This window comes from Ihubacter massiliensis (assembly GCF_024125305.1).
GTDB classification, from domain to species: domain Bacteria; phylum Bacillota; class Clostridia; order Peptostreptococcales; family Anaerovoracaceae; genus Hominibacterium; species Hominibacterium faecale.
Window position 1 is genome coordinate 4,201,379 of the sequence record NZ_JAMXVH010000001.1, and the last position, 57,671, is coordinate 4,259,049.

Genomic DNA, 57,671 nt, shown 5'->3' on the forward strand with positions numbered 1-57,671 from the left:
TTACTACGTTAAAAAGAAAGAACGAGGACTCAATGCGATCTTAAGCTATTTGATTGCGCCTCTGATTGGTGCCGGATTTACTTTTTTCGTATGGCTAGGGTTGGATTGGCACTCAAAGGTATTAGGATTTTGTTGGCTGGGCGCGGGATTGATCTACCTGACCATAAAGACCAGGTTTTTCAGAGAGCTTCCGCCAGAGATGTCATTGGATGAGTAAATATCGAACAATTGTATTATATTTTGTCACCGTCAAAATATAATACAGCATGAAAACGGCTTTATTTTAACGAGTCTCTAAGGCTATATGTATCATATTTTGACACAGGATCTTTGTATGTGTGTGAATATATTGGAAAATCAGTATCTTTGGATTGGCACGATACTTGCTCTATATATTAGCGTTTAAACAGTAGCCGTATTTCGATATCGAAAAGATCAGGTATTAGGATTTTGCTGGCTGGGCGCGGGATTGATCTGCCTGACTATAAAGACCAGGTTTTTCAAAGAGCTTCCGCCAGAGATGTCATTGGATGAGTAAAAAAGGGGGGTAGCCATGATAATTGTTACAAACAACATAATGGTATCAGCTGCATATGAAGAAGGATATAATTTAAAATTTTTTCAGGTGACGCATAGAGAACTTCTCTGCCTAGTCAGGGACTATGTACATAAAGGACATCGGTTGCTGACGCACCCTTTGTCTGGCAGCATAAAACCCACAGAAACACCCTTTAAATCAGTTGTGTTATCAGAGCAGCAGGATGGTCTGGATTATCGGTCATTAACATTGATTGAGGAGGCTATCAGTATGCATGATAAACTTTATCATAGCTGTAACGTTACAAATTATACACGAACTGTTTTAGAGGACTTTCGAAGAGTAGACCTGGCACTGCTTGACAGTGCAATAAAATGAGGAGGAATAATATGAAATTGGAATTAGGATATGTGCCTATCAATGATATCCGCTTTGATGACCAATCAAAGATTGTAGGAGATGTACTCTATGTCAATAAAGAAGAGTTGATCGACTATCTTAAAGAGGATGAGACCCTAGAATCTATTGATCTGGAAATTGCAAAGCCTGGAGACAGCATTCGAATCATGCCGGTAAAAGATGTGATCGAGGCACGAGTCAAGGTATCCGGAAGCGGGGACGTATTCCCAGGAGTGCTTTCCAAAGTCAATGTTGTGGGATCTGGACAGACCAATGTACTTACGGGAATGGCCGTTGTCACGACAGGAAAAATCGTGGGTTTTCAGGAAGGCATCATTGATATGTCTGGAACGGGAGCAGAATATACGCCATTTTCAAAGTTGAATAATCTGGTGGTAGTGTGTGAGCCTGTAAAAGGAACCAAGCAGCATGATCACGAAAAAGCCGTGCGGTTTGCCGGGCTGAAAGCAGCTAAATACCTGGGAGAATTGGCCAGAGATATAAAATGCCGAGAAGTGGAGACTTTTGAAACTTATGGTGTAAAAGAAGGATTGGAAAAATTTCCTCATCTGCCGAGGGTGGCATATGTGCTGATGCTTCAGAGTCAGGGTTTGATGCATGATACATATGTATACGGTGTGGACATGAAAAAATCATTGACAACGATCATCCACCCCACGGAACTGATGGATGGTGCAATCATAAGTGGAAACTGCGTTTCTGCATGTGACAAAAATACGACCTATCATCATTTGAACAATCCAGTTATCTTGGACCTGTTTAAAGAACACGGGAAAAAGCTGAATTTTGTCTGCGTAATTATTACAAATGAGAATGTGTATCTGGCAGACAAGGAACGGTCGTCAGACTGGACAGCAAAATTAGCAAGATTGTTGGATTTGGATGGGGTTATTATTTCCCAGGAAGGTTTCGGAAACCCAGATACCGATCTGATCATGAACTGTAAGAAAATAGAGGATCAAGGGATCAATACGGTTATCATCACAGATGAGTATGCGGGGCGTGACGGAGCTTCACAGTCTCTGGCGGATGCGGACGCCAAAGCAGATGCAGTTATTACAGGCGGAAATGCCAATGAAGTCATTGTGCTCGGACCAATGAAAAAAGTGATCGGTTATCAAGATACAGCAAATATCGTTGCAGGCGGATTTGATGGAAGTCTGAAGGAAGATGGAAGGATTACCGTAGAACTTCAAGCAATAACTGGAGCAACCAATGAACTTGGTTTTAACAAACTAAGCGCAAGATAGGAGCAGAGAATGGAAAAAATAAAAGTTGTTCATTATATCAATCAGTTCTTTGCCAATATAGGCGGCGAAGAAAAAGCAGACTACAGGCCGGAACTCCGGGACGGCGTCGTAGGTCCGGGAATGGCCTTTCATGCAGCCTTTGGCGGGGAAGCAGATATCATTGCCACTGTAATCTGTGGCGATACATATTTTAATGAAAATATGGAAGAAGCGAAAAAAATAGTATTACAAATGATTGCAAGTAAAAAACCGGATCTAGTGATCTGTGGCCCGGCATTTAATGCGGGAAGATACGGAGTAGCCTGCGGTACGGTTGCAGCCGCAGTGAAAAATGAACTTAATATTCCGGCTGTGACGGGTATGTACAAAGAGAACCCCGGGGCAGACATGTTCAAGAAAGATGTATATATCATTTCTACAAAGAACAGCGCCGCAGGGATGAGAGATGCTGTAAAAGTAATGGCACCTTTTGGGCTGAAGGTGGCGAAAGGTGAAAAAATTGGCTTTGCCGAACAAGAAGGCTATATACCAAACGGGATTCGGGTAAATTTTTTCGAAGAAAAGAGAGGCTCACAACGGGCTGTGGAAATGCTGCTCAAAAAAATGGCAGGAGAAGAATTTACGACTGAATTTCCGATGCCTGATTTTGATAGAGTTACTCCCAATCCGGCAATCAAGGATATGGGTAAAGCAAAAGTCGCTCTGGTTACTTCCGGCGGCATTGTACCAAAAGGCAATCCGGATCATATTGAATCTTCCAGCGCTTCCAAGTTTGGAGAATATGATATCAGCAGTTTCTTGGATTTAACGGAAAAGACCTTTGAAACTGCCCATGGCGGATATGATCCTGTGTATGCCAATGAAGATGCGGACAGAGTACTGCCGGTAGACGTTCTTCGGGAATTTGAGAGAAAAGGCAAGATTGGAAGCTTACATAATAAGTTCTATACGACAGTTGGCAATGGGACTTCCGTAGCCAATGCTAAGAAGTATGCAGCGGAAATCGGTAAGCGGCTGCTTAGCGCAGGAGTGGACGCTGTCATCCTCACTTCCACCTGAGGGACCTGTACACGTTGCGGCGCAACGATGGTAAAAGAAATTGAAAGAGCAGGGCTTCCGGTTGTGCATATTTGCACAGTAGTACCGATCTCATTGACTGTGGGGGCCAACCGAATCGTTCCGGCTGTTGCCATACCCCATCCACTGGGAAATCCGGGTCTTTCGCTGGAAGAAGAAAAAAATATCAGAAGGCGTATTTTAGAAAAATCATTAAAAGCTTTAACGACAGAGATTAAAGGACAGACTGTATTTGAATAACGCAGGAGTATTATTTGCGAACGGTGCAAAAATGCACCTGTTGCGATTGTGCATTAACAGACGCATTCATTTCTTGAAAAATAAATGCTGTTTTTGACAAAATTGAAAGTTCACATAAAATCTTTTCGTAGAATGCAAAAATGTATTCTACGAAAAGATTATTGCTGTTCAGCCAGGTATAGTTGGGAATATGGGAGAACATACGGACGGTAAAATGTAGTACATCATGCATTTTGAATAAGAATCATTGAAAATCAGCTGATTGATAATATGAATGGCGAGAATTAAAAAAGTGGCATGGGACTTGCTTTTAATAATAGTGTCAAACAGTTCCATGCAGGGAATCATGCAAAATGAAGCAGACTCTCAATTTTGAGCAGCTGCGATCATAATTGCGCAGCGATGGATTTGACATCCTTATAGATTGGCTTGTTTTGGCGGATTTGAAAAGTGGCACTATATTTGCATTAATATAAATTGTAATCAGCAAATACAAAGATACGGCAGCTGGTATCGAAAAAAACAGGTGGAGGCAAAAGCCATGAATTACGTTGTATTGACCAACAATCCGCTGACAAAGCAGTTGGTGGAAGAAAAAACAAGCCACGAATTACAGTTTATCGACGGCAGCGTTCAAGCGGTCTTGTCAAAGTGCGAGGAACGCTTTTCAAAGGGCAATCACTTTTTAGCCGCAGACCCCATGGGAGGCAGACGGGCCAGACCCTTTCCCTATTTGACCATTATCCTGGAAAAAGGAAAAGACGCGGCTTTGGAGGATTGGGAACGGATCGCCGACTATTCGGTGCTCAACGGAAAACGAATCGACAAGTACATAAATAACAGCGAGCGGTTAAATGAGGATTTCCGGATCTTGGACTACTCGCTGACAAAGACAGCTTTAAAACTTTAAAAAAGAAAGGACGAACCCAAATGAGCAAATTGTATGATGTAATCATAATCGGCAGCGGCCCTGCCGGTTTAGCGGCAGGTCTGTATGCAGGAAGAGCCAGATTATCCACATTGATCATTGAAAAGGATAAGGACGGCGGCCAGATCGTGCAGACAGCGGAGATCGAAAACTATCCCGGAGGACTGGAAGAAGAATCCGGACCTACCCTCATCGATCGGATGAGCCGGCAGGCGGACCACTTCGGAGCAGAAAAAGTCCTCGACACCATCGTGGATATGGAGCTGGAAGGCAAGGAAAAAATCCTTACAGGAAAGAAAGATACATACCGTGCAAAGACCGTAATCATCGCGGCTGGAGCATCCCCGGTACCCATCGGTTGTCCGGGCGAAAAGGAATTTACAGGAAAAGGCGTATCCTACTGCGCGACCTGCGATGCGGCTTTCTTCGAAGACTTTGAAGTATTCGTAGTGGGCGGAGGCGATTCGGCGGTGGAAGAAGCCCTTTACCTGACCAAGTTCGCAAGAAAGGTCACCATCATTCATAGAAGAGACGCCCTCAGAGCGGCAAAATCCATACAGGAAAAGGCCTTTGCCAACAAGAAGATCGAGTTCATGTGGGACAGCGTAGTGAAAGAACTCAAGGGCGACGGGCTGCTGGAATCCATGGTGGTGGAAAATGTAAAAACCAAAGAGCTTACGGAAGTGACCGCAGATGAAGAGGATGGAACCTTCGGCGTTTTCGTATTCATCGGCTTTAAGCCTGAAAGCGAAGTTTTCCAGGGCAAGGTAGAGATGGAAAAGGGATACATTGTTACCGACCCTGACATGAAGACAAGCGTAGACGGCGTATTCGCGGCCGGAGACATCCGGGTCAAGAGCCTGCGGCAGGTGGTAACAGCAGCGGCGGACGGAGCCATCGCAGCTGTACAGGCAGGCAAGTATATTGAAGAGAATGAATAATTCCAATTGATTGATCAACCAAAACCCCAAAGATAGAAAAGGAGAATGAAATGATTATTTGTGACAAAAAAACATTTGAACCGGAAGTTTTACAGGCAGAAGGCGTCGTATTAGTAGACTTTTTCGGAGACGGATGCGTGCCATGCCAGGCCCTCATGCCTCATATCGAAGGCTTTGCCGAAACCTACGGCGACAAGATCAAGTTCTGCAAGCTGAACACCACATCGGCGAGAAGACTGGCCATCAGCCAGAAGATCATGGGTCTTCCGGTCATCGCCATCTACAAAGACGGCGAAAAAGTAGAAGAGCTGGTGAAAGATGACGCCACACCGGAAGCAGTGGAAGAGATGATTAAGAAATACGTTTAATCAAGGGACAAACTTACATCGTTCAATTTTGATATATATAAATTTATGTATATATAGTGACTATGGCAGTGCCCTCAAAGCGCTGCTGCAAAAAAACAAAGAAAGGAGGACAACATAATGGCATTGTTAAAAGACAAGAAAGTAGTCATCATCGGAGACCGTGACGGTATTCCGGGCCCTGCAATCGAAGAATGCGCCAAGAGCGCTGGAGCAGAAGTCGTATTCTCATCAACAGAATGCTTCGTTTGAACGGCCGCAGGTGCTATGGACCTGGAGAATCAGAAGAGAGTAAAAGAATTCTACGACCAATATGGTAAGGAGGATTTAGTTGTTCTGTTAGGGGCCGCTGAAGGAGAAGCAGCTGGCCTTGCAGCAGAAACCGTAACTCTCGGAGATCCGACCTATGCAGGTCCTTTAGCAGGAGTCTCGTTGGGACTCTCCGTATATCACATCTGTGAACCTGAAGTTAAGGCAGAAGTCGATGAAGCTGTCTATGATGAACAGATCAGCATGATGGAAATGGTGCTGGATGTCGATGATATCGTAAGCGAAATGACTGCGATCAGAGATCAGCTGTAGTATTTTTACCATTGAATACGGCTTCGCCGCAGGGTAAAAAATACTGAATCTTGCTGCGACACAGCTTGCAAGTTATAGTATTTTTACCATCTATCCGGCGTTGCCGCGGGGTGGGAAATACGAAGACATGCGGGAGCCGCCTTCTGTCAGAGGCGAAAGGCGGCTTCTCTATTATACAGGAGATATCATCAGCGATATTTCCCAAGCATTGACAAAGGCGGCTTCTCAGGGAAGCGGGCTTTGTTCGAAATAAATGATGGAGGAAAAATTAAATGGGCGGATACGCAGTACTAAAGGGCAGCAGTTACACACTGGCAATCACACCTGACATGGTTTTATATAACGGTACGACACAGACAACCGAGAAAGCGGTAAATCCCGAATCGGAGTATTTGAAGGAACTTCCAAACCACCTGAGAAGCTATGAAGCTGCGGCAGGCTACCTGCCAAACCAGGTGTACATAGGAAACAAGACGCCGGAAGATTTGTCGGCGGAACCATTCCCATGGTACGACAAAAAAGTAGAAGGCAAAAGAGAAGGTAAATATGGAGAGATCATGCCCCAGGATGAATTCATCGGACTGATTCAGATCTGCGACGTATTTGACCTGGTAAAATTGGAAACATCTTTTGCAGCAGAGGTTGGAAAAAAACTAGCGGCCCATACGCTTATCGGAGCCGAGCGGGCAGCGATTTTAGATAAAAACAAAGAAACAGAAGAAGAAATAGCAAAGCTTGTTGAAGAAGAACACGCAGAACCGCTGTATCATGGCGGAAAGCTGGTTGGAGCAGTTAAGCGGGCCCACGACATCGATGTCAATCTATCGGCCCATGTCATGCTGGAAAACCTGGTGACAAAAGCATCCAGCGTACTGTCGCTGCTTCACCTTATAAAAGCATCCGGCGTCGATCCGTCGGAAATCGAATATGTGATCGACTGCTGTGAGGAAGCCTGCGGCGATATGAACCAGAGAGGCGGCGGAAACTTCGCAAAGGCTGCGGCGGAAGTAGCGGGCCTTGTCAACGCCACCGGATCCGATGCCAGAGGCTTTTGCGCCGGACCTGCCCACGCTCTGCTCAATGCGGCATCGCTGGTTAAGGCGGGAACCTTCAAGGCCGTTGCTGTCACAGCCGGCGGATGTACCGCCAAGCTGGGCATGAACGGCAAAGATCATGTTAAAAAAGACATGCCTATTCTGGAGGATGCCATCGCGGGATTTTCCGTACTCATCACAGCCGACGACGGAGTCAGCCCTCAGATCCGTACCGACATCGTGGGCAAACACACCGTAGGCACAGGCTCATCGCCTCAGGCTGTCATCGGTTCTCTGGTGACCGAGCCTCTGGATCGGGCGGGCCTGAAAATAACCGACGTCGACAAATTCTCCCCTGAAATGCAAAACCCGGATATCACCAAGCCGGCAGGAGCAGGAGACGTTCCAGAAGCAAACTATAAGATGATCGCGGCGCTGGGCGTAAAGCGGGGAGATATCGAGCGGGCCGGTATCGCCGATTTCGTTAAAGAACACGGACTTACAGGATGGGCGCCTACTCAGGGCCATATTCCTTCCGGCGTGCCTTACCTTGGATTTGCCAGAGAAGACATGATAGCGGGCAAGATTAAAAGGGCCATGATCATCGGTAAAGGAAGCCTCTTCCTGGGCAGAATGACCAATCTCTTCGACGGCATCAGTTTTGTTATCGAAGCCAACGACGGAAAAGGCGCAGAAGAGACAGCCGGTATCGATGAAGGAAGAATCAAGGAACTGATCGGAGAAGCAATGCGTGAATTTGCCGGAAATCTCCTCAGCAAATAAGCGGAAAGGAGAAGACGATGTCAGAACAGAACATAAAACAAATGATCGCAAAGTCCTTTATGGATATAGCAGACGGCCTCCAATCGGGAGACTTCAGCAAAAAATACACCATCGGAATCGCCGCCGACGGCAGCGAGCATGGAGACGACAATCTTCTGCAGGCGGTAAAGCTGGCGGAAGCAAAGGGCCTGAAGGCTGTGCTGATCCAGGGTGAAGATGCCCATGACAAAATGGAGGAACTGCTGGAAACGGGAGAGATCGACGGTGCGGTAACCATGCACTATCCGTTCCCCATCGGCGTATCAACGGTGGGCAAGGTGGTGACTCCGGCAATGGGAAAAACCATGTACCTTGCCACGACCACAGGTACGGCGGACACGGATCGGGTATGCGCCATGATTAAAAATGCCGTGTACGGGATTATTGCGGCCAAGGCCGACGGCGTTGAGAATCCGGCGGTGGGAATCGCTAACATCGATGGCGCACGCCAGTGCGAAAAGGCGCTGCTCAAGCTTTCAGAAGGCGGATACCCCATAACCTTTGCCCAGTCAAGCAGAGCGGACGGCGGCATCGTGATGCGGGGAAACGACCTTCTTCAGGGAACGGCGGATGTCATGGTCATGGACTCCCTCACCGGAAACCTGATGGTAAAAATCTTTTCTTCTTATACCACCGGCGGCGGATACGAATCCCTGGGATGGGGCTACGGACCGGGAGTCGGCGAAGGATTCGACAAGACCATTATGATTATTTCCAGGGCATCGGGAGCGCCGCTGATCGCAGGAGCAGTGGAATACGCGGCAAACCTTCTGAAAAACGGCATGAACAAGATCGCCGAGGAAGAATTCAAGAAAGCCAAGAAGGCCGGACTGGACCACATTTTAAAGGAATTTTCACAGCCCAAGGCCGCGGCTGCAGAGGAAGATCTAGTGGAAGCGCCGCCTAAGGAGATCGTCACCGCTCAGATACCAGGAATCGAAGTCATGGATCTGGAGGATGCGGTCATGGCCCTTTGGCGGGAGAACATCTACGCGGAAAGCGGAATGGGCTGCACAGGACCGATCATCCGCATCAGCGAAGCCAATAAAGACAGAGCAGAAGAAATACTGACAGAAAAACAATACATTTAATAGATAGAAAAGAGTCGGGCAGGTACGGCATGCGCCTCCTTATAATGCGAACTTTCTTGGTACCTGCCCTTATTCTTCAAAACATTACCACAAACATCCATATTCAGACAAGATATGGGGGTAGATGGGTGCTGGTGTGCCTTCCGGTCTTCAAAACCGGTTTGAGGGGTTAGGAGCCTCTCAGGTGGGTTCGATTCCCACATACTCCCGCCATAAACTTGCAGACAGGAGGATAAAGATGGAACATAAGCAAAAGCTTTTATCAAAGCTTCCCAAAGTAGATCAGACGCTGCAAGATCAGCGCCTATTTGCGTTTTTTGAGGATACATCGAGAGACTTGATCGTGGAGTCGGTAAGAGAGGTGATCGCAGAAGAACGAGCAAAGATTTTAAATGGCAGCGGATCAGCTCCGGCCTTTGATGAAGAAGCATTTTTCCAGGCCATCACTGAACGGATCAGCCAGAAGAAGCGCCCCAGCCTGATAAACGTAGTCAACGCAACAGGCGTGGTTCTTCATACCAATTTGGGAAGGGCGGGATTATCCCCTTCTGCGTGCGCCAACGTGATGAAGATCGCAAAGGGTTATTCGACCTTAGAATATAATGTGAAAAAGGGAGCAAGGGGCTCCCGCCATTCCCATGTGGAAAGCCTCATCTGCAAAATAACAGGAGCTGAGGCTGCGATGGTGGTCAACAATAATGCAGCAGCGACGATGCTGTGCCTTTCAGCCATGGCTGAAGACAAAGAAGTCATCGTGTCCAGAGGCGAGCTTGTGGAAATCGGCGGCTCGTTTCGCATTCCCGATATCATGGCAAGAAGCGGAGCAAAGCTGGTAGAAGTGGGAACGACAAACAAGACTAAGATTGCCGATTACAAACATGCCATAACGGAAGAGACCGCAGCCATCATGAAGGTTCATACCAGCAATTACCGCATCGTCGGCTTTACAGCGGAAGCCGATCTTGCGGAGCTGACGGCTCTGGGAAAGGAAAGCGGCCTTCCGGTCATCTACGATATGGGCAGCGGCCTTTTGGTAGACCTGAGCAGCTACGGCATTAAAGAACCCACAGTGGGAGAAAGCCTCAAGACCGGTATCGACGTGATCCTCTTCAGCGGCGACAAGCTGATGGGAGGCCCCCAGGCCGGGATCATCGCAGGAAAGAAAAGCCTCATCAACCAGATGAAAAACCACCCCCTGGCAAGGGTAGTCCGAATCGATAAGATGACATTGGCCGCTCTCGAATCTACTTGCAGGACTTACCTTGACCAGGAAAAAGCCCTCAAGGAAATACCCGCGCTGCGAATGCTGAGCGAGGATATCCAGTCCATGAGAAGCCGGGGCGAGCAGCTGAAAGCCCTTTTGGACGATTCCATGTTCTTCAAATGCCGGGTGGTGGAAGCGGCGGAACAGGTGGGAGGCGGCAGTGCTCCCACCACCGAACTGAAAGGGATCGCGGTGAAACTAGAGACCGAGATACCGGCGGAGAAAATAGAACGGCTCCTGAGAAAAAACAACATCCCTATTATCGCCAGGATCATCCGCGACGCAGTTTACTTTGACATGCGCACAGTGGCCGATGAGGAGCTGCCGATCATCGCAGAGGCGATGGCGGCAATCGAAACTGCCATTAGGAGGTCGAGATCATGAAGAATGTGATAATCGGAACAGCTGGCCATATCGACCACGGCAAAACCTGCCTTATCAAAGCCTTGACCCAGATTGACACCGACCGGCTGAAGGAAGAAAAGCAGCGGGGCATCACCATTGAGCTGGGGTTTGCCGATCTGCCCAACGACATGGATCTGGATATTGGTATCATCGACGTGCCGGGCCACGAAAAGTTTGTAAAGCATATGCTTGCCGGGATCGGCGGCATCGACATCGTGCTCCTGATCGTAGCCGCGGATGAAGGCTTTATGCCCCAGACAAAAGAACACTTTGAGATTCTCAAAATGCTCAAGATCAAAAAAGGCATCGTGGTAATGACCAAGGCGGATCTGGCGGATGAAGAGTGGCGAGAAGTGGTAAAAGAAGATATCAAGGACAATGTGGCAGGCACGTTCCTGGAAGGCGCGCCGATTATGGAGGTTTCTTCCTATACAGGCCAGGGCATCGAAGAACTGAAAAACCAGATCCTGGAAATGGCGGCCCAGTGCGGGAGCAGGCGGGAAGACCGAAGGCTGCTCCGGCTGCCCATCGACCGGGTGTTCACCATCGACGGCTTCGGCACGGTCATTACCGGAACCCTGATGGAAGGCTCGGTGGGAACCGGCGATGAGGTGTTGCTCTATCCGTCCCAGAAAAAGGCAAAAGTAAGGAATATTCAGGTACACGGAAATACAGTGACGGAAGCCAGAGCCGGCCAGCGTACTGCCATCAACCTGGCAGGAATCAAAAAAGAGGAGCTCAACCGGGGCGATGTGGCCGCTTACCCGGGGCTTCTTGAGAACACACGAATGATCGACGTGCGGATCGATATGTTCGACCGAACAAAACGCATCCTCAAATCAGGCAGCAGACTCCACTTCTATTATGGATCGGCGGAAGCCCTGTGCAAGGCCGTCCTTTTGGATCAGGAGGCGATAGGTGAGGGAGAGTCCTGCTACGCCCAGCTGAGATTTGAAGAAGAGATCGCCGTCAAGCGGGGCGACCGGTTCATCCTCCGGTTTTATTCACCACTGGAAACCATCGGCGGCGGTAAAATCCTGGACGCTGCCGCCAAAAAGAAAAAACGCTTTAGCGAGGAAGCAATTGCCAGCCTTAAGATTCAAGATGAGGGAAAGGACCAGGATGTCTTGGCCCAGATTTTCCTGGAAGAAAGCTTCCGGCTGGGAGATCTGGCGGAAGTGATCCGAAAGCTGGGAAAGACAAAGGAGGAGGCGGAAGAACTGGTTGATGCTCTGCTTGAAGAAAAGACCATCAAGAAAATCAGTGAAAACCTTCTTTTACATAAAACGTATTTAAGCGATGTTCAATCCAAAGCAAAGGCACTTTTGGAAAACTATCACAGGGAAAATCCCGTAAGCAGCGGCATGCCCAAAGAGGAGTTCCGCGGAAAGCTGGGCAGACTCCTGCGCACAGAGGACCAGAAAAAACTGGAGCTTCTGATCAACGATCTTTTGCAGGGACAAGCCGTGAAAGAAGAAGCCGGAACCATGTCCCTCAGGGATTTTCAGGTGACATACACAGAGGAGCAAAAGAAGATGGCGGATCGTCTTGGAGCGATCTATGAAAAAGCGGGTCTGGAACCGCCGCTGACCCAGGAGGTGGCCGCAGGGGAAAAGGACCCCAGGCTGGCGGGCCAAATCCTGGGCTCCATGCACAACCGCGGAGTACTGGGCAGGCTGAACTATCAATACTATATGGACGCAGCCGCTTTAAAATCGGCAATAGACGTTTTGATCAATACCATCGACCGCCAGGGAAAGATCACCCTGGCCCAATACAGGGATCTGATCGGAACATCGAGAAAGTACGCTGTCATGATTCTGGAATACGCCGATGAAAACAAGATCACCAAAATGACCGGCGATTGCAGAGTGCTTTACAGACAGGAGGACTGATATGGATTTCAAACAGATTGAAGCCTTCGTCAATGTGATAAAATATAAAGGCTTTTCCAAGGCAGCGGAAGCGACCTTTTTAACCCAGCCCACCATCAGCGCCCATGTCAATGCGCTGGAAAAGGAATTGCAGCTGCAGCTCATCGACAGGACCAAAAAGGAAGCCCTGCCCACAGCGGAAGGAAAGCTCTTTTACAATTACGCCTTGACCATGCTCAATACCAGGGAGCAGGCCATTTACTCCCTGCAGAACTTTTCCCTCAACATCAACGGGACGATTGGCATACAAAGCTCCAGCATTCCGGGAGAATACATCGTGCCCGGGCTCATCGCGGATTTTAAAAAGGAATACGGTAAGGCGAAATTTTATCTGGAACAGTCGGACAGCTCCCTGGTCGCCGATAACATTAAAGCCCATAAGGGTGAAATCGGATTTACCGGACACAAAGAAAACGACGGGCTGACCTACAAGCTTTTGATGAAAGACAAGGCCGTCCTCATCACCCCTCAAGTTCCCCACTTTAAAGAACGCGAAGGAGAGCGGCTCCAGTTGAAGGACTTTATTGGAGAGCCGTTTTTGCTGAGAGAACGGGGTTCTGCCACAAGGGAAACCTTTGAAAAGGAACTGGACGCCAAAGGCATCCCCCACACTTCCATGAATGTGGCCGCCAGCATGAACAGCATGGAAGCAATCAAACAGGCGGTGAGAGGCGGCATGGGCGTATCCATCATTTCAGAAGTGGCGGCGGACCGTCAGAGGGCGGACAGAGGGTATCTGGTATTCGATATGGAAGATTATGACGAAGAGAGGGAGTTCTATTTGGTATATAACGATAAAATCACCATGTCGCCCACAGCCGAGACCTTCAAATTTTTTGTGCTTGAGAAATACGGATATAAGTTCGACTATTAGGCCGGGCTATTTTGCAAGGAGATAGAACATGAAGCAGATTTATTGTGACAATGGGAGCACGTCCTTTCCCAAAGCTCCAGGTCTTGGGGAGGCCATAGGAAAGCATATCGATTTTAACGGATATAACATCAGCAGGGGAGGATACAGGAAAGCTTACAGCCTGGAAGGGGAAATCATCGAAGCAAGAGAAGCCTTATGCAGACTCTTTCATTGCACGGATCCGAAAAACGTGATTTTTACTCCGGGGGCGACCATCGGCCTCAATATGGTGCTCAAAGGTTTGCTGAAAAAAGGAGATCATGTCATTACCACCTCCATGGAGCATAATGCGGTGGTCAGACCGCTGACCCAGCTGGAGAAGGAGGGTGTTTTATGGAGCGAGGCTCAGTGCGATGCGCAGGGCCGGCTGAATGTGGAAGAAATCAGAAAGCTGATCCGGCCGGAAACAAAGCTGGTGCTGGCCATCCACGGGTCCAATGTGTGCGGCACGCTGATTCCCATCAAGGAAATCGGCAGCATTTGCAAAGAAACGGAAATTTTCTTCTGCGTGGACGCTTCTCAGACTGCGGGGAGTGCCTTCATCGATATGGAAGAATGCTGCGCCGACGCCCTCATAGCGCCGGGACATAAAGCCCTCCTTGGGCCTCAGGGAATCGGCATCGTGCTCCTTTCCAAAAGGATGGCCGGAGCGATGAAACCGCTTTTTTCCGGCGGTACGGGAAGTGCTTCCGACAAAGAGGAAATGCCGGAACTGCTGCCGGACAAATTCCAGCCGGGAACGCTGAATATCCCTGGCATCATCGGCCTCAAGCATGCGGTGGATTTTATAGAAAAGGAAGGGCTGGCCGCCATCATAGAAAAGAAACAGCGGATTACAGATGCCTTTCTTGAAGAGGTGAGCAATATGAAGGGAGTCAGGCTGGCGGGCCTTCCTTCCGGCGGCGGCCGGTGCGCGGTTGTATCTCTGGATTTTGTCAATTTGGACAATGCAGAGGCCGCTTTTACCTTGGAAAATGAATTCGGGATCATGACCAGATGCGGGCTCCACTGCGCGCCCCATGCACATAAGACGCTGGGGACCTTTCCCCAGGGGACGGTCCGGTTTTCCTTCGGCTATTTCAATACCATGCTCGATATCCGGCTGGCCGCGGGAGCGCTCAATCGGATTTTGAGCAGCCGCTGACTTGGGGATTGGACAGTCTGGGTATTTGGGCAAAAAAACAAGAAACTCTTAAAAATTTACGCATTTTCCAACGATTCCAAGCTCTCAAATTCAGTTTAAAGGCAGATTTCTTGTTTTAAACCGATATGAGGCCCCGCAAACCCACAACTTTGCGTAAATTTTTAGGCCGGTCCCCTAAATTTACTGGAGCCCGATTCCGGCAGCAAAGGACGGATCCTGATTGGAGGTGCAGGATGGATTTTAATAAGCTTACGGAGAAAGAAAAGCAATATGCAAGAGCAATTATCGAATGTATCGATGACGGCGTATTTATTACCGACGGCGAAGGCACTGTGATCGACTTGAATATCAACAGCCTGGGATGCCAGAAACGGGAAAACATCATCGGCAGAAACATGCGGGAACTGATCCAGGCCGGCATTTACCGGGATTCGGCCGCGCTGAGGGTGATCGAGGAGAAAAAGCCGGTCAGCATGTTTCAATATGAGGAAACGGATCTCTTAACCACCGCCATGCCCTATATGGAAAACGGCAAGGTGAAGATGGTGGTTTGCTGCGAACGGGAGATACACACCTTAGAGGCCATTGAGCGGGAGCTTGAGGAAAGTCTGGAGAAGAACAGCAAGTACGAACAGGAGCTTTTGTATATCCGGGCTGAGATGACGAAAAACGTGGGCATTATCGCTGAATCACCCCAGATGCGAAAAGTGGTGGATTTGGCAATCACGGCGGCCAACTTTGACTCCAGGGTGTTAATCCAGGGCGATACAGGAACCGGCAAAGAGGTAATTGCCAAGCTGATCTACAGCAGCGGCAAGCGAAAAGGAAAACCCTTCATCGCCGTCAACTGCGGAGCGATTCCAGAAACCCTGTTGGAATCGGAGCTCTTCGGATATGAAAAAGGGGCTTTTACCGGGGCCAGTGATACCGGCAAAAAAGGGTTCTTCGAGCTGGCTAATGAAGGAGTGCTCTTTCTTGATGAAATCGGAGAAGTTTCCCTGGGCTTTCAAGTGAAGCTGCTCAGAGCCATACAGGAAAACGAAATCATGCGTGTGGGCGGGAGCAAATCGATCAAGGTCAACGTACAGATTATCGCCGCTACCAATAAGGATTTACTGCAAAAGGTGGAGCAAGGGGAATTCCGTGCCGACCTCTACTACCGGCTCAGTGTGTTTCCCATTAAAATACCGGCGTTGAAAGAGCGTAAAGAAGAAATCATGTCCCTGGTGCAATTCTTTACCGACAAGCTGAATCAGCAGTACGGCAAGGAAAAATGTTTTTCACCCAAGGCCATGAAAATCCTGCAGAATTATTCCTGGCCGGGAAATATCCGCGAGCTGGAAAACGTGGTGGAGAGGCTGATGCTCATCAGTCTAAACGATGTAATCAAGGAGGAGGATGTGACGACTATGCTCTTTGATGACGGAACCATCGATAACTTCCAGTATGAGGGCATCACTCTGGAAGAAGCCGTCGCCATTACAGAAAAGAATTTAATAAAAAACTACATGGAAAAATGCGCCAATCCGCCGGAACTGGAACAGGCTTTGGGGGTATCTCGAGCCACGTTAAACAGAAAAATCAGTAAATATGGATTAAGATAAACCTTGTTTGTTCACAGCAAACCTGCTCTCCTTTGAGTTTTCCTGCTCATTTGAGAGCAGGTTTGTTTTTTGTATTTTCTGAAAACGTTGAAATTGAAAGGATTACAGGGTTGGCATTATATTTGCTATATATAGAAACGATTGTACAATTATATTATATTGATAAAAATGATAATAGGAGGAGTGTAATGGACAAAAACAAAGGACCTGACCTGGTTCTCAATAATAGTAAGGTCAAGGCTCAAGATGTAAAGCTTTATACTATGGTATTCATCATGTACAGCTTCTGCTGCGGCGGATGCTTTGGAATCGAAGAAATGATTCCGGTGGCAGGCCCGGGAATGACGGTACTGCTGCTGATTTTAATCGCGCTCTTTTGGGCGACTCCCCAGGCAATGATTTCCGTGGAACTGGGATCGGCCATGCCCTATACCGGGGGTTTCTACAAATGGACCCAGGCCGGTCTGGGCGAATTCTGGGCCTTTGTCGCCGGATGGTGCAGAGTAATCGCCCAGTATGTGGAGAATTCATCGTATATCATCCTGGGAGTGGGGTATTTAACTACTCTGATCCCCATGTCGGAAGGAACGGCCTTTATCATCAAAGTTGCAATCATCTTATTCTTTACGGCCATCAACCTGAGAGGCATCAAGGAGGTGGGCTGGGTAAGCACCTTGCTGTCCATGGTCATCATTATCGCCTTTGCCTTTGTAGCTGCTGTGGGATTTGTCAACTGGGATTCCAACCCGATACAGCCCTTCTACAACGAAGAAGAAGGCTTGTTCTGGGGTATTTCGGGAGCCCTTGCCATCGGAATGTGGATGTATTCGGGCTATACCTCGGTTTCCACCCTGGCAGGCGACTGCAAAGACAGAACGGTTGTGCCAAAAGCCCTGCTGATCGGTCTGCCGCTGATTACGCTGACTTACCTGCTGCCGACTCTGGCAGGCGTTTCTGCGACTGGAAACTGGCAGGATTGGGGATCGGGCGGCATCAATTATTCCACCGTTGCCGCAATGGCAGGACCCGTATTCGGAGCCCTCATGGTGGTTGTCGCCATCGTGGGATGTCTCTCCAACTACAATACCTGCATGATTTCTCTTTCAAGAAATTTCTACGCTATTGCCGAGGACCGGCTGGCGCCGAAAATTCTGACCAAGGTTAGCAAGAACAAGGGGATTCCCTATGTGACCATCGTTACCATCGCCATCGTATCCATCATCGGCTGTACCCTGGATTTTTCTACCGTAATCACCATGTCGGTAACGCTGTTTATCGTCGATTATGTGCTAGTCTGCCTGTCCGGTATCGCTCTGAGAAAAAAGGCCCCTGAAATGGAACGGCCTTTCAAACTGCCCTTCGGAATAAAGGGTGTGACCCTCATGCTGATGCCTGTGTTTATCGTAGCTTTCATCGCACTGATGATTAACGGCGCCGACTACTTTGTGTCAGGCATGGCGGCTGCGGCCATTATCCCGCTGCTATATGTGTACTTTAAGAGAAAGAGCGGAGGCCTGGCTTCCTTCGGGGCGGACAACGAGGAAGTGAATCCGCGGACAAAACTGTGTTTCGGAGATTTAAAACGAATCGCGGTTCTCTACGGCGTGCTGGGGATTCTGGGAGCTATCGCGAGCTTCTTTCTGCCGTTTTATGAAGGCTCCTGGGGCCCCGAATACTATATGGAAACCTACGGACCGGAAAACGCCTTTGCCTTTATCATCGCTGCCGTAAGAGTGCTCACAGTCGTCTATATCGCGGTAACCTGCATTTTGGCCTATTTGTCGAAGAAGGTAGATCAAAAGCAGACGGAAGAAATAAACAAGAATGAGAAAGGAGCGTAATCAATATGAGCGGAATGAAATTAAATCTTGATATCATTGAAATCAAGGATATCTGTTTTGGAGAGAACAACGATATCAAAGATGGCACCCTTGTGATCGACAAAAAGGGGCTGATTGAATATCTGGCTGATCCGGTGTTCGCCAAAATCGATATCCAGCTGGCAAAGCCGGGAGATTCGGCGAGAATCATTCCTGTAAAGGATGTGATCGAGCCGAGAATCAAGGAAGAGAGTGAAACGTCTTTTCCGGGAATCATCGGCGATTTTGGAGACTGCGGCGAGGGCACGACCAAGGTGCTGCGGGGCTGCTCAGTTGTGAGCACCGGTACTATTGTCGGATTCCAGGAGGGGATCATCGATATGTCCGGCCCGGGGGCCGAATATACCCGCTACTCAAAGCTGAACAACGTCGTCCTTGTGATCGATACCATAGAAGGAATCAAGCCGGCTGAACACGAAGCCGCGGTAAGGATAGCAGGACTGAAAGCAGCCCACTACCTGGCCAAATCCGCTTTGGGAGAGGAAGCGGATTATCAGGAGACTTACCAGCTGGGTCCGGTGAAAGAGGAGCTGCCCAAGGTGGCGATCATGTACATGATCATGGCCCAGGGGCTGCTCCACGACAATTATGTGTACGGCGTGGACGCAAAAAAACTTCACCCCACCTTGCTTCATCCCAATGAAGTTTTTGACGGTGCGATCGTAAACGGATGCTGCGTGGTCGCCGGCGATAAATATACCACATACGACCATCAGAATAATTCTCTTGTCCAGGAGTTTTACAAACGCCATGGCAAAGAAATCGACTTTCGGGGTCTCATTGCGGTACCCACCTATCCGGGACTTGCGGATAAGAGAAGATGCTGCTCATCGGCAGTGAGAATGGCCAGGCTGCTCGGCGTTGACGGGGTGGCTATTCCAGAGGAGGGCGGCGGTAATCCGGAAGCGGATTTGATGATGATCTGCCGCGGCTGTGAAAAAAATGACATTAAAACCGTGATGATGCTGGGGCCGGACGGAGTGGAAGAGCCGGTTGCCGATACTGCCCCGGAAGCGGATGCGGTGATCAATGTGGGCGACTGCAACGAATTCGTGGTCCTGCCTCCCATGGAGCGAATCATCGGAGACCAGAATCAAGTCAAATATATGTCGGGCGGAGCAGAAGAGAGCATCCGGGAAGACGGCAGTATCCGGGTTTCCCTGTCGATCATCATGGGATCGGTCATCGGCCAGGGAACCTTGAAAATGAGTTCCTACGTATATTAAGAGGAGGTGTTAACATGAGAGTTGTACATTATATCAATCAATTCTTCGGGCAGATCGGCGGAGAGGATATGGCTCATCATCCTCTGGAAGTGAGAAAAGGGCCTTTTGGTCCCGGTCTGGCGCTCCAGAATCTGCTGGGTGAGGACATCCGGATTACAGCCACAATCGTCTGCGGCGATAATTATTTTGTGGAAAACGCTCAGGCGCTGAAGGATGATATCGTTAAAATATTAAAGGAAGAAGAGACGGATTTGCTGATCGCGGGCCCGGCCTTTAACGCAGGAAGATATGGAATGGCCTGCGGCGAAGTCTGCAAAATCGCCTGCGAAGAGCTGGGACTCAACGCCGTATCCGGTATGTATGAGGAGAATCCGGGGATGGAGCTGTTTCGGAAATATGCTTATATCCTGCCCACAGGCAATTCTGCCAGAAACATGAAGGATGCTCTGGCGGCCATCCGCGATTTTGTAAAGAAGATCGACTCCGGTGCGGAAATCAAAGGGCCGGAAGAGGAAGGCTATGTGCAGAGAGGAATCCGCAAGAACTACTTTGAAGAAAAGACGGGAGCTGAGCGCTGTCTGGACATGCTGCTCAAGAAGATCAAAGGCGAAGAATATCAAACCGAGCTGCCCATGCCCATCTTTGAAAAGGTGGTACCAAGCCCAGCCATCAAGGATATGAGCAAGGCGAAAATCATCGTCATGACTTCCGGGGGCATGGTGCCTCTTGGCAATCCGGATCATCTGGAAGCGTGCAACTGTACGAAATTCAAACGATACAGCTATGAAGAGAGCTACGGCGGCAAAGGCGCTACCAAAGGTAAGGTGGTCCACGGCGGATATGACCCCGTTTATGGGGATGAGGACGGAAACCGAATCCTGCCAGTGGATATGCTGGCGGAGCTGGAGAAGGAAGGCCGGATCGGCGAACTGTGTGATTTCACGTATGTGACTGTGGGCAACGGCATGGGCACGGACCAGGCAGCCCAATTCGGCGATGCCATCGCCGAGGAATTAAAGCGTGAAGAGATTCAGGGCGCGATCTTAACCTCCACCTGAGGGACCTGTACTCGTTGCGGCGCAACGATCGTAAAGCATATTGACGCTGCGGGAATCCCCATTGTGCACGTATGTACAGTAACACCCATTTCCATCTCAGTGGGAGCAAACCGGGTCGTTCCCGGCGTATCTATCCCCCATCCGGTGGGAAGGCCGGATCTGCCTCCGGAAGAAGAGAAAGCTTATCGGAAGAAGATGATGGAAACCGCGCTGAGAGCGCTGGAAACGGAGATAACGGAGCAGACCGTATTTCCGGTAAAATAGATTGAAATTTAAATTTTGATAGTTCTCCTAAAGGCCGTCTGGCACTTCCGTGCAGACGGCCTTTAAAGTGTCTGAATTCTTATAAATTCTGCATTTTGTGACAGATGAAAGAGTTCTCCAAAGACAAGGCAAAAATAAGCTAAAATTAACCACCCATCACATGTATATGCGATACTAATGATAGTCGAAAATGAGGGTGAAACGATGATCAAGCAAGCTGGCCAAATGAGCATGAATCTGAGCAAACATAACAACTACAGCGAGGTATACACCTACTTTTTTGACGTTGAGAAATGCTAACGGTGTCCATTCAAAGAGGGCTGTTACAAAAAGAGTGCAAAGATCAAAAGTCTCAGCGTGACCACCAACAACCTCAGAATTGAAAGCGGCCTCTTTTTCAGTGGCCTTGTGCTACAGTTCTTTTTTATCCGGAAATAAAAGAACAAATCGGAGAACTGTTTCAAAGGGACTATTACTCGATTCCTTCGTCCGCCCATGAGTTTATTCTTATATTCGATGAAATGGGAATCAGCGCAGGCGCTCTTGGGCAAATGCTAAAAGAGGTCAACGAAAAGAAGCTCCTGCTGAAGATATTCTCAGAGATAAGATACTGAAGTTCGGCAGGAAAGAGTGGATACTTAAGATAATGGAGCCTGAAAAGGAAAAAGATAAGGAAAGGGGCAGATGAGTTTGGAAGTGAAAACTAATCGAGAGATTTGTGAATACACGGAATCCATGTTCTTCGGGCTGTCTTTAAGACAGTTTCTTTTTTCTGTCTGTGCCTGCGGCGTAGCGGTGCTGATTTATTTTCTGCTGCGCCCCTATTTCAGGTTGGAAACTATCAGTTGGATTTGTATTCTGGCCGCTTTCCCCTTTACGGTAAACGGCTTAGTGAAATATAATGGAATATAAAGGAAAAATTTATTAAGATTTTGATGAAGACCAAGTGAAAGTGTGATAGAATCTAATGGATAATAAAAAGTTATCAGTTACAATATCTTTAACAGAAGTCTGGGATTAGTCAGATAGATGAAATGAAAAATAGTAGATGGTTATATGCAATATTGCTAAATCCTCAACGTTTAGGAGTCATTTATGAAAACGAAAGTCTGCAACAAATTTTTCCCATATGAAGGAAATATGGATTACCCTGTGGATCGTGATGAAACAAAAAATGAACTACGTGATTTACTAGCAGAAAAAAAATCAACTGCTTACATTTTGTTTTCAAATTCAGGCATTGGAAAAAGTGCGACCACACTAAAATTTATGCAAACTATTAATGTAATAAATGATGGGCTTCCTGTTAAAGCCATTGCTGCAAGAAAAGATAATTCACATTATGAAGAAGGTACTTTTTTGTATACCATTTTTGAAGAATTGTTAAAAGTATTAAAAAAATCACCTAGAAAACCATATTTAAAAAAGCTTTCTTTTGATTATTACGTTAGCCATTCTAAAAATAGAGTATTAAAAAGACGTATATGGGAAAGATTTTTTGAACATTTTTATGCTGACAAAAATAAATTAACAATAGGTATCATTGTTCTTTTACAAATCATGAAGCGAGTTTTTCACTTAGGTGATTTTAACTATTACCATATATTAAATGAAAATACAGAGGAAAACCGTTTAATTATTGCCGAATATATAAAATATATTTTTATTAACCATCGTGTGATTCTTAATGTTGAAAACACACAAAACCTGGATGATACTTCACTTAAATTTATAATGGATTGGATGAATGAATCTAAAAAGCAAGCCCCATTATTTTTACTTGAATATACTATATCAGATAGTAATTCTGTACAAAATATGTTGTTTTTACAAGAAACATTAAAAAAAACACAGATCCGTGTAATACATAATAAACTTACATATCTTGAAAGCTCTGATGCAGTGAAAGCTGTGGAACAATGTTCTGGAAAAATATTTTCTAAGGATTTTTCCGGAAAAATGAAGGAACATTATATTAATCAGAGTAATGGAAACATTCGTGATCTTGAAGATTTTGAAATTACCTATGATATTGAGTCCGAATCAGCATCAGATTCGGATATACCGCATTACAATTCAACCAAAGCAAATTTAATATATAGGGATCCTTCTGAACAACAAATAATCGCATTTTTATACGTTGCAAATGGAAAAATTTCAATGCCTCTATTAAATCAACTGATGATACCTAACTTTATTCCAGATGTTGAGATGCTAGGAGAGTGTATAAAAAAATTACAAAACCCTTCAAGATTGATAAAACGCAACGGTGATATTTTAGAGATTAATCATTCAAGTGTATTGAATGTGTTCGCAGAGAATTGTACAACACATTTTGCTCTTCACTATAATTTAGCTTGTAGGAACTTTTCAGATGCTTTAAAGTTGCAGTTTGACGAACATGACTATACATATTATTCATCTGGACAACTCCTGTTGAATCTTTTACGTTTGTATAGTGACTTTGATTCTACACTATTATATGATTTAATATTAAATTTAGACTATAAAGCAATGAGTTCCATAAAGTCAAATGATATTTTGCCATTTCTGCAATTGATAATTGAAATTACAAATAAAGATACTTTACATAATATTATTTTGTATAAAAAAATATTACAAATCTGTTACGATTATGAGATGTATACTGATGGATTGAATTTTATAAACCAAATGCAAATTGAAAGTATAAATGACCTTCAATTGGAAACATATCAATTCCTTTTTCTCACTGAATTGGGACAATCAAAAGATGTAATTAATAGAATAAACACATTACGCAAAAAAACACAACAAGGTACTAGACACTGGTTAGTTCTTTCGCTTATGTTGATCATCAATTATCGGAAATTAAATAAGAAAGAGGAATGTGGAACTATAGCAGATGAGATTTCATCGTACAAATTAGACTGTTACCCCGAATATGGCTACTATTTGCGGTTACAAGCACTTTATAAACCCCGTAATTATGGAATGGCTTCAATAAAAAAAAGTATAGATTTTTTCAGCAATAATAACCTGTCTGTCCAAGTAGGAAAATCTCAATTGGCACTCTCTTTTTATTTAGCAATAAGTGGTGATATTGAAAATGCAAGAAAAGCTATTAAGGATGCTAAAAACTTTTTGGATAATACGTATATTGCCCGCCATATGCTAGAGACAAATAAAGCAGCAATTGATTTGCTATCAGGCCAATATGATGAAACGGTTTGGGAAAGCTTAGAACATGCTGAACTTAATGCATCAAAACCGTTTCATCTTCTAGCTATTTTTAATAATAAATTAGTATGGTGCTTAGCAAATAATTATTATCAAAAATGTGATTTGATTATTACTAGAATACTAGAACTTTTGAACTGGGTTCCAGACAAACATATGCATGCATTTATTAGTTATAACTTATTCCTTTTTTATAATGCTATAGGAAACTTCGAGGCGGCAGAGTTATATTATAAAAAAGCTGATAAGCTTAAAGCGTATTGCCATACTTTAGAGTGCAGAATAAATGGAACATTTACATCAGATGGTACAGATTTTCTTTTGAATAAGCCATGGCATGTGTGCTTTTTATCGCATTGGTGTTTTGATGTTTTGGATTATTTACCTAAAGAAATGGAATACCACAGCTCACTAGGAACCGACGGGTGAGGACATATCACGAAGTTTGAGATACTGTAGGAGACACTTTGATACAAGGTTCAAACTGAGGAGGAAGGCATGAACACATAAGAACCAGCATTCATCCGAATGCAGAAATGGAAACAAATTATCTGCAATCGCAAAGAATTCGGCATGACCATCCAGAACTACTGTGCTGCACATGGTATCAAAAGTTAGTATCACTACTGCTCAGGAAAATACGGGAAAGCATGATTGCCCAAAACTCTGCTATATTTGTCGAGGGTACACAGCCTCTGCAGGAGCCGCCGAAAGCGGATCGCAATCCACTTACAATGTCACCCATCACTATTTCCAGACATCATCTAATCATCGGTATCTGGAAAGGCGCTTCCTGCCAGCTTCTGCAAATGATGTTGGAGGTGACACAGAATGCTGAATAATACGGATAACTCTCGGCATATATCACCTGCGGCTATACGAATCTTTGAAAGGGAATCGACTCCTTGACTGCCATCGTACAAAACTGTTTTGAACTGGATCACTATGAACAGGGAAATTTGTTTCTGTTCTGCGGAAGGTGGACAGATCAAATCAAAGGAATACTTTACGAAGGTGACAGATTTCTGTTCCTTGACAAATGATTAGTGAACCTTCCAGTGGCTGCTCAATGGACAGAAAGCTTGGGAACTGACACCACAGCAGTATCGTTGGCTGATGAACGGGCTTACCATTAAACAGAAGAAAGTAATCAAGCAGGTGCAGTCCGTCGTGCTTTAAATGTAAATGGTCAACCATCTATACCATTTACGTATAGTGAGTCTCAAATGGTGGAGCTTTTCAAAAAGACTCCGCTCCTGTTGTTAATTCTGTGGATTTACATTAGTTTTCCCAGTATACATAGACTCTTTTACCATTTGTATTATGAATTTTAATCACTCAAAATACTTGGATGCCATTCTGTTGTACTAAAGTATCCTCCATTACTTTTTAAAGCAGATTCCTATTTACTTTATAGCTTGATTCAACAAAGCGGCAATCATATTCTCATATGTATATCCATTATGTGAAAATGCTTTAAACATGAAGCATTCCGGATGCAAACTGCAATCAGGGGTTAATTCAAGTAAATAAAATACCCCTTTTTTTAATCGTCCATCGATTCTCATAAAATCGACTTTCCCTAAACCAATAAAAGCATTTTCGAGTTTTTTTCGAGTATCTAATGTAATTTGATCTGTAATCACCTCTCGTTCTTGATATGCTTGTTTACCTTTTTTTGATTCATATCCTAAAATGCGGTGTTTGAAATAACTTTCGCCATCTAAACTTATTTTTACAACTTCAAATAATTTAATATTTTTAGGCGTTCCAACAATACATGCGGAAACTTCCTCTCCTTCCAGATATTCCTCTGCAATTAACATGGTATATTCTTGTAGAAGGGTATCTGCTAATCCTTGAGCATCTGCAGGACTATCAACAATATTCTTATCCGAAATACCAATAGAACCACCTTCAAAATTAGGCTTTATTACTAGTGGATAAGAAAGAGTATGCAACAAACCATACTCTTTTTTTTTCGTAAGTGTAATACTTTTTGCGGATGGAATTGCATATTGCGCACAATAAGTCTTTGATAAAATTTTATCCGCTGCAAGTGCTTGTACATAGGCATCTGCACCAACATAGCTTAATCCATAAGCCTCGCAAAGCGATGGAAGAAATATTTTGCGATTACGTGAATCTGTCCCAGACCAAACAGTCGATAATATAATATCATCTTTGTGGTGCTGAATATTATTTATAAATTCTTGGAGAGAAGTATAACATGTCACTTTCTTTGATACGGTTTTCATTGCCATATATAAGGCATTGTACATAGTATCTGATGAAAATTCCAAGTTTCGCTGGAAGAGATTCATATTATCTCGACAATGTATACGATTGATAATTAATACAGTTCCATGATTGATATCATTTATATTCATAAGACTACTCATCCTTTCCTAACAAGGTTGAATCGTTTTTTTGCACTAGAAATAATGTTACCAATAACCACCTCAGGTGAGTTATTATATAAACGGCCAGCAGTAAAAAAGGACGCAGATAATGGAAGACTAGGAATTGGTGTAACTTCTAGCAAATATGGATTACCCTGGTCATCAAGGCGAAAATCGACTCGACAATAATCATGACACCCGAACTCTTTAAAGGCTTTTATTGCATATAATTTGATTATATCGTTAGTTACAGAAGAAATTCGAGGAATGATTTTCGGGCATTTTTGCAAATGTTTATTTTCATATGAATATATTTCTAATGTATTCCCATCCATGCCAACTATCTCGGCCATTCCGAAGACTTTCGGCACTCCATCCTGTTCGTAAAGTGAAACTGTGATTTCGGAACCCGAAAGAAAAGGCTCACACAGAATAGGTTGATGGTATTCTTTTAATAATTTAGAAACTTTTTTATTCAAATCAGCCATACTATGAGCTAAGAAAACACCCCTACTGTGACTTTCGAAATTTGGCTTTACAACGCATGGAAAATCAAAAGGTATAGATGGAGTACTATGTAACTCTATATCTTCCCTAAAAAGTACACTAGGAATAGTGGGAATATTATTTGCGCTTGCTATTAATTTTGTATGATATTTATTACATGCTAGTAATACTCCCATTGCATTTGTCCCAATAAATGGAAGATTGAGGAGTTCTAATGTTGTTGGAAACCACGTTTGTTTCCCAGTTCCAAGAGAACCTCCATAAATTGGGAAGAATAAATCACATTGATATTTTTCAAAAGAATCTAAAAAACCTCTAATACCTCCTACTAAACATATATCATGCCTTTGGGATTCTACTATTTCGGCTATAGTATATATAGTTTTTTTGGTAGGTCGGTTACAAGAATCAAAATTTACTGTTTTAAATCCGTAATCCTCCATAGCATCGTAACAAATTCCAACTCGCATAATGAATATTACTCCTTTTAATAACCATGCATAACCATCTACTATTTTTCATTTCATCTATCTGACTAATCCCAGACTTCTGTTAAAGATATTGTAACTGATAACTTTTTATTATCCATCACACATTAAATTGGGCAATCCTAAATGAAACGGATTGCCCTGTCATAATATTTATAGATGAAAATCTTTTCTGGGATGTTTCGTGGCGAGAATATTTCGCTGTTTGGAAACTGTTACATGTGTGTACAGCTCGGTAATATTAATAGAACTATGCCCTAACATCTCTTGAATATACCGAATATCTACATCTGCTTCTAAAAGGCTTGTTGCAAAGGTGTGTCGAAACATATGCGGAGTAATATGTTGGTCTATGGATGCCAGAGATGTATATTTGTTAATCATCCTGCGTACTGATTGGTCCGATAGTGATTTACCTGATTGATTAATAAAGAAGTTGCTGCAGGGCTGTCTCACCGAACGAAAGGTATCGTTGTATTCCGTTAGAATATGTATGACGGACTCATTGCCGATTTGGATTCGCCGTTCTTTGCGACCTTTTCCATAGATGAGGATGGTTCCGTCGCATAGATTCACGTCGTTCGCTTTTAAGAAACAAAGTTCGGATATCCTCATGCCGGTAGCAAACAGCATTTCTATAACAGCTACATCCCTGAGTGCATTTTTCTTTTGATAAGGGGTTTTCGCAGTTTCACGCTGCTTGTAGATTATGGTTAAAAATGTTTCAATGGTGCGCAGTGGTATGGTTTTTGGCAGTAGTACCGGTTCTCGGAAATGGATTAGCATCTTGCTAAATGGATTATGATCAATAATTCCCCGGCATTCAAGATAACGGAACAGGGCTTTCAGGGATGCTATTTTGCGTTTTACGGTTCTGGGTTTGTATGCCTCATGAAGTTGGGCGATGTGCTGCTCCAAGATGTCTGGAGTAACCTCTGCAATCATGAGGTGGGGAATCTTTTCAGAAAACTGGCGTAAATCAATTCTGTATGCCTTCAGTGTTTTTTCATCAAGGCGCTTTTGCCGCTGACAGTATGTCAAATAATTTTTAATGCAGTCTTTCATGTCGTTCATAACTTGAATCTCCTTTGTTATTTTGATCTGTGTATTGATTTTAAGTGATGGACAAGTACATTACCATTTACCGGGCAGACTTTGCAAATTTTGCTGGCTTGGACAACGGCTATGAAGGCGGTATACACAGTTATAAACAGTGCATTTTCGAACTCTGAAAATAGCTCCTTTTAGGGCAAGGTAAATTGCAGGATTGGAGACTGAAGCGATAAAAATGCGTCCATAAAATCGAAGAATACAGATAGTCAAGGTGGTACACATCCGATGTAGAACACAAAAAGAAAGCCTTGACCAAACAGCTTGAAAATAAATTTGGAAAAGGCTTTGGATGGATTAAAGAAATAGACAGCAAGCCGCACTATAAAACACTTAAAAAAATTAAATAGTGCCTAGGCCATTGAAAAAGTCACCCAAAGACAAGGTACAAAATAAGCAAAAATCAACCACCATCACATGCGATACTAATAATAGTAGAAAGTAAGGGTGCAACGATAATCAAGCAAGCTGGCCAAATGAGCTTGAATCTGAGCGAACACAACAAACGGTATGACATTCTGGTTGGACCGGACAACTTTTGGAAAATCTCAACGAAACCATCGACTTCTTCTTTATCTATGAGGCGGTAAAAGACAATTGTTTCTCCACAATAGGCCGGACGGCCGAAGACTTCATTCGAATGTTCAAATTTTTGTTGCTCGAAGCGTACTAACATTTATCCGATGTCGGTTTGGTGGAACGCATAGAAACAGACTTGCTGTTCAAATTCTTTCTGGGGTACGAGCTGGAAACGGTCAAACTGATCGCCTCTCAGCCTGCTGGCCGTGTTTCGAAGAGAGTGGTTCAAGCACGTTCCGGAAGTGAAAGAAAAAATGGAGCTGCTCAAAGAGCTGGGAAGAAGCGGCAGTAGAAGTGGAAACCGTGATCGGAGGCAGGGCCTATGGGGAAGAAGAAAATTTGAGCTATTGCAACGAAACCGGGACCCAAAATGTGAGCAAGCTGAGTTTGGCGGTGACCCACAGGAAACGGAAGACCCGGGAGAACTTCAGCAACAACAAGGACGCGGAGATGTATGTGTGCAAAGCCGGGTACATGGCCATCGAAAAGAAGTACCAGAAAGCGAGCAAACATAATAACTACAGCGCGGTGGACACCTGCTTTTTTGACGTTGAGAAGTGCAAACGATATCCATTTAAAGAGAGCTGAAAGCGGCCTCTTTTTCAGTGGTCTTGATTTTTACAGAAGTTTATCGGAATCCGAAACGGCTACGTCTTGCAGATAGGATGTGGGGATCTGGGAAAAAAGTGAAGCGAAATTTTCCGATCTGGCGAAATCCTTTTATGGGGCCTTCTCCTTCCGCCCCCGCAACCCCATAACTTTGCGAAAAAAGGGGCTGATCAATGCGATCAGCCCCTTTTTTCAGTTGCTTTTAGACAACGAATCGTTGCCCTGCGGCAACCCTGCGTTGCCATATGGCAACGATTAAATCGGAAAATTAAAAAAATACTGAATGTTGCGACGGTGAGGGCGCTTGAAAATAGGGGGTTGCAAAAAAGAAACGCTTATCTGGCCATGTGGTATGAGACTTGCGACTATATATAGTCAGTCAAATCTTCCACTGTATTCAACCTTGCGGCGCCGGAATGGAATGGTGGATATAGTACAGTTTCTTAAACGAAAGGAGTAGTAATTATGAGTAATCAACAAACAGGCGGGCTAAAAGAACATCCCGTAACCCTGCGCGCAGCTGTTATGATGATGTACTGTTTGGTAGCCGCCGGTGCTTTTGGTATCGAAGAAATGATACCGGACGCAGGCCCGGGAATTACGATTATCGTATTATGTGTACTGCCGTTTATATGGGCAGCGCCGCAGGCTCTTTGTTCGGCGGAGCTTGGTTCGGCCATTACCGATGTCGGCGGATTTTACAAATGGATCCAGAGAGGTCTGGGAGAATTCTGGGGATTCCAGGGCTGCTGGTGCAGAACCTTATCCTGCTATGTGGATAATACCCTCTACATCGTGCTTGCCGGATCCTATACCCAAATGCTGATCCCCAGCATGACCGATACAGGCAAGTTTATCTTAATGACAGCACTTATTGCCGTATTTACCGTAATCAATCTATTGGGTATCAAAGAAGTGGGTATGATCAGCACGATTTTTTCAGTAATCATATTCATCGTTTTCGCCGCTGTGACGGTAATCGGGTTCTGCAACTGGAACTATAACCCTGTTGAGCCGCTTTACAACAGTGACGACTATTCGCTGGTAGGTTCCATCGGCGCCTGCCTTGCCACCGGCATGTGGATGTATTCCGGTTACACTTCCATGTCAACACTGTCCACAGAATGTAAAGACAAGAGCGTTATTCCAAGAGGGCTGATGATCGTAATGCCGATTATCGCATTATCCTATATACTGCCTACCATCGCAGGGCTTGCTTCTGTGGGACACTGGCAGGATTGGACCTTTGAAGGCGGAATTTCCTTCGGCCACGTTCTCGCGCTGGCAGGATCTTGGGGGCTTCCGGTTTTCGTAATCGCTGCAGTTTTCTCAAACCTTGCGATTTTCAACACCCAGATCATTTCCGTATCAAGAGGATTCTTTGGAATGGCCGTTGATAACCTGGCTCCAAAAGCTTTAATGAAGCTGAGCAAGAATAGACGGATCCCGTACATTGGCGTTCTTTCCTTATCCGTCGTTGCCTTTTGTCTGTGCAATTTTGACTTTTCCGTGCTGGTAACCATCGACGTAACCTTATTGATGGTCGACTATGTGCTGGTATTCATCTCAACAGCAAGACTGAGACGGACAGAGCCGGATATGCCAAGACCCTTCCGCATTCCGGGCGGAGACACCTTTGTAAAGATTTTAGTGGCTCCGGGAATCCTCATCGCAGTAGCGGCGCTGTTCTTAAACGGTGCGGATTACTTCCTGGGAGGAATGGTCGGATTAATGTCGTCCCCCATCTTATATGTGATCTGGAAACGGATGTATGGAGGGCTTTATAAGATCGATCCGGTAAAATATCCGATAAACCCAAGGACCAAGCTGGCAGTAGGCGACCTGCATAGAATCGCAATCATCCTGGCAATCTTCGGAGTTATCGGCCTGATCGGATCCATGTGGTGGTTCGGCTTTTACGAGGTTGACTGGGAGTCCTACTACCTGGACACTTATGGCTACTTGAAGTTTATGGGAAGCACAGGCGAGGAGATTATCCACTGGATTTACACGACCATGAAGTGGTTATCCATCCTGTATCTGGCTGCGACGGTCGTGCTGGAAATCGTAGCTGCCAAGATCGATCCCAGGAGCAACCCCCAAAAGCTGGATAAGGATGCAAAGATAAGCAGCTAACTTGTTGACGAATAAAGGAGGAGTAACATGAAATTTGAATTTACAGAAGAACAAAACCTGTTGAGAACGGCATTTGTAGAATTTGTTAAGGAAGAAGTGGCACCCAATGCGGCCAAGTGGGATGAAGAAGATTACACACCAGTGGAACTGATGCCCAAGATGGGTGAAATGGGGATCCTGGGGGTCTTCGTTCCCGAAGCCTACGGCGGAGTCGGCCTGGGCCACACTGAGCGGGTAATGGCTCTGGAAGAGATCGCCAGATACTCAGCGGGCCTGGCGATGATGGTCTTTACCCATCAGCTGGGAATGGCGGCAATCCTCGACTTTGGCACGGAGGATCAGAAACAAGCTTATCTTCCGGAGATGTGCGCAGGCACAAAGATCTGCGGGCTTGCGGTAACGGAGCCGGGAGGCGGATCGGACGTGGCCGGGCAGAAAACCACGGCCCAGCTGGCGGATGGCCAGTGGGTGGTAAACGGAAGAAAATGCTTCATAACCAACTCTCACATTGCCGATACAACCGTCATTACCTGTAAGACCGGGGAAGATGACAGAGGCCGGGCCACCTTTTCTGCCATTGCCATTGATAAGGGCACGGAAGGCTTTGCGCCGGGCAGACATGAAAACAAATTGGGCCTCCGGGGGTCGGTGACCGGCGAGCTGATTATGAACAACGTGAAAGTGCCGGAAGGAAACCTCATTGGAGATGTGGGCAAGGGAACGCCCATTGCCATGAAAGAAATCGGAGAAGTGGGAAGAGCCAGCATGACAGCCATTGCAGTTGGTTTATTAAGAGCTTGTCTGGAAGACGGTGTAAAATTTGCCAATGAGCGGATCGTTTACGGCAAGCCCATCGCCAAGCTGCAGGCAATCCAGTTCCATGTTGCCGAAAACAGAGTGGCCTACGAAGCTGCCAGATTGATGCTCTACAGAGCGGCGGCGGTAAAGGATGAAGGAAAACCGGCAACCATTGAATTTGGCATGGCCAAATATTTTGCCACCGATAAAGCAGCGGAGGCAGCCAGAAGAACCATCGAGCTCATGGGCGGATACGGCGTTGTCAACGAATATGCAGCAGGAAGATATTTGAGAGACGCCATGGCCTGCATTTCCTCAGGCGGAACAAGTGAAATTCAGAAAATCATCATTGCGGGAGACACCTTAAAGAAATTCTAGGAGAATCACATGAATATTTTAGTTTGCATAAAACCGGTGCCAGATCCGGAAAAGTACGGGCAATTAAAACTTGACGAAAAAACCAAACGGCTTGTGAGAGAAGGGATCCCCACGGTCATCAATCCATCGGACAAACATGCCCTGGAGGAAGCCATCACTCTGCGGGACTCTCTAGGCGGCAAGGTGGCGGTTCTCACCATGGCGCCCCAATTCAGCAAGGACAAATTAATGGAAGCTCTGGCAATGGGCGCCGACTGCGCCTATCTGGTATCGGACAAAGCCTTTGGAGGCGCGGATACATATGCCACATCCTATGTGCTGGCACAAGCGATCAAAAAGATTTCCCTGGAAATGGACCCGGAAAAAGACTTTGCCTTTGATCTGGTGCTGGCAGGCAACGAAAGCGCTGACGGGGCTACCGCCCATGTTCCGGCGCAAACCGCGGAGTGGCTCAATCTGCCCCATTTATGTAAGGTCAGCAAACTGGAGCTGCAAGATGAAACCGCAAAGAACCTGCGGGCATGGAAAAAAATCGATCAGGGCGAAGCCGTTTTTCAGATTGACGGACCGTGTGTGATCGCAGTCAGTTCGGAGATCAACCGGCCGAGGCTGATCAATGCCATGGGCATTATTAAAGCGAAGAAAAAGCCGCTGACCATATGGAACAATGACGATCTTTGCTTAGATGAAAAAAAGATTGGTTTGACAGGCTCGCCCACTCAGCCGGGCGAGCTGATTACTCCCGATCTGAGGAGGGCCGCTGTCAGCTTGGGAAGCGAAGCAGATAAAGCAGCCGAAGAGATTGTAAAAATTATGAAAAAGGCGGGTGTGTTGGAATGAAAAAAAGCGATATTAAAAAAGTAATGGTATACGATCAGGGTCCAGCGGATCAGCCACATCCGGCCTTCTGGCAGAACATGGCCCACCTGCAAAAGCTGCTTTTGGGGGAAACGGTGGAATTCATAAGACTCTGCTGCCCCTGCGAGAACCCGCAGCAGGCGGTTTTGTCCATAGAACCGGTTATAAAGGAAGAAAAGCCCGATCTGCTTGTCATCCCAGCCACGCCTTTGGGCGAGGAAGCGGCGCCTTCTCTGGGTATCCGGCTGAACACTGGCGTAGCGGCTCACTGTGCGGATATCGTCATCAATGGGCAGGGCCGGATCGCATATATGGTACCGGCTTTCGGCGGCAAGGTCATAGGGGAGATTTTCATACCGGGCAGCCGTCCTGCCATTGCAACGGTAAAACCGGGCGTATTTCCCTATACGGAAAAGGATACGGCTGCGTACCGGGATATCCTTTGCACGTGCGTTCCTGAGGACCGCTGTTCTGTACGCATTACAGATATAAAAGAAATTCACAACCAGCAAAGCTCCATTGAAAAAGCCAGGCTCATCTTCTGCGGCGGATTCGGTACCGGTTCTGCTGAAAACTGGAAAAAGCTAGAGGACCTGGCGCAAAGGACGGGAGGCGGGGCAGGCTGCACAAGGCCTGTGGTCGATATGGGCTGGGGACCGGATGAATACCAAATGATCGGAACCAGCGGTAAAACCGTAAGGCCGAAGGTCTATATCGGGTTTGGCATATCCGGAGCGGCCCACCATCTTTGCGGCATCAAGGACGCGGACATCATCATCAGTATCAACAATGACAAAGACGCGGAAGTATTCATGGCTTCTGATTACATAGCTGCGCTGGATGCGGGCGAAATGATCGACTGCCTGGCGGAAAAGCTGCAGCAGCGCTAGAAAGGAGCAATACATATGACGAAAATATTAGATGGAATCAGAATCATTGATTTTACTCAGGGCCACACGGGCAGTTATGGGACCATGCTTCTGGCCGATTTTGGAGCCGAAGTAATCAAGATCGAAGATCATAAAAAAGGAGGAGATGTGCTGCGGAGCAGTTTCCCAAAGAACGAAAAGGGAAGCGCCTACCACGCATATATGAACCGGGGAAAAAAGAGCATCTGCATCGACCGCCGCTCGCCACAGGGGCAGGAAATGATCCTGCGGCTGATTGAAAAAGCCGATGTGGTCTGCGACGGATTTCCCGCAGGCGAAATGGAGGCGTGCGGGATCGGCTACCAGGACGCATGTAACGTAAATCCCAATATCATCTATGCGTCCCACACCGGATTCGGAAAAACAGGGCCGCTGAGCAATACGGCCGGATGCGATCTGGCGTCGGAAGCCATCTGCGGACTGATGGAGACCACCGGTTCACCCGACGGAGACCCGACTGCCCACGGTTCGCGCATAGCCGACCAGTTCGGCGGCGTATTCTTTGCCTTCTCCATCGTGGCGGCGCTCATGGCGAGGATGGAGATGGGTGAGGGACAGCAAATCGATGTGGCTTCCTCCGACTGCATGTTCACCGCCCTGGAGGACTGTGTCGCGGAAGCTTACATGGACGGGGTTACGGAGCACCGGGAAGGAAACGGATCGAGAGCCATCGCGCCTTACGATACCTTCGAAGTCAAGGACGGGATTTTATCCACCGCCGTATCAACCAATTCCCAGTGGAAAAAATTCTGCGACGCCATGGGATTTGATGATATAAAGGATGACCCCAGATTTTCCACCAACGAACTGCGCGGGGAACATTACTACGGCAAAAACGGACTGAGAGAGAGGATCGCAAGCAAGTTTGAAACCATGACAAAGTGGGAAATCGAAGACATGCTCAGGCCGTATAACATCCCCAGCGGGCCGGGCTTCACCGTTCCCGAAGCATTTGAAAACGACCAGCTGCAAATCAGAAATATGGTGCTCCAGGTTGAGGACAAAACTCTGGGGGCGGTCAAGATGCCGGGAGTTCCCATCAAGCTTTCGGGAATCGATGATACGGATATCGGTTCAGCGCCTTTACTGGGAGAGGACACCAAGTCATTCCTTCAGCAGGCAGGATATACGGACAGCGAAATTGAAACCATGGAAATAGATGGTGTCATCATGTGCAAAGGAGGGGACAGATCATGAGACCTTTTGACGGAATAACGGTGCTGGATTTTACACAGGCGTACAGCGGACCCTACTGCGCGTTGAATTTAGCCGATAACGGAGCGCGGGTCATTAAAGTGGAGCGGGCGGTGGACGGAGAACAATCCAGGTACTGGACCCCTTATACGGAAGACGGAGAGAGCGGGTATTTTGCCCTTTACAATCGGAATAAGGAGTGTCTGGCCGTGGATTTGGGAGAGCCGGAGGGCAAGGAAATCATCAAAAAATTGTTTGCCCAGGTAGACGTGGTCCTGGAAAACTTCAAGTACGGCACCATGGACAAATTGGGGATCGGATATGAAGTGGCAAAGGAAATCAACCCGGAGATCATATTCGCGTCCATCACCGGTTTTGGGCAGACGGGGCCTTTGCGCAAGAATACCGCATATGACAATGTGATCGAGTGCATGTGCGGATTTATGGAAATGACCGGATATCCCGATGGAGAGCCGATGCGTTCCGGAACTTCGGTGGGAGATAGCTATACCGGCCTGACCATGCTGCTGGGAATCGCGCTGGCTTGTTACGATAAAAAGCGAACCGGCAAGGGCAGAAGAATCGACGTGGCCATGTTCGATACCATGTTTGCCACCATAGAGGATGCGGTTTTGGCCTACAGCCTGACAGGAGAGGAAATCAGCCGGTCGGGCAATGCCAAGCCGCGGGAGATCGTGCCTTACGATGTTTACAAATGCGAGGACGGCTCTGTGGCGGTGGGCATCACGGAGGAATCCATGTGGCCGGATTTTTGCGAAGCAATGGGAATGGCGGAATTGATCGATGATGAGCGGTTCTGTACCAATGATCTGAGATGTGAACATTTTGACGCTTTTACCCAAATCATGGTTGATTTTATGAACAATCAAAAACAGGGATGGGTACTGGATCAGCTGGCAAAATACAAGATTCCTGCGGCGCCGATTCTGGTTCCCCTGAGGACGATGGAGCATCCCCAGACGCTGGCCAGGGAGATGGTCATTGAAATCGACGATGCCAACATCGGCAAATACAAAGCCTTTGGCCATCCGATCAAGTTCAGCAAGACGCCTTGCTTCGTAAAAAAATCGTCTCCCAAACTGGGCGAAAGCACCTATGATATTTTGACCTCCCTGGGATACAGCGAGCAAGAGATTCAAAACTACGTGGATGAAGAAATCGTCAGCGTTCCCGAAGAGCATTAATTGGTGCATATAAACGAATGCAATATACTGCAAGCAGAGTATTTATTATAACAATAAATGCTCTGCTTAATATGATATAATGGTCTGACAAATAGTCTTTGCGGAAGAGGTATGAAGATGAAATATATTCAGTTTCTAAAAGAAAACTATGATTGGCTGATGGATTTTATTAATTGTATGACGGTCGGCATTTGGATTACCGATGCCGAAGGAAGGGTGATTATGGTTAATAATTCTTCAATCAGCACGGGAGGATTGGGCCGTGAAGAAATTTTGGGACGATATACGACCGAATTACTGGAGTCAGGATATATTTTATATGAATCCTCCGTATTGAAAGCGATCGAAAGCGGCCATGAAGAGAGCATCGTGCAGGAAGAGGGGGAAGGCAATCATTCGATGGCTACCAGCGTTCCGCTCTTTGACGGAGATGAGCTGGATTTGATCGTATGCGTTGAACTGGATATCACAGAGGTGATGCGCCTGAAGGGACTGCTGGAAAATCAGAAGAATATCACCAGGAAATACCGAGATGAGCTTTTAAAGTTTTTGGGCCAGAACAACACGGAAAACAATGGCAGCGAGGAACTGGTCACCTATAACGTTAACATGATCCGCATTAAAGACATGGCCGCGAAAACGGGAAAAACCGACGCAACCGTGATTATTACCGGGGAGTCGGGGACCGGTAAAGAAGTGATGGCCAATTTGATTCAGAAAAACAGCGCCAGGGCCGACGCGCCTTTTATCAAGGTTAACTGCGCGGCGATTCCCGAATCCTTAATCGAGTCGGAATTCTTCGGATATGAAAAGGGGACATTTACTGGCGCCAATGTGAACGGTAAGATCGGCCTCTTTGAATTGGCCAACGGCGGGACCTTGTTTTTGGATGAAATCGGCGACTTGCCGCTGCAGATGCAGTCCAAGCTGCTGCGGGTCATTCAGGAGCGGGAAGTGCGGAAGATCGGCGGCGAAAAGGTCATTCCGGTGGATATCCGTTTTATCGCCGCTACCAATAAAAATTTGAAAAAGGAAATGGAGAGGGGCGCTTTCCGAAGCGATTTGTATTACCGGCTGTTCGTGGTGCCGATCCATATTCCGCCGCTGAGGCAGCGGATCGAGGATATCGCTCCCATGGCCAATTATTTTATCAAGATGTTTAATGAGCAGTATAAGATGAACAAGGTGATCTGCGATGATGCCATCAAGGAATTGGAGGCCTATTATTGGCCGGGAAACGTCCGCGAGCTGAGAAATGTCATCGAGCGAATGGCTGTCAGCGGTTCCGGCGATCAGATCACCAGATTCCAAGTGAGCATGTGTTTGAACGACAATGCCGGCGCCGGCGACAATATGGGACCTGGGGCAAGAAATCAATCTCTGGGCGCCCTGCTGAAGGAATATGAGCGGGAGATCATCATGAAAACCGTGGATGAATGCGGCAGTATCAGCGCTGCGGCCAGGGCTCTTCAGGTCAATAAATCCACCATATCAAAAAAGCTGAAAGAATATGAACGTTGAGTAACGGAAGGCTTATGGATAAATTAAAAACCAGTACAAAGATCTTATATGGAATCGCCGGAATCGGAGACTCGGCATTATATAACTTTATGGGGACCTTTGCCCTGTTTTTTCTGACGACCGTGGCGGGCGTCGATCCGGCGGTCGGGGGAACCATTGTGGCGCTGGGCTCCATATGCGAGACGATCGCCGGGGCGGTCATCGGCTATGTTTCCGATAACACTGCGACAAAATATGGGAAAAGGAAACCCTTTCTTCTGGCCGCGGCCTTCCCGCTGACAATCATAACCTGCCTCTTTTTTGCCAATTTTAATATGGGCATGACCGTTAAGATTTTGTACTATGGGGCCATGATGGTTATTTTTTGGACGTTTTTTTCTGTTTTCTTTGTGCCTTATTTGGCCTGGGGCGCTGAGCTGACTCAGGACTATAATGAAAGAACCGTGCTGCGGGGATACGTCTATTTCTTCAACATGGCGGGAGTGACCATTGGCATGATCCTGCCCAACCTGATCGTGGACTGGCTTGGCAGCCAAGGCTTCTCTTTAGGCGCCAGCTGGCAGATCACGGCTGTTTTCTGCGGCGTGTGCGCAGGAGTATCCATTTTTATCGCCGCTGTCGGCATCAAAGATCAATTTGAGCGGAATTATCAAACAGCAGGGAAAGAAGCGGCGCACAAAGCCAGAACCAGTATGAAGTCCCTGGTTCGGGCTTTCAAAGACATGCTCGGCAGCTATTGGGAAATCATGAAAAGCAAAACGGTTTTGTGCATCCTAGGCGCCAGTGTCTTTTATCTGATCGCTTACGCCATTTTCTCCGCGGACAGAATGTATTTCCTAACCTATAACATGAAATTCTCACCGGGACAAATTACTGCGGTCCTTGCATTCCTTACCTTCTCGCCCCTGGTCTTTTTGCCGCTGATCATAAAACTAAGCAATCGATGGGATAAACGATCTCTGTTTCTTTACGGAATGAGTATCAGTACCGTGATGATGCTGCTATATGGGGTTATGGGCATTCATTCCATGGCGGGTATTTTCTTGTATTCCTTTCTGTATTCCATCGGAAATATTTGTTACTGGCAGCTGATTCCCTCGATGATCTATGATGTTTCCGAAGTGGACGAACTGATTTACAATAAGAAGCGGACCGGGCTAGTGATTTCGCTGCAGTCCCTTTCCGAGTCTCTGGCAAACGCCGTCGGTGTGCAGCTTTTGGGCATTATGCTCAGCGCCGCGGGCTTTGACGGAGAAGTGGGGGTACAAGCGGATACGGCATTGCTCTGTACCCATCTTTCCTTTACGGTCCTGCCGGCTGTTTTCATGGGAATATCCATTTTGATGATTGTGAAATATCCGGTTACGAGAGCGGTTTATGATCAGGTTTTGGCCGCGCTCAAGGCCAGGGAGGCAGGAGAAGATGTGGATATGGAGGCGTTTGAGAGATTGAGATGAAGGCTTGGGCTGGTCCTCAGGAAATGAAGTTACGGTAAACCAAAAAGCATGCCAGCTCAGTGGGCAGCCCCGTTTATTATCACAAAAACCCAAGCCCCGCGCTGGGGCTTGGGCGATGGTATTCAGAGGCAGGGTGATAGCCGTCTGAACAATTGGCATTGGGAACAAATCTATCTATGCCTCGTCTATTACAAAGGTTGTATCTCCCTTCACCACTAAAACAGGTTCGTCGAATACTTCTGAACGATCGGTTTTCTGGTCGTATTCAGAGGTTTTGTACATTTCATACCCATATATTCTGGATCTGCTGCCGTGCTTGACAAGCCATACAATCACTTCTACGGCGTCCAGCATGTGAACCGGCTTTAAAATGTTTGCTTCCGTGTGGACGAATAGGCCGCCGTCCCCGTCATCCCGGATATTGCTCAGCTCGGTAACACAGTCAATGCACTTTTCCATCAATTTGCATCCTGAGATCATTTCTCCCGGATAATGCATATCCTCGCCGTTGATCGACATTCTGAATTTTAATTCCGTTACATCTCTGCCCTTCTTTACTTCACTTAATAAAGCCCTTTTTTCAGCTTCTACTTTTGCCATAATCGTGTCCTCCTTATTAATCATTTATCGGTTGGTTGTGTACTGCTTATAATATACGCATATATGGTGCCAACATTTTATAAAAATAAGCTGTTGAAATTTCAATGGTTAGATAGGATGGGCCGCTGTGACGGTCCTGTTTTCGTTGCCATACGGCAACGTCGTTGCCGTATGGCAACGATGGGGGAATGATGCCGGGAATGGAAAAACAGGCCGGCCGCATCCATGGACACGCGGTCCGCCGGATCTTGCTATGTATACAAAATTCTTTGAAAATCCAATATTGAATTAATTGGTAAATCGTGGTAGCATGAAAACACAAACCGCCATTTTAAGGGAAAAGGGGAGAAACATGGATTTCAGACAAATCGAAGCTTACGTCAATGTCGTAAAGCAAAAGAGCTTTTCAAAAGCCGCCTATATTAGCAATGTGAAGCAGCCGACCATAAGCGCGCACGTCAACGCTCTGGAGAAAGAAATGGGAGTCAAGCTGATCGACCGGACCCATCGGGAAGCCAGGCCCACACCAGAAGGCCAGTTGTTTTACGATTATGCCATCAACATGATCAATCTGAGAGAGACCGCCACTTACTCCATAAAAGGTTTTCAAAAAAATATTAACGGATTAATCCGAATTCATGCGTCTAATTTTCCTGCAGAATACATCTTGCCCAAACTGATCAAATCCTTCAGCGATCTCTATCCCAACGTTAAATTTCAAATTGAACAGTACGACAGCAAACAGGTTCTGGAGAACATGCTGGAAAACAAGGCCGAAATCGGTTTTACAGGAGTAAAAGGCAGCTACGGTCTGGCCTATATCCCACTATTTGAAGACGAACTGGTGGTCATCGCCCCAAAAGACAAACAATACGAGGGGCTGATCAAAGAGCCGATTAAGGTGTCTGAGATCGCAGACTATCCGCTGATTTTCAGAGAACAGGGCTCAGGCACAAGAAAATTATTGGAGGCCATCTTGGTGCGCGATGGGATACAACTGGACGAGCTCAATGTGGTGGTGACGGTGAATAACAATGCCATGCTGAAACGATTCGTGAAAAGCGGAATGGGGGCAGCGATCATTTCTAAATGCGCGGTGGAAAAAGAAGACAAAGACTTCTTCCATGTCATAGAGATTGACAATCTGGGGGTAAAAAGAAAGTTTTATCTTACCTATAATAAGAAAATAACAGGTACACCTACAGTGAATCTGTTTAAATCCTTTGTGGAAGATGGATTTAAATAGGGGCAGGGAAGGCACTGCAACAAGAAAACAGTACAAAAAAAGAGGACGGGCTATCGCATTTTTGATAGCCCGTTCCTCCTTTAAGAAGGTATATGTCAAAAGAGTATCTAAGCTGCTGTTTTCTTGGAGTTCTTCTTAGCGATCCGAAGAACAACCTTGACGGCCACCAGGAGAATGAAAATGATTCCCACATAACCGTTGATGACATAGATGATATTGAGCAATTTATTGAACGGCAGCAGCAGCGCCACCGCAGCGCCCAGCAGAGCCAGAACGACAATGACAAGCTTGCCTTTGGTCGTCTTTTCGTCTACGAATCTGGTTGCCGGACTGTAGAGAAGGGGCACGGCCGATGAATAGATACCGAACATGATAATGATTGCGAAGACAGCGCCCAGCGCGGGACTCAGGTTGGCGGCCAGCGTGAGGATTGGAATCTGGGAACCTTCCATGGATTCCATATTGGCAAACATGGCCAGCACCACGATGAGAGCCGTTACTGTGAACAAGGCCACGCCTAAAATCTGGCCGTAAGCGGCCTGCTTGAAGCTTTTCAGCGTCTTGCCGTAAGCCGGCAGAAATGCTACCATCCACAGGATGCCGAAGCCCAAATAATTGAATACGGACATGTACCAGGAATCGGCCGGTTTGACCAGATCCAAATCCGCCGTAAGGGCCATACCTTCTTTAATGGACAGATCGCCCATAAAGATATTGGGAATACAGATTAAGATGGTGATTACGATCAAGGCCGGTCCGATTTTGCCGATGATATCTGCGATTCGATTGAGTCCAAGGGTAACGGTCAAACCTCCGGCAACGGCCAGTATGACAACGCCGACCCAGGTCGGAAGCCCATAGTGCTGATTCAGGGTAGCGCCGGCGCCGGAACACATGACGATGAACGACATATAGACAAACAGGTTTGTAAAATAGTCGTAAAAGGTACCGATATATTTGCCGCAGTAGTACTTATAAACACCGTCTTTTGTTTCAAACTGTTCTCTGTATCCGGTTGTAATGAATTCGGTGTCCATCCATGAACCGATGATAAAATATGCGATCAGAGCTGCGAACGCGCTGACGCCGTATGATGTGAAATATTGCAGAACCTCTTGTCCCGTAGCAAATCCTGAGCCGATGGCAAAGGCGATATAAGTGCCGGCGACCGTTAAAATTCCTCCCAATGATACTTTGTTTCCACTCATAGAAATTCTCCTTATAATAATTATGCTTCATATACGATATTGCCGTCCATCATGGTCATCATCACCGGCATGGCAAACATTTGATCCCGGTCAGAAATGATTTGGAACGGATCTTTGCACAGAACAACCACGTCGGCCAGTTTACCCGGTTCAAGGGTACCCAGCTCATTCTCTTTACCGCATGCGTATGCGGATCCCAGGGTGTAGTTTCTGAGAGCTTCATGAAGGGATAACTTTTCCCAGGGGTTGTAGCCGCCTTGGGGTTCCAGCTGATTGGTAAGCCGGTTCACGCAGCGGAATAAGCCTCTAAATGGGGTAAAATCCACAACCGGATAATCAGTTCCAAATGCCATATGGGCACCGGTATCCAAAATGGATTTAAATGCCCACATATACTTCATCCGTTCCTCACCGATCAAATGGTGGAAGGGATGGGTGCTGTAGTGGGTGCGGGGGGAGTGTTCAGGCTGAACGGACGCGACCACTCCCAGTTCCTTGAACCTGGGAATATCCTCCGGAACGATCATTTCAATATGCTCGATGGCATGGCGCATATCCCGAAAACCGTTGGCTTTGCCGGCCTCTTCAAAGGCATCCAGGGCAAGATGGACCGCTCCGTCGCCGCAGCAATGAACCCGGCATTTGACATTCATCTCGTCCAGCTCCGTGACTCTTGCGATGAACTGATCTCTGGGAACCAGCGGCTTGCTGACAAACCCCGGTTTATCCTCATAAGGCGCTGCCAGAAAACCGGTGTAGCCCATAGGAGTACCGTCCAGGAACTCCTTCACTCCGTTGAAGGTAACCAGCGGTCCGGTGAATTCCTGTTCCAGTGCCTTGATTTTTTCGTTGGATTCCATCATGGCTGCGGAAAAGTTGATGCGGACGGGCAAATCCCCCGACTGCTGAAGGATGCGGTAAGCTCCTTCTCGGATAATGCCGTGGAGAGGCAGATCGCCTACTGAAGTGATTCCCAGACTGTTGGCCATTTTTGCAAAGGACCTGGTAAAATCCGCGATCTTTTCGTCAGAAATTTGATCAAAGATGATCTTTAATAAAGGAGCAACGGCAAGCTCATGAACATATCCGGTCAGCTCACCATTTTCGTCTTTCACATATTCCCCATTGGGCGGATCGGGCGTGTTCTTATCAATATGAAGCCTTCTTAACGCCTCGCTGTTGAGCCATGCGCCGTGGCATTCCTTATTCAAAGAAAACACGGGCGTTTTTGGAAAATAGCGGTCCAGAGTTTCCTTCGTAGGAAGCTTTTGTCCCGGCCAGACGAAATGATCCCAGGCGCCGCCCAGAATCCATTGGTCCGGATCCTTGTCTTTGTTCCGTTCATATAAATAGCGCGCCGCATCTTCTTCCGCGGCTGTGCGGCGAATGGTGCCAAAGTATTCCATCATAGCAGCCATAGCCATATGAACATGATAATCGTTGAAGGCAGGCATCAAAAATCCATCGGAATAATCCAGAATTTCATCCGCCATGGCCTCATCCCAATCCTTTGCCGGAATAAGGGCGCTGATTCGATTGCCGTCAATCAGCAAATAACCGTCAACCAACACATCCGAAAGGGACGTATAAATCTTCTTACATCGAATTGCTTTCATCGTTCACCTCCATTTTTCGTTGCGTATTGAGAGAACTGTCGACATGCTTCTTCTCCACAATAAAGATATGCATATTGCGTGCCAGTTCCAGAAAATTCTGAAATAAAACAATTAAAAGCCCATGATTTCAACGATTTTAATATTATTGATTTTTTCAATAGTAAAATAATTAATAGTGATATATAAAATAGTTTGAAAATTGCCATGAATTTTTGGTGCAATTGTGCAACAAATGCAAAAATGCCCTATGAGCTGTTTCGGTAAAATACAAGTGGAGATCCATAGATGAATCTGCTAGGAACTTCAAAAATATATTGATTTTTCTAATACTTAAGACTATGATAAATTCAAGAAACCAATAAGTTGATACTTCTTTATAAAGGAGCTTTTTATGGATTTCAATAAATTTTCGGATGAAACGAAAACGTGTATAAGTGCCGTAATCGAATGCATCGATGACGGCATCTTTATAACCGACGGAACGGGTACGGTGGTTGAGCTGAACAAAAGCGCGCTGGGATGCCAGAGCAGAGAACAGATTATTGGAAAAAATATGCGCCAGCTGATTGAAGAGGGGATTTATGAAGATTCTCTGGCCCTGCGGGTCATCAAAGAAAAAAAGCCAGTCAGTATGGTCCAGCACGAAGAAACCGACATCCTGACCACCGCCATCCCCCATCTTGAGGACGGCCAGGTAAAAATGGTCGTGTGCTGTGAACGGGAAGTTTACGAGCTGGATGCTTTGCGCCAGGAATTGAAAGAAAGCAGAGCAAAAAATTTGCAATACGAGCAGGAACTGATGTATTTGCGAAAGAATGCAACCAGGGATGTGGGCATTATTGCAGAAAGCACCCAGATGCACGATGTGATCGAGCTGGCGCTGACGGCGGCCGAGTACGATTCCAGAGTTTTGCTCCAGGGTGAAACGGGAACCGGAAAAGAAGTGATCGCCAAGTTGATCTACCGCAACGGCAAACGGATGGGCAAACCTTTCGTCGATGTGAACTGCGGGGCCATCCCGGAGAACCTGCTGGAATCGGAGCTGTTCGGATATGAAAAGGGGGCTTTTACCGGAGCGAGGGAAGAGGGAAAGAAAGGCGTGTTTGAACTGGCTGACGGCGGTGTTTTGTTCTTAGATGAAATCGGAGAAACATCCATCCCTTTTCAAACCAAACTGCTGCGCTGTATACAGGAAGGTGCCGTAACCAGAGTCGGCGGGGTCAGAGCCGTCCCGGTGGATGTGCAGATCATCGCGGCCACCAATCGGGATTTATTGAGAGAAGTCAAGGAAGGGCGGTTCCGGGAAGACCTGTATTATCGATTAAACGTGTTTCCCATTGAAATACCGCCGCTGCGCCAGCGAAAGAGCGACATTGTTTCGCTGGTGTATCTATACGCTTCCAAATTCAATGACAAGCATGGTACGGACAAAATGTTTTCCAGGGAAGCGCTGGAAGCGCTGCAGAATTACAGATGGCCGGGCAATGTGAGAGAGCTGGCCAATGTGGTGGAAAGGCTGATGCTCATCAGCAAAAATAAAATTATCAAGGAGGATGAGCTGCAGTTTTTATTCTTTGCAGAGAATTCCCCGGAGGAACAGGAGCTGACAGAATCCTCGCTGGAAAAACATGTGGAACGCATCGAAAAAGAGGTGATTTCCAAATATCTGATGCGATATAAGCGGCGGGCGGAACTGGCCGATGCGCTGGGCATATCCATCGCCACTTTAAACAGAAAGCTGCGAAAATACGGATTAGGCGACTAGAGAGATTAGTGCAGATTTGATTGAAATCGATCAAATCTGCATTGTTTTTTTGTGCCTTTTTACCTGAAAGCATGTAATTTCAACGTTATGAAGATGGCACGGTTATTGCGATTCTTAATGGTATGGAAGGAGGAACTGTAATGAACAGCATGAAATTAGAGTTGGAAGTGATTGAAATCAAAGATATCCGGTTTGATCGCAAAACATCGGTGAAAGATCATGTTCTTCATATTAATAAAGAAGAATTGATCAAGTATCTGCAGGACCCTCGCTTGCAGAACATCGACATCGACTTGGCAAGGCCGGGTGAATCGGTACGCATTATTCCGGTAAAGGATGTGATCGAACCGAGGATCAAGGATGATGGAAAAGGGGGCAGCTTTCCCGGGTTCCTGGGGGATTACGAGGGCGCCGGCGACGGGAAAACCATCGTTTTGCGGGGATGCAGCGTGGTGACTACCGGGAAAATCGTTGGTTTTCAGGAAGGCATCATCGATATGTGGGGGCCCGTAGCCCGGCATTGTGCGTTTTCCGCGCTGAACAATGTGGTTGTCAAAGCAGACCCGCAAGACGGCATCGAACCTTCGGACCATGAAGCCGCGATCCGGGTCGCCGGACTCAAAGCAGCCCACTACCTGGCAAAGGCAGGACTTCAAGGAATTGCAGATAAACGGGAGGTCTACCAACTTCCGCCGGTTTCCAAAGAACTGCCCAAAGTGGCGATCATGTACATGACCATTGCCCAGGGGCTGCTCCATGACAATTATGTTTATGGGGTCGATGCGAAAAAACTCCATCCGACCCTGCTTCATCCCAATGAATTGCTCGACGGCGCCATTGTCAACGGCACGTGTGTGGTGGCCGCTGACAAACAAACCACCTACCGCCACCAGAACAACGCCCTGGTAAAGGAGCTGTACGCAAGGCACGGCGTTGATTTGGATTTTGCCGGTGTGATCGTCGTTCCGGTAAGGCCGGAGTTAAAGGAAAAGGAGCGGTGCTGCAGCGGGGCTGTCAATCTGGCCAGAACCATCGGCGTTGAGGGAGTGATCATTCCCGAAGAAGGGGGCGGAAACCCGGAAGCCGATCTGATGATGACATGTAGAGCCTGTGAAAAGCATGGTATTAAAACCGTTCTTATCATTGCCCTGGAGGATCCCCTTGCCGATACAACCCCAGAGGCCGATGCGGTCATCGACGTGGGCAATGACGATGAAGTACTGACCCTGGAACCGGCAGAAAAGGTGATCGGATATGAAGAACAGATTCAACTGCTGTCAGGGGCTCCAGAGAACTGTATCGCAGATGACGGAAGGATCCGCATCCCCTTGTACGTTATAACCGGCCTCCATGGAAGTCTGATCGGCTCCCATGTGAAAGGCGTGGCTTATTGATAGAAAGGCGGTGAGAAGATGAAGGTTGTACATTATATCAATCAATTTTATGGGCAAATCGGAGGCGAAGCGGAGGCTTATTATCCGTTGGAGGTAAGGACAGAACCCGTTGGCCCAGGAAAACAGCTGCAAGCCATGCTGGGAGAAGATGGCCGGATTGCAGCGACCGTGATCTGCGGAGATAATTATTTTAACGAAAACATGGAGACGGTAAGCCGCCAGATCGAGGAGATCCTGAAAACGTATGATGCTGATCTTTTGATAGCAGGTCCGGCTTTCAACGCGGGCCGATATGGGGTCGCCTGCGGGGCCGTCTGCAAGATCGCATACGAGATGGGTATCCCGGCAGTGAGTGGAATGTACAAGGGCAATCCGGGAGTCGAAATGTATCGGAGATACGGCTATATTCTCTCCACAGCCGACAACGCCCGGAGGATGAAAGAGGCCCTGGAAAGCATCTGCGGCCTGACAAAAAAACTGATCCGTGGAGAGCTGCCTGCCGCGCCCGATGAAGAGGGCTATTTTGAAAGGGGCTTGCGCAGAAACGTATTTATGGAAAAGAACGCGGCCCAAAGGGCAGTTGATATGCTGATGGCCAAAATGGGGGGCAAATCGTTCATCACGGAACGGGAGATGCCGGTGTTCGAGAAGTTTGCGCCCAGTCCGGCCATCCAGGATATGAAGCAGGCTACCATTGCAGTTATGACCAGCGGCGGCCTGACGCCCAAAGGCAATCCCGACCGGCTGGAAGCCTGCAACTGTACCAAGTATAAGATGTATTCTCTGGAAGAGGATTACGGAGGAAAAGGGATCACAAAAGGCCAGGTGGTACACGGCGGGTACGATCCTGTATACGGCAATGCTGACGGAAACCGGATCCTGCCGGTGGATGCGCTGGTTAAGCTTGAACAAGAAGGCGTGTTCGGCAAGCTCTACGATTACACCTATGTTACAGTGGGAAACGGCACAGAGGTTGACCGGGCGGCCGACTTCGGCGACAAAATCGCTGAAGAGCTGAAAGCGGGCGGCGTTGACGGTGTGCTGCTGACTTCCACCTGAGGAACCTGTACTCGTTGCGGAGCAACGATCGCAAAACATATTGACGCGGCAGGAATTCCCATCGTGCATATTTGCACCGTCACCCCTATTTCCATTACTGTGGGCGCCAACCGGGTCGTTCCAGGCGTTTCCATCCCTCATCCCGCAGGCAATCCCAACGCCAGCCGGGAAGAAGAATTCAAGATCCGAGAACGGATTGTCAGGACGGCCCTTAAAGCGCTTGAGACCGATATAACGGAACAAACGGTATTTCCAGTGGAATCCAATCAGGAGGTGTGAACATGAACGAAAAGAAGAAGGGAATCGTGATCGATAATAGTAAAATCAAACGGCAGGATGTAAAACTGTTCACCATGGTCTTTATGATGTACGCATTCTGCAGCGGAGGCGCCTTTGGCATCGAAGAGATGATACCGGTGGCAGGCCCGGGAATGACCTTGCTGCTGCTGGTTTTGATCGCGCTTTTTTGGGCAACGCCCCAGGCGTTCATCTCAGTAGAGCTGGGTTCGGCAATGCCCTTTACCGGCGGGTTTTATAAATGGGTCCAGGCAGGTTTGGGAGAATTCTGGGCCTTTACCGCAGGATGGTGCCGGGTCATCGCCCAGTATGTGGAAAACGCTTCTTATATTATTCTCAGCGTCGGATATCTGAGCACGCTGATTCCCATGAGCGAGGGCGCGGCCTATATGGTAAAAGTGGCAATTGTATTATTCTTTACGGCCATCAACCTCCGGGGAATCAGGGAAGTTGGCTGGGTAAGCACGGTTCTTTCTCTGACGATCTTGATCGCTTTTGCGGCTGTTACGGCCGTGGGATTTGTCAATTGGGACACCAACCCCATCGTTCCTTTTTATAATGAAGAGGAAGGCCTGTTCTGGGGAATTTCCGGCGCCCTTGCCATAGGGATGTGGATGTATTCCGGCTATACATCCGTTTCTACCCTGGCAGGAGACTGCAAGGATCCGACCGTTGTTCCCAAGGCACTGATGATCGGACTGCCGCTCATTACCGTTACTTATCTCCTTCCCACCATGACAGGCGTATCAGCCATCGGAAACTGGCAGGACTGGGGTCCTGACAGCCTGAACTATGGAACGGTAGCGGCGCTGGCAAGTCCGATTTTTGGCTCTTTTATGATGCTCGTCGCAATATTCGGATGTTTGTCCTGCTACAATTCCTGTATGATTTCCTTATCGAGAAACTTTTACGCCATAGCGGAAGATAAGCTAGCACCCAAAATTTTGACAAAAGTAGATAAAAAGAGAGGCGTCCCCTATATTGCCATTTTGACCATCGCGGTTATTTCCATTATCGGATGTTCCATGGACTTTTCCACCGTGGTCACCATGTCGGTAACGTTATTTATGGTCGACTATGTGCTGGTCTGCATTGCGGGCATTATGCTGAGAAAGAAGGCTCCCGATTTGGCAAGACCCTTCAAGCTTCCTTTCGGAACAAAAGGGGTGGCGCTCTTCGTAAGTCCTGTATTTGTTGTTGCTTTCATCGCCCTCATGATCAATGGAGCCGACTATTTCCTGGGAGGAATTATCGGTGTGGCTGTTATTCCTATCCTTTACGTTTACTTTAAGAGACGAAGCGGCGGACTGGCCACTTTGGGTTACAGCGAAGAAAAGATCAATGAAAAGACCAAGATGTGCTGCGGAGATTTAAAGCGGATAACCAAGCTGTTCGGGGTGTTTTCTGTGTTGGGCCTCATTGGCAGCTTCTTTATCCCTTTTTATGAAGGTTCCTGGGGGCCGGAATATTATATGGAAGCATACGGACCTGAAAATGCCTATACTTTTATCATCACGGCAATCCGGGCGATGACGGCCCTTTATATCGCAGCGACGGCAGTGCTCTACGGATTGTCGAAGAAATACGAACAATAGGCCGGTACAGCGGGGGGGGGAATGTTCATTTTTACGAGAACGAGGTCCCTTGCGTAAAAAAGAAAAAAATCATGTAAAATTTACGCTTTTTTCAACGACAAAGCCTTCTTAAATTAGACTTGAAGCAGGATTGTTCCATTTTCCTAAAACTGAGGCCCCGCAAACCCACAACTTTGCGTAAATTTTAAGGATTTTCACAAAAGTTTTCCCAACACTTGCGGGCGGCTCAGCAATCTAATTCCAGTACCGCGGAATACGCTGCAGATTGAACGAAGTGGGTTAGCAAAGGTCTAGTGAACAAAAATAAAATAAAAAACCGACCCGTGACTAAGAGGTCGGTTTTTTTGGCATTGTATCGATCAGTAATTCTTTTTCTGTCTTGCGCTTATCATAGCAAAGATTGGGGCAGAATGGAAATCGCAAAACCGGATGGATTCTTTGACCGGCATAGAAAAGATCAATGGGTATAAACGATAGTAAAAATGAATGCTTTTGAAGATATGAATAGAAAAAGTCTATATCTCATGCGGGCGATTGAAATGAGTGGTTTGACAAGCTTATAATGGAAAAAGAACTTAATCCCGATAAAAAGAGGTAATAAGAATGAGTGAAACCAAGAAAATCGCGATCATGATCGCTGCGGACGTTATTGGAGCCGGCGACGAAGAGCTGGGCCATAACTTGATGAAGAGCTACATCTATTCTTTGACAGAAGCCGATGTGAAGCCCGAGACGATCATGTTTCTTAACAAAGGCGTCTATCTGACGACCAAGAATTCACCGGTGCTGGATTTGATTAAACAGCTGGAAGCAGACGGCGTTGAAATCCTTTCCTGCGGAGCATGCCTTGATTTTTATCAATTAAACGATGCGTTAGAAGTGGGAACGGTGACCAACATGTATTCGAACGTTGAAATTATGCATGAAGCTGATAATACAATCGTTATTTCATAATTTGCCCGCAAGGGGATATCGTTAATGATTGGAAGGTGTTTCGCATGAGCAGGGCTAACTTAGAGGATTCTTTCTTTGCCATGGTCTTTTCCTGTACAACGGATACCATTGAAACTGAGAGAACCATGCAAAAAAATTTTAAAACCATGATTATTCCCACTCCCAGGGAGATATCTAAAAGCTGCGGCTTTGCTATTCGATTTTCGGATGTGGATGAAGAGGCGCTGGTTCAATCGGCCAGGGGCCTGGAAGTACCTCACGCGTTATATCGTTTGAGCGCAAAGGACGAAGGTGGTATGCGGACCGCCCGTCTGATTGAAGATGTCAGCTAAAACGTTTGATTATGAAAGGAGGGATCACAATGAAGAACGACGATGTCAAATTGACCGACATGTCCGCTCACGCTGGTTGAGCCGCCAAGATAGGACCGGGTGTCCTTTCAGAAGTTTTATGCCATCTGCCCAGATTCAGCGATCCCAATCTGCTGGTTGGATTTGATACGAGCGACGATGCGTCGGTTTATAAGATGGATGAAAACACGGCTTTAATCCAGACCGTGGATATTTTTCCGCCTGTTGTGGATGACCCTTATGAATACGGGCAAATCGCAGCTGTAAATTCATTGAGCGATGTATACGCCATGGGAGGGGAACCCAAACTGGCGCTCAATATCTTTTGTTTTCCGGAAGATCTGCCCAAGGATGTGGTCCAGGCCATACTCCAGGGCGGCTATGAAAAGGTACAGGAAGCCGGCGCGCTGATCACCGGAGGTCATACGATCCAGGACAGCGAGCCCAAATACGGACTTTCTGTAACTGGATTCGCTCATCCTTCGGAAATTCTGATGAACAATCAGGTCAGGGCCGGGGATGTGGTGATTTTAACCAAGGCGCTCGGCACCGGTATTTTAACGACGGCCGCTAAGGCCGGGCTGCTGGAGGAAGATGGGTATCGGGCATTGGTGGCCTCCATGACCCAGCTGAACAAAGCTGCCGCTGAGCGGATGAAACCATACGGCGTTCACAGCTGCACAGATGTAACCGGCTTCGGCCTTTTGGGACATGCCTTTGAGATGGCATATGGAAGCGGGATGACGATCACTTTGGATCATACAAAGCTGCCATTGCTGCCGGAAGCAGAAGAGATGGCCGAGACAGGAATCATCCCTGCGGGTGCATACCGAAACCGGGAATATTTAGATGATGTGGTACTGGTGAAAGAAGGGGTTCCTCTGGCAATCGAAGATATTTTGTACGATCCCCAGACTGCCGGCGGTCTGCTCATTTCCTTGCCAGAGACAGAGGGGCTGAGGCTGGTGAGCGAGCTGGAAGGCGCGGCTGAAATCATCGGCTGGGCTGAGGAGCTTCACGATTACAGCATTGTTGTGAAATGAAAAAAGCTGCCGCTGATCCTGGGCAGCTTTTTCAGGTTTACCAGCGGCTTGCCGGCAATCGAAAATTTCTATCCAAGGCCCGCCACCAATAAACAGATTCAGTTTTACGAATTATGGTAAAACTGCTATCCTTTAACTGTAAGCAATTACTGATAGGAGGATAAATCGTAGAAATGAAAAAAACAGCTTTAATTGGAATCACAGGAGGACTTGTAGGACTGATCGCAGTGGTGCTGGTCTCCTTTGGAAATCCGGGCAATATGGGATTTTGCATTGCCTGCTTTTTGAGGGATACGGCCGGAAGCGTGGGGCTTCACAGGGCAGAAGTGGTGCAGTACATCCGGCCGGAAATCATCGGACTGGTATTCGGCGCTTTGATTATGTCTTTGATTGGAAAGGAGTTTTCGCCGAGAGGAGGCTCATCCCCGGCCATCCGCTTCGTGCTGGCAATCTGCGTGATGATCGGCGCTCTGGTGTTTTTAGGGTGTCCGCTGAGAATGATGCTCAGAATCGGCGGCGGCGATTTGAACGCCATTGTCGGTCTGGTGGGATTTGTTGTTGGAATCGTGATCGGAATCTTCTGTTTGAACAAGGGTTTCTCCCTGAATCGGGCATATAAACTGAGCAAGTGCGAAGGCGCGGTCTACCCGGCGATCAATGTCGGACTGCTGGTTTTGCTGTACGCGGCTCCCGCATTCTTGTTCTTCAGCACCGAGGGCCCCGGCTCCATGCACGCGCCCATCATTCTTTCCCTGATCGCAGGACTCATCGTCGGCGCTTTGGCTCAGAAGTCGAGATTTTGCACGGTTGCGGGAATTCGCGATACCATTCTCTTTAAAGATACCACCATGCTGATCGGCTTTATCTGTGTAATTGTGATTGCAATAATCGGGAATCTGATTACAGGAACGTTCCATGTCGGGTTTGAAGCCCAGCCCATTGCCCACAGCGACGGACTTTGGAATTTTATGGGCATGGTGGTGGTTGGATTCGGTTCGGTTCTTCTCGGCGGATGCCCGCTGCGGCAGGTGATTTTGTCCGGCGAAGGAAATACCGATTCCGTGGTAACGATCTTCGGATTTCTGGTCGGCGCTGCCATCTGCCATAACTTTGGACTGGCATCGTCTGCGGAGGGCCCGTCGCCCTACGGTCCGGCAGCTGTGATCCTATCGCTGGTCGTGGTGGCATTGATCGCGGTATTTAATTTAAAGAAAGTTTCGAAGGCTTAATTGAGGAGGTTTAGGATGGTAATTCATGTTGACGCCAGGGGCTGCGCTTGCCCTGAGCCGGTAATCAAGACAAAGAAGGCGATCGCGCAGGAGCACGATGAAGTGGTGGTTCTTGTGGACAATCGGACCGCTTTGGAAAACGTAAAGCGATTTGCGGCAAAACAGAATCATCAGGTGATAGTTGAAGAAATCGAAGGCGACTATCAGCTGACTTTAAAGAAGTAGGCGGGGTGCATATGGAATATATCGTGACCTTTCATACCCATTTTGACGCGCTGCAGTACGAGCGATTTTTGAAAAAAGAGGGCATTAAAGGAAAACTGCAGCCGGTTCCCAGGGCGCTGAGCTCATCCTGCGGCACTTGTGTAAAGTTCGCCGCAAAAGAACCGGCAGAGGAAAATCCCAAGTTCGTGGACCATGAGTTTGAAAAGTTGTTTGCTGTCGGGGATGATGGGTATGTGTTCCTGGCTGACGGCGATGCTGATGGGTTATAGATGAGGAAAAAAGGATGGAAACGGAAGTAGTTCTTCGTGTTCCATCCTTTTTAGACTTATTTCCATTTAAGGGTATAGGCGCCGGATTCACGTTTGTCTTTGGTATAGATCTTTATATAATAAGTTCCTTTTGATAGACGCCCGTACTTTGTTTTGCTTTCAATATAACCATCTGCGTCTACCGTCTTTTGACGCAGGCTTTTCACTTTCTTTCCCTTTTTGTTATATAGATCGATATAACATTGGCCAGACATATAATTCTTTAAATAAAATTTCACTTTACCGGATTTTTTGACTTTGACCTTGTACCAATCGTGGCCTTTTTTGCCAGACAGGACATAGCCTTTGATTTTTTTGTTTCGTTTAATGGAGACGCTTTTTTTCTTGGTGGCGCCGCTTTTTTCCTTAATTTTGGTATTACGAAGATAGAGCCGGTAGGGCCCTGTGCCGGATTGATCCTGAACATTTTTGAGGCGGAGATAATAGGTCGTTCCTTTTTTTACCCCAAAATACAATGGCAGGCCGCCATCATAAGACCTGGCAATATTTTTTGAAATCTGCTTTTTATTGTTGTCCAAGAGGGCGAACGTTGCGTCTTCTTCACCAGTATAGTAGTTTACCTTGATATAGCCGGTTTCTTTTGCAGTGAACCGGTACGTTTGCGATTTAGCAATGGGGGTTACCCCCAGGTATTCAGTCGTATTCAAACGAATTGTTCGGTCGGCGGCAGGATAGAGCCTCGCTTCCAGATCAAAAGAAACCTGGAAAGAAGGGGCCTTGCTGCAAATGGCGATATAAAGCTGTTCTCCGGCTTTTGCAGAACTGAGCTGCAGGTTATGGCGGAGACCGTTTTCAATTTTTAATTGTTCTTCCCATTTGTCACTGAGATTTTCTTTTTTGCCATATGCTACATTGAGCGATCCTGTCCCTCGGACATTCCCAATCTTCACATCAATTAATCCGCTTTCGGTAAAGGGGACTTGATAAATTTTGCCGCGATAGCCATCAAAGAGAATCGGGTCGCTGTCTGAAATCGTGCCCGATATTTTAGGAACATGTTCCTTCCCCTGATAGATTTTTGTGGGAATCATTTCCACATACTTCCCAGAAGATTCGGCCGCCATTGCTGCCGATGGGATCATTGCTGCGAAGAGCATGAGCCCGGTGATCAATGCTGTGATCTTCGTTTTCATAATTTCCTCCTTTTTACACAATACACTTAGAGACATGAACAACGTGCTGACAGCAGGGGTTCTGTATGCGAAAAGAAATGATTTCGACGGCAGAATTGGTTTGCTGTCTAGCTATAGTATACCTTGTAAGTGACGAGGAGGCAAGCATGGAAGAGGGGCGCGCCTAAGGCGCCCCGGGGTGGTCTTGCCTGGGCTCGGTTTTGCTCGGGAAAAATATTTTTTTTTTGCCGATTCCTAATCGAAATGGCCTGATTTGGATGCAAGGTCCATAGAAAAACAGGCAATTTTGATGCTTTCGCAGCTCGGCGGGTCGGAAGATGGTATCTATTTGCTGCAAATAGCTCCGAACGAATAATTTATGTGTGGTTAGTTGCGAGTAACAACTGAGATGAACTGGCCTGAAGCGAAATTTCACGTGATTTTCTATGGACTTTGGCTTGAAAAAGGCCGATTTCGAATAGAAATGGGATAAATTTACATTTTGCTCAGCGTGGATTCGCTTCATGCAGCGGGTTAGAGCAGTTTGGGCCGTGCTGGTGATCCGGGTTACAAAAATCCGAAAATTTTTATTCTTTGTATCCAAATTACAGCCTGGCGCAGGCTGCAGGTTTTTATACCAGTATTTACTCCATCGCAGGCGAACTGGCCGGCTGATACGCACATCTGCTCTGCGGCCGCCAGATTCCAGGCAGCACAAGGTTTCATAGCATAAAAGAAAGAGATGATAGGATCGAGATTGCGATAGAGGAGTTGATGGAGAAAGATTAATCAGTACAGAACAAATGTTCCTTTTTGTTCTGTACTTTTTAAATATTCTATGCTAGAATACCTACATGGAATCGATGCTGCCGCAAGGCAAAAGCGAGTGAAATAACAGCGGACCCAGGTCCGCGTTCAAGATAATACGGGGGTGGAACAGATGCGAGAAGAGCGTCTTTTTAAAATAGCTTCAGAATACAAACCTATGGGAGACCAGCCGCAGGCCATCCAAACGCTGGCCCGCGGAGTGGAGGAAGGCAGAGAACACCAAACATTGATGGGCGTTACCGGCTCTGGAAAAACCTTCACCATGGCCAATATTATCGAAAAGGTGCAAAAGCCTACCCTGGTGATTTCCCACAACAAAACCCTGGCAGCCCAGCTTCACGGCGAATTCAAAGAGTTTTTTCCCGACAACGCGGTGGAATACTTTGTCTCCTATTACGACTACTACCAGCCGGAAGCTTACGTGCCTTCCACGGATACCTATATCGAAAAG

48 protein-coding genes, 1 tRNA gene and 2 pseudogenes (2 of these 51 running past the window's edge) are annotated in these 57,671 nt (G+C 46.9%); 44 read left to right on the forward strand and 7 right to left on the reverse strand.

Annotated features, from left to right (window positions below):
• The 23 genes and pseudogenes from NIA71_RS19240 to tnpB form a co-directional block, all read left to right on the forward strand.
• On the forward strand, positions 1 to 217 hold the 3' portion of the coding sequence (locus NIA71_RS19240; RefSeq protein ID WP_253021225.1) for an APC family permease. The gene continues 1,160 nt to the left of window position 1, outside the view; only the last 217 of its 1,377 coding nucleotides appear in the window; the start codon falls outside the window, past its left edge; the stop codon is at positions 215 to 217.
• Positions 218 to 553: 336 nt separating this feature from the next.
• Positions 554 to 916 carry a GrdX family protein gene (locus NIA71_RS19245; RefSeq protein WP_148397722.1) on the forward strand — a complete coding sequence of 121 codons (363 nt, stop codon included), beginning with the start codon at positions 554 to 556 and terminating at the stop codon, positions 914 to 916.
• Positions 917 to 927: 11 nt separating this feature from the next.
• The gene (locus NIA71_RS19250; RefSeq protein WP_148397723.1) at positions 928 to 2,208 is read left to right on the forward strand and encodes a glycine/sarcosine/betaine reductase component B subunit; all 1,281 of its coding nucleotides are present in this window, start codon (positions 928 to 930) and stop codon (positions 2,206 to 2,208) included.
• 9 nt (positions 2,209 to 2,217) lie between these two features.
• Positions 2,218 to 3,525: a glycine reductase complex selenoprotein B gene (grdB, locus tag NIA71_RS19255; RefSeq protein ID WP_253021226.1), complete on the forward strand. Its 1,308-nt coding sequence runs from the start codon at positions 2,218 to 2,220 to the stop codon at positions 3,523 to 3,525.
• Between the two features lie 541 nt (positions 3,526 to 4,066).
• Positions 4,067 to 4,435, forward strand: coding sequence for a GrdX family protein (locus NIA71_RS19260; RefSeq protein ID WP_148397725.1), 369 nt, complete (start codon positions 4,067 to 4,069; stop codon positions 4,433 to 4,435).
• A gap of 20 nt (positions 4,436 to 4,455) precedes the next feature.
• Complete coding sequence (gene trxB, locus NIA71_RS19265; protein WP_148397726.1) at positions 4,456 to 5,394, forward strand: thioredoxin-disulfide reductase; 939 nt, start codon at positions 4,456 to 4,458, stop codon at positions 5,392 to 5,394.
• Positions 5,395 to 5,444: 50 nt separating this feature from the next.
• Positions 5,445 to 5,762 (forward strand): thioredoxin TrxA, encoded by a 318-nt coding sequence (trxA, locus tag NIA71_RS19270; RefSeq protein ID WP_148397727.1) that lies wholly within the window; start codon positions 5,445 to 5,447, stop codon positions 5,760 to 5,762.
• 117 nt (positions 5,763 to 5,879) lie between these two features.
• Positions 5,880 to 6,341, forward strand: a complete 462-nt coding sequence (grdA, locus tag NIA71_RS19275; protein ID WP_148397728.1) for a glycine/sarcosine/betaine reductase complex selenoprotein A — start codon at positions 5,880 to 5,882, stop codon at positions 6,339 to 6,341.
• 272 nt (positions 6,342 to 6,613) lie between these two features.
• Positions 6,614 to 8,158 carry a glycine/sarcosine/betaine reductase complex component C subunit beta gene (gene grdC / locus NIA71_RS19280; RefSeq protein WP_227754664.1) on the forward strand — a complete coding sequence of 515 codons (1,545 nt, stop codon included), beginning with the start codon at positions 6,614 to 6,616 and terminating at the stop codon, positions 8,156 to 8,158.
• A gap of 17 nt (positions 8,159 to 8,175) precedes the next feature.
• Complete coding sequence (grdD, locus tag NIA71_RS19285; RefSeq protein ID WP_253021227.1) at positions 8,176 to 9,288, forward strand: glycine/sarcosine/betaine reductase complex component C subunit alpha; 1,113 nt, start codon at positions 8,176 to 8,178, stop codon at positions 9,286 to 9,288.
• 116 nt (positions 9,289 to 9,404) lie between these two features.
• Positions 9,405 to 9,501, forward strand: a tRNA-Sec gene (locus tag NIA71_RS19290).
• A gap of 25 nt (positions 9,502 to 9,526) precedes the next feature.
• Entirely contained in the window at positions 9,527 to 10,936 is a 1,410-nt protein-coding gene (selA, locus tag NIA71_RS19295; RefSeq protein WP_227754662.1) for an L-seryl-tRNA(Sec) selenium transferase, read from the forward strand.
• Positions 10,933 to 12,852: a selenocysteine-specific translation elongation factor gene (selB, locus tag NIA71_RS19300; RefSeq protein WP_253021228.1), complete on the forward strand. Its 1,920-nt coding sequence runs from the start codon at positions 10,933 to 10,935 to the stop codon at positions 12,850 to 12,852. The genes selA and selB overlap by 4 nt, the downstream gene beginning before the upstream one ends.
• A gap of 1 nt (position 12,853) precedes the next feature.
• On the forward strand, positions 12,854 to 13,765 hold the full coding sequence (locus NIA71_RS19305; protein WP_148397733.1) for a selenium metabolism-associated LysR family transcriptional regulator: 912 nt from the start codon (positions 12,854 to 12,856) through the stop codon (positions 13,763 to 13,765).
• Positions 13,766 to 13,793: 28 nt separating this feature from the next.
• On the forward strand, positions 13,794 to 14,948 hold the full coding sequence (locus tag NIA71_RS19310; protein WP_148397734.1) for an aminotransferase class V-fold PLP-dependent enzyme: 1,155 nt from the start codon (positions 13,794 to 13,796) through the stop codon (positions 14,946 to 14,948).
• Positions 14,949 to 15,181: 233 nt separating this feature from the next.
• Positions 15,182 to 16,552 carry a sigma-54 interaction domain-containing protein gene (locus NIA71_RS19315; protein WP_253021229.1) on the forward strand — a complete coding sequence of 457 codons (1,371 nt, stop codon included), beginning with the start codon at positions 15,182 to 15,184 and terminating at the stop codon, positions 16,550 to 16,552.
• A 188-nt stretch (positions 16,553 to 16,740) separates the two neighbouring features.
• The gene (locus NIA71_RS19320; RefSeq protein ID WP_253021230.1) at positions 16,741 to 18,393 is read left to right on the forward strand and encodes an APC family permease; all 1,653 of its coding nucleotides are present in this window, start codon (positions 16,741 to 16,743) and stop codon (positions 18,391 to 18,393) included.
• A 5-nt stretch (positions 18,394 to 18,398) separates the two neighbouring features.
• Positions 18,399 to 19,658: a glycine/sarcosine/betaine reductase component B subunit gene (locus NIA71_RS19325; RefSeq protein WP_253021231.1), complete on the forward strand. Its 1,260-nt coding sequence runs from the start codon at positions 18,399 to 18,401 to the stop codon at positions 19,656 to 19,658.
• A 14-nt stretch (positions 19,659 to 19,672) separates the two neighbouring features.
• A complete protein-coding gene (locus NIA71_RS19330; RefSeq protein WP_227754658.1) occupies positions 19,673 to 20,980 on the forward strand; it encodes a glycine/betaine/sarcosine/D-proline family reductase selenoprotein B in 1,308 nt (435 codons plus the stop codon).
• A gap of 422 nt (positions 20,981 to 21,402) precedes the next feature.
• A pseudogene (locus tag NIA71_RS20140) lies at positions 21,403 to 21,594 on the forward strand (DUF5688 family protein); the annotation flags it as partial.
• Positions 21,595 to 21,670: 76 nt separating this feature from the next.
• A pseudogene (locus tag NIA71_RS19335) lies at positions 21,671 to 21,889 on the forward strand (PrgI family protein); the annotation flags it as partial.
• Between the two features lie 186 nt (positions 21,890 to 22,075).
• A complete protein-coding gene (locus tag NIA71_RS19340; RefSeq protein ID WP_253021232.1) occupies positions 22,076 to 24,628 on the forward strand; it encodes a tetratricopeptide repeat protein in 2,553 nt (850 codons plus the stop codon).
• A 467-nt stretch (positions 24,629 to 25,095) separates the two neighbouring features.
• A complete protein-coding gene (gene tnpB, locus NIA71_RS20145; RefSeq protein WP_367177923.1) occupies positions 25,096 to 25,242 on the forward strand; it encodes an IS66 family insertion sequence element accessory protein TnpB in 147 nt (48 codons plus the stop codon).
• A gap of 363 nt (positions 25,243 to 25,605) precedes the next feature.
• Here tnpB and NIA71_RS19345 read toward each other — a convergent pair whose 3' ends face one another.
• From NIA71_RS19345 to NIA71_RS19355, 3 genes are all read right to left on the reverse strand, one after another.
• Positions 25,606 to 26,589, reverse strand: coding sequence for a hypothetical protein (locus NIA71_RS19345; protein WP_253021233.1), 984 nt, complete (start codon positions 26,587 to 26,589; stop codon positions 25,606 to 25,608).
• Positions 26,590 to 26,597: 8 nt separating this feature from the next.
• Positions 26,598 to 27,578, reverse strand: a complete 981-nt coding sequence (locus NIA71_RS19350; protein ID WP_253021234.1) for a D-alanine--D-alanine ligase family protein — start codon at positions 27,576 to 27,578, stop codon at positions 26,598 to 26,600.
• Positions 27,579 to 27,749: 171 nt separating this feature from the next.
• Entirely contained in the window at positions 27,750 to 28,670 is a 921-nt protein-coding gene (locus NIA71_RS19355; RefSeq protein WP_253021235.1) for a tyrosine-type recombinase/integrase, read from the reverse strand.
• Between the two features lie 909 nt (positions 28,671 to 29,579).
• Here NIA71_RS19355 and NIA71_RS19360 point away from each other — a divergent pair.
• The 9 genes from NIA71_RS19360 to NIA71_RS19400 all read left to right on the forward strand — a co-directional run bounded on the left by NIA71_RS19360 (position 29,580) and on the right by NIA71_RS19400 (position 40,370).
• A complete protein-coding gene (locus NIA71_RS19360; RefSeq protein ID WP_253021236.1) occupies positions 29,580 to 29,873 on the forward strand; it encodes a hypothetical protein in 294 nt (97 codons plus the stop codon).
• Positions 29,874 to 30,359: 486 nt separating this feature from the next.
• A complete protein-coding gene (locus NIA71_RS19365; RefSeq protein ID WP_148397738.1) occupies positions 30,360 to 32,030 on the forward strand; it encodes an APC family permease in 1,671 nt (556 codons plus the stop codon).
• Between the two features lie 27 nt (positions 32,031 to 32,057).
• Positions 32,058 to 33,206 carry an acyl-CoA dehydrogenase family protein gene (locus NIA71_RS19370; protein ID WP_148397739.1) on the forward strand — a complete coding sequence of 383 codons (1,149 nt, stop codon included), beginning with the start codon at positions 32,058 to 32,060 and terminating at the stop codon, positions 33,204 to 33,206.
• Between the two features lie 9 nt (positions 33,207 to 33,215).
• The gene (locus NIA71_RS19375) at positions 33,216 to 34,046 is read left to right on the forward strand and encodes an electron transfer flavoprotein subunit beta/FixA family protein (RefSeq protein ID WP_148397740.1); all 831 of its coding nucleotides are present in this window, start codon (positions 33,216 to 33,218) and stop codon (positions 34,044 to 34,046) included.
• Positions 34,043 to 34,954: an electron transfer flavoprotein subunit alpha/FixB family protein gene (locus NIA71_RS19380; RefSeq protein ID WP_253021237.1), complete on the forward strand. Its 912-nt coding sequence runs from the start codon at positions 34,043 to 34,045 to the stop codon at positions 34,952 to 34,954. The genes NIA71_RS19375 and NIA71_RS19380 overlap by 4 nt, the downstream gene beginning before the upstream one ends.
• Positions 34,955 to 34,969: 15 nt before the next feature.
• Positions 34,970 to 36,190 (forward strand): CaiB/BaiF CoA transferase family protein, encoded by a 1,221-nt coding sequence (locus NIA71_RS19385; protein WP_148397742.1) that lies wholly within the window; start codon positions 34,970 to 34,972, stop codon positions 36,188 to 36,190.
• A complete protein-coding gene (locus NIA71_RS19390; RefSeq protein ID WP_148397743.1) occupies positions 36,187 to 37,392 on the forward strand; it encodes a CaiB/BaiF CoA transferase family protein in 1,206 nt (401 codons plus the stop codon). The genes NIA71_RS19385 and NIA71_RS19390 overlap by 4 nt, the downstream gene beginning before the upstream one ends.
• A 117-nt stretch (positions 37,393 to 37,509) precedes the next feature.
• Positions 37,510 to 38,913, forward strand: a complete 1,404-nt coding sequence (locus tag NIA71_RS19395) for a sigma-54 interaction domain-containing protein (protein WP_227754655.1) — start codon at positions 37,510 to 37,512, stop codon at positions 38,911 to 38,913.
• A 14-nt stretch (positions 38,914 to 38,927) separates the two neighbouring features.
• A complete protein-coding gene (locus tag NIA71_RS19400) occupies positions 38,928 to 40,370 on the forward strand; it encodes an MFS transporter (RefSeq protein ID WP_148397745.1) in 1,443 nt (480 codons plus the stop codon).
• A gap of 174 nt (positions 40,371 to 40,544) precedes the next feature.
• Here the strand turns inward: NIA71_RS19400 and NIA71_RS19405 are convergent, their stop codons facing one another.
• Entirely contained in the window at positions 40,545 to 40,970 is a 426-nt protein-coding gene (locus NIA71_RS19405; protein WP_253021238.1) for a hypothetical protein, read from the reverse strand.
• Positions 40,971 to 41,322: 352 nt separating this feature from the next.
• Between NIA71_RS19405 and NIA71_RS19410 the strand changes: the two genes are divergently transcribed.
• The gene (locus NIA71_RS19410) at positions 41,323 to 42,216 is read left to right on the forward strand and encodes a selenium metabolism-associated LysR family transcriptional regulator (protein WP_227754653.1); all 894 of its coding nucleotides are present in this window, start codon (positions 41,323 to 41,325) and stop codon (positions 42,214 to 42,216) included.
• A gap of 107 nt (positions 42,217 to 42,323) precedes the next feature.
• Here NIA71_RS19410 and NIA71_RS19415 read toward each other — a convergent pair whose 3' ends face one another.
• Positions 42,324 to 43,424, reverse strand: coding sequence for a hypothetical protein (locus NIA71_RS19415; RefSeq protein WP_148397748.1), 1,101 nt, complete (start codon positions 43,422 to 43,424; stop codon positions 42,324 to 42,326).
• A 20-nt stretch (positions 43,425 to 43,444) separates the two neighbouring features.
• Positions 43,445 to 45,040, reverse strand: a complete 1,596-nt coding sequence (locus NIA71_RS19420) for an amidohydrolase (RefSeq protein ID WP_253021239.1) — start codon at positions 45,038 to 45,040, stop codon at positions 43,445 to 43,447.
• A 391-nt stretch (positions 45,041 to 45,431) separates the two neighbouring features.
• Between NIA71_RS19420 and NIA71_RS19425 the strand changes: the two genes are divergently transcribed.
• The 10 genes from NIA71_RS19425 (at position 45,432) to NIA71_RS19470 (ending at position 55,220) form a co-directional block, all read left to right on the forward strand.
• On the forward strand, positions 45,432 to 46,805 hold the full coding sequence (locus NIA71_RS19425) for a sigma-54 interaction domain-containing protein (RefSeq protein WP_148397750.1): 1,374 nt from the start codon (positions 45,432 to 45,434) through the stop codon (positions 46,803 to 46,805).
• A gap of 140 nt (positions 46,806 to 46,945) precedes the next feature.
• Positions 46,946 to 48,199, forward strand: a complete 1,254-nt coding sequence (locus NIA71_RS19430; protein WP_227754651.1) for a glycine/sarcosine/betaine reductase component B subunit — start codon at positions 46,946 to 46,948, stop codon at positions 48,197 to 48,199.
• An 18-nt stretch (positions 48,200 to 48,217) separates the two neighbouring features.
• Positions 48,218 to 49,537 carry a glycine/betaine/sarcosine/D-proline family reductase selenoprotein B gene (locus NIA71_RS19435; protein ID WP_253021240.1) on the forward strand — a complete coding sequence of 440 codons (1,320 nt, stop codon included), beginning with the start codon at positions 48,218 to 48,220 and terminating at the stop codon, positions 49,535 to 49,537.
• A 2-nt stretch (positions 49,538 to 49,539) separates the two neighbouring features.
• On the forward strand, positions 49,540 to 51,150 hold the full coding sequence (locus tag NIA71_RS19440) for an APC family permease (RefSeq protein WP_148397752.1): 1,611 nt from the start codon (positions 49,540 to 49,542) through the stop codon (positions 51,148 to 51,150).
• A gap of 603 nt (positions 51,151 to 51,753) precedes the next feature.
• Positions 51,754 to 52,104 carry a sulfurtransferase-like selenium metabolism protein YedF gene (gene yedF, locus NIA71_RS19445; protein WP_148397753.1) on the forward strand — a complete coding sequence of 117 codons (351 nt, stop codon included), beginning with the start codon at positions 51,754 to 51,756 and terminating at the stop codon, positions 52,102 to 52,104.
• Between the two features lie 44 nt (positions 52,105 to 52,148).
• Positions 52,149 to 52,436: a DUF3343 domain-containing protein gene (locus tag NIA71_RS19450; protein WP_148397754.1), complete on the forward strand. Its 288-nt coding sequence runs from the start codon at positions 52,149 to 52,151 to the stop codon at positions 52,434 to 52,436.
• A 29-nt stretch (positions 52,437 to 52,465) separates the two neighbouring features.
• Positions 52,466 to 53,497 carry a selenide, water dikinase SelD gene (gene selD / locus NIA71_RS19455; protein WP_148397755.1) on the forward strand — a complete coding sequence of 344 codons (1,032 nt, stop codon included), beginning with the start codon at positions 52,466 to 52,468 and terminating at the stop codon, positions 53,495 to 53,497.
• 173 nt (positions 53,498 to 53,670) lie between these two features.
• Positions 53,671 to 54,726 (forward strand): YedE family putative selenium transporter, encoded by a 1,056-nt coding sequence (yedE, locus tag NIA71_RS19460; protein ID WP_227754649.1) that lies wholly within the window; start codon positions 53,671 to 53,673, stop codon positions 54,724 to 54,726.
• Between the two features lie 15 nt (positions 54,727 to 54,741).
• Complete coding sequence (locus NIA71_RS19465; RefSeq protein ID WP_148397757.1) at positions 54,742 to 54,951, forward strand: sulfurtransferase TusA family protein; 210 nt, start codon at positions 54,742 to 54,744, stop codon at positions 54,949 to 54,951.
• Between the two features lie 11 nt (positions 54,952 to 54,962).
• Positions 54,963 to 55,220 carry a DUF3343 domain-containing protein gene (locus tag NIA71_RS19470; RefSeq protein WP_148397758.1) on the forward strand — a complete coding sequence of 86 codons (258 nt, stop codon included), beginning with the start codon at positions 54,963 to 54,965 and terminating at the stop codon, positions 55,218 to 55,220.
• A gap of 56 nt (positions 55,221 to 55,276) precedes the next feature.
• Here NIA71_RS19470 and NIA71_RS19475 read toward each other — a convergent pair whose 3' ends face one another.
• On the reverse strand, positions 55,277 to 56,413 hold the full coding sequence (locus NIA71_RS19475; RefSeq protein ID WP_253021241.1) for a PPC domain-containing protein: 1,137 nt from the start codon (positions 56,411 to 56,413) through the stop codon (positions 55,277 to 55,279).
• A gap of 919 nt (positions 56,414 to 57,332) precedes the next feature.
• Between NIA71_RS19475 and uvrB the strand changes: the two genes are divergently transcribed.
• On the forward strand, positions 57,333 to 57,671 hold the 5' end (the start) of the coding sequence (gene uvrB / locus NIA71_RS19480; protein WP_148397760.1) for an excinuclease ABC subunit UvrB. It continues 1,644 nt past the right edge of the window; 339 of the gene's 1,983 nt are visible here — the first part of the coding sequence; the start codon lies at positions 57,333 to 57,335; the stop codon falls past the right edge of the window.

Excerpts from the sequence above, each read along its gene's own strand:
- NIA71_RS19245 (WP_148397722.1), top strand. The coding sequence starts at position 554 with ATGATAATTGTTACAAACAACATAATGGTATCAGCTGCATATGAAGAA.
- NIA71_RS19250 (WP_148397723.1), top strand. The coding sequence starts at position 928 with ATGAAATTGGAATTAGGATATGTGCCTATCAATGATATCCGCTTTGAT.
- NIA71_RS19260 (WP_148397725.1), top strand. The coding sequence starts at position 4,067 with ATGAATTACGTTGTATTGACCAACAATCCGCTGACAAAGCAGTTGGTG.
- trxB (WP_148397726.1), top strand. The coding sequence starts at position 4,456 with ATGAGCAAATTGTATGATGTAATCATAATCGGCAGCGGCCCTGCCGGT.
- trxA (WP_148397727.1), top strand. The coding sequence starts at position 5,445 with ATGATTATTTGTGACAAAAAAACATTTGAACCGGAAGTTTTACAGGCA.
- grdC (WP_227754664.1), top strand. The coding sequence starts at position 6,614 with ATGGGCGGATACGCAGTACTAAAGGGCAGCAGTTACACACTGGCAATC.
- grdD (WP_253021227.1), top strand. The coding sequence starts at position 8,176 with ATGTCAGAACAGAACATAAAACAAATGATCGCAAAGTCCTTTATGGAT.
- selA (WP_227754662.1), top strand. The coding sequence starts at position 9,527 with ATGGAACATAAGCAAAAGCTTTTATCAAAGCTTCCCAAAGTAGATCAG.
- selB (WP_253021228.1), top strand. The coding sequence starts at position 10,933 with ATGAAGAATGTGATAATCGGAACAGCTGGCCATATCGACCACGGCAAA.
- NIA71_RS19305 (WP_148397733.1), top strand. The coding sequence starts at position 12,854 with ATGGATTTCAAACAGATTGAAGCCTTCGTCAATGTGATAAAATATAAA.
- NIA71_RS19310 (WP_148397734.1), top strand. The coding sequence starts at position 13,794 with ATGAAGCAGATTTATTGTGACAATGGGAGCACGTCCTTTCCCAAAGCT.
- NIA71_RS19315 (WP_253021229.1), top strand. The coding sequence starts at position 15,182 with ATGGATTTTAATAAGCTTACGGAGAAAGAAAAGCAATATGCAAGAGCA.
- NIA71_RS19320 (WP_253021230.1), top strand. The coding sequence starts at position 16,741 with ATGGACAAAAACAAAGGACCTGACCTGGTTCTCAATAATAGTAAGGTC.
- NIA71_RS19325 (WP_253021231.1), top strand. The coding sequence starts at position 18,399 with ATGAGCGGAATGAAATTAAATCTTGATATCATTGAAATCAAGGATATC.
- NIA71_RS19340 (WP_253021232.1), top strand. The coding sequence starts at position 22,076 with ATGAAAACGAAAGTCTGCAACAAATTTTTCCCATATGAAGGAAATATG.
- NIA71_RS19345 (WP_253021233.1), bottom strand. The coding sequence starts at position 26,589 with ATGAATATAAATGATATCAATCATGGAACTGTATTAATTATCAATCGT.
- NIA71_RS19350 (WP_253021234.1), bottom strand. The coding sequence starts at position 27,578 with ATGCGAGTTGGAATTTGTTACGATGCTATGGAGGATTACGGATTTAAA.
- NIA71_RS19355 (WP_253021235.1), bottom strand. The coding sequence starts at position 28,670 with ATGAACGACATGAAAGACTGCATTAAAAATTATTTGACATACTGTCAG.
- NIA71_RS19365 (WP_148397738.1), top strand. The coding sequence starts at position 30,360 with ATGAGTAATCAACAAACAGGCGGGCTAAAAGAACATCCCGTAACCCTG.
- NIA71_RS19370 (WP_148397739.1), top strand. The coding sequence starts at position 32,058 with ATGAAATTTGAATTTACAGAAGAACAAAACCTGTTGAGAACGGCATTT.
- NIA71_RS19375 (WP_148397740.1), top strand. The coding sequence starts at position 33,216 with ATGAATATTTTAGTTTGCATAAAACCGGTGCCAGATCCGGAAAAGTAC.
- NIA71_RS19380 (WP_253021237.1), top strand. The coding sequence starts at position 34,043 with ATGAAAAAAAGCGATATTAAAAAAGTAATGGTATACGATCAGGGTCCA.
- NIA71_RS19385 (WP_148397742.1), top strand. The coding sequence starts at position 34,970 with ATGACGAAAATATTAGATGGAATCAGAATCATTGATTTTACTCAGGGC.
- NIA71_RS19390 (WP_148397743.1), top strand. The coding sequence starts at position 36,187 with ATGAGACCTTTTGACGGAATAACGGTGCTGGATTTTACACAGGCGTAC.
- NIA71_RS19395 (WP_227754655.1), top strand. The coding sequence starts at position 37,510 with ATGAAATATATTCAGTTTCTAAAAGAAAACTATGATTGGCTGATGGAT.
- NIA71_RS19400 (WP_148397745.1), top strand. The coding sequence starts at position 38,928 with ATGGATAAATTAAAAACCAGTACAAAGATCTTATATGGAATCGCCGGA.
- NIA71_RS19405 (WP_253021238.1), bottom strand. The coding sequence starts at position 40,970 with ATGGCAAAAGTAGAAGCTGAAAAAAGGGCTTTATTAAGTGAAGTAAAG.
- NIA71_RS19410 (WP_227754653.1), top strand. The coding sequence starts at position 41,323 with ATGGATTTCAGACAAATCGAAGCTTACGTCAATGTCGTAAAGCAAAAG.
- NIA71_RS19415 (WP_148397748.1), bottom strand. The coding sequence starts at position 43,424 with ATGAGTGGAAACAAAGTATCATTGGGAGGAATTTTAACGGTCGCCGGC.
- NIA71_RS19420 (WP_253021239.1), bottom strand. The coding sequence starts at position 45,040 with ATGAAAGCAATTCGATGTAAGAAGATTTATACGTCCCTTTCGGATGTG.
- NIA71_RS19425 (WP_148397750.1), top strand. The coding sequence starts at position 45,432 with ATGGATTTCAATAAATTTTCGGATGAAACGAAAACGTGTATAAGTGCC.
- NIA71_RS19430 (WP_227754651.1), top strand. The coding sequence starts at position 46,946 with ATGAACAGCATGAAATTAGAGTTGGAAGTGATTGAAATCAAAGATATC.
- NIA71_RS19440 (WP_148397752.1), top strand. The coding sequence starts at position 49,540 with ATGAACGAAAAGAAGAAGGGAATCGTGATCGATAATAGTAAAATCAAA.
- yedF (WP_148397753.1), top strand. The coding sequence starts at position 51,754 with ATGAGTGAAACCAAGAAAATCGCGATCATGATCGCTGCGGACGTTATT.
- NIA71_RS19450 (WP_148397754.1), top strand. The coding sequence starts at position 52,149 with ATGAGCAGGGCTAACTTAGAGGATTCTTTCTTTGCCATGGTCTTTTCC.
- yedE (WP_227754649.1), top strand. The coding sequence starts at position 53,671 with ATGAAAAAAACAGCTTTAATTGGAATCACAGGAGGACTTGTAGGACTG.
- NIA71_RS19465 (WP_148397757.1), top strand. The coding sequence starts at position 54,742 with ATGGTAATTCATGTTGACGCCAGGGGCTGCGCTTGCCCTGAGCCGGTA.
- NIA71_RS19470 (WP_148397758.1), top strand. The coding sequence starts at position 54,963 with ATGGAATATATCGTGACCTTTCATACCCATTTTGACGCGCTGCAGTAC.
- NIA71_RS19475 (WP_253021241.1), bottom strand. The coding sequence starts at position 56,413 with ATGAAAACGAAGATCACAGCATTGATCACCGGGCTCATGCTCTTCGCA.